The 57,523-nt window shown below is 43.3% G+C and carries 53 protein-coding genes, 14 tRNA genes, 3 rRNA genes and 2 pseudogenes (1 of these 72 cut by a window edge); 5 read left to right on the top strand and 67 right to left on the bottom strand.

The genetic code is table 11. The features are described from left to right. From G5B60_RS00360 to rsgA, 25 genes are all read right to left on the bottom strand, one after another. Positions 1-54, bottom strand: the beginning of a protein-coding gene (locus G5B60_RS00360; protein WP_164682084.1) for a hypothetical protein. It extends 213 nt beyond the left edge of the window; 54 of the gene's 267 nt are visible here — the first part of the coding sequence; it begins with the start codon at positions 52-54; its stop codon lies beyond the left edge, outside the window. 16 nt (positions 55-70) lie between these two features. After that, positions 71-454: a single-stranded DNA-binding protein gene (locus G5B60_RS00355; RefSeq protein ID WP_164682083.1), complete on the bottom strand. Its 384-nt coding sequence runs from the start codon at positions 452-454 to the stop codon at positions 71-73. Positions 455-465: 11 nt separating this feature from the next. Then, positions 466-1,110, bottom strand: a complete 645-nt coding sequence (locus G5B60_RS00350; protein WP_164682082.1) for a hypothetical protein — start codon at positions 1,108-1,110, stop codon at positions 466-468. A gap of 49 nt (positions 1,111-1,159) precedes the next feature. Next, complete coding sequence (locus G5B60_RS00345; protein WP_164682081.1) at positions 1,160-3,910, bottom strand: phage tail tip lysozyme; 2,751 nt, start codon at positions 3,908-3,910, stop codon at positions 1,160-1,162. Between the two features lie 18 nt (positions 3,911-3,928). Next, a complete protein-coding gene (locus G5B60_RS00340) occupies positions 3,929-6,289 on the bottom strand; it encodes a VirB4-like conjugal transfer ATPase, CD1110 family (RefSeq protein ID WP_164682080.1) in 2,361 nt (786 codons plus the stop codon). Continuing rightward, positions 6,276-6,632: a PrgI family protein gene (locus G5B60_RS00335; protein WP_164682079.1), complete on the bottom strand. Its 357-nt coding sequence runs from the start codon at positions 6,630-6,632 to the stop codon at positions 6,276-6,278. The genes G5B60_RS00340 and G5B60_RS00335 overlap by 14 nt, the downstream gene beginning before the upstream one ends. A gap of 66 nt (positions 6,633-6,698) precedes the next feature. After that, positions 6,699-7,460 carry a hypothetical protein gene (locus tag G5B60_RS00330; RefSeq protein ID WP_164682078.1) on the bottom strand — a complete coding sequence of 254 codons (762 nt, stop codon included), beginning with the start codon at positions 7,458-7,460 and terminating at the stop codon, positions 6,699-6,701. A 55-nt stretch (positions 7,461-7,515) separates the two neighbouring features. Continuing rightward, positions 7,516-8,067: a hypothetical protein gene (locus tag G5B60_RS00325; protein ID WP_164682077.1), complete on the bottom strand. Its 552-nt coding sequence runs from the start codon at positions 8,065-8,067 to the stop codon at positions 7,516-7,518. Between the two features lie 93 nt (positions 8,068-8,160). Further along, the gene (locus tag G5B60_RS00320; RefSeq protein ID WP_020999349.1) at positions 8,161-8,388 is read right to left on the bottom strand and encodes a hypothetical protein; all 228 of its coding nucleotides are present in this window, start codon (positions 8,386-8,388) and stop codon (positions 8,161-8,163) included. Between the two features lie 171 nt (positions 8,389-8,559). Further along, entirely contained in the window at positions 8,560-10,782 is a 2,223-nt protein-coding gene (locus G5B60_RS00315) for an LPXTG cell wall anchor domain-containing protein (RefSeq protein WP_164682076.1), read from the bottom strand. Between the two features lie 44 nt (positions 10,783-10,826). Next, positions 10,827-11,663: an LPXTG cell wall anchor domain-containing protein gene (locus G5B60_RS00310; RefSeq protein WP_164682075.1), complete on the bottom strand. Its 837-nt coding sequence runs from the start codon at positions 11,661-11,663 to the stop codon at positions 10,827-10,829. Further along, positions 11,660-12,001, bottom strand: a complete 342-nt coding sequence (locus tag G5B60_RS00305) for a hypothetical protein (protein WP_164682074.1) — start codon at positions 11,999-12,001, stop codon at positions 11,660-11,662. The genes G5B60_RS00310 and G5B60_RS00305 overlap by 4 nt, the downstream gene beginning before the upstream one ends. Before the next feature lie 286 nt (positions 12,002-12,287). Continuing rightward, the gene (locus tag G5B60_RS00300) at positions 12,288-12,635 is read right to left on the bottom strand and encodes a hypothetical protein (RefSeq protein ID WP_164682073.1); all 348 of its coding nucleotides are present in this window, start codon (positions 12,633-12,635) and stop codon (positions 12,288-12,290) included. Then, positions 12,628-12,783, bottom strand: coding sequence for a hypothetical protein (locus tag G5B60_RS00295; protein WP_164682072.1), 156 nt, complete (start codon positions 12,781-12,783; stop codon positions 12,628-12,630). Before G5B60_RS00295 ends, G5B60_RS00300 begins: the two co-directional genes overlap by 8 nt. A gap of 18 nt (positions 12,784-12,801) precedes the next feature. Continuing rightward, positions 12,802-13,749 carry a replication initiator protein A gene (locus tag G5B60_RS00290; RefSeq protein WP_164682071.1) on the bottom strand — a complete coding sequence of 316 codons (948 nt, stop codon included), beginning with the start codon at positions 13,747-13,749 and terminating at the stop codon, positions 12,802-12,804. A gap of 3 nt (positions 13,750-13,752) precedes the next feature. Next, complete coding sequence (locus G5B60_RS00285) at positions 13,753-13,917, bottom strand: hypothetical protein (protein ID WP_164682070.1); 165 nt, start codon at positions 13,915-13,917, stop codon at positions 13,753-13,755. Next, the gene (locus tag G5B60_RS00280) at positions 13,918-14,268 is read right to left on the bottom strand and encodes a DUF1642 domain-containing protein (protein WP_164682069.1); all 351 of its coding nucleotides are present in this window, start codon (positions 14,266-14,268) and stop codon (positions 13,918-13,920) included. A gap of 101 nt (positions 14,269-14,369) precedes the next feature. Continuing rightward, the gene (locus G5B60_RS00275; protein WP_164682068.1) at positions 14,370-14,654 is read right to left on the bottom strand and encodes a hypothetical protein; all 285 of its coding nucleotides are present in this window, start codon (positions 14,652-14,654) and stop codon (positions 14,370-14,372) included. A gap of 149 nt (positions 14,655-14,803) precedes the next feature. Beyond that, positions 14,804-15,400 carry an SH3 domain-containing protein gene (locus G5B60_RS00270; protein ID WP_241154540.1) on the bottom strand — a complete coding sequence of 199 codons (597 nt, stop codon included), beginning with the start codon at positions 15,398-15,400 and terminating at the stop codon, positions 14,804-14,806. Between the two features lie 221 nt (positions 15,401-15,621). Then, positions 15,622-16,437, bottom strand: a complete 816-nt coding sequence (gene purR, locus G5B60_RS00265; protein WP_164682066.1) for a pur operon repressor — start codon at positions 16,435-16,437, stop codon at positions 15,622-15,624. A 96-nt stretch (positions 16,438-16,533) separates the two neighbouring features. Continuing rightward, on the bottom strand, positions 16,534-17,472 hold the full coding sequence (locus G5B60_RS00260) for a 3'-5' exoribonuclease YhaM family protein (RefSeq protein ID WP_164682065.1): 939 nt from the start codon (positions 17,470-17,472) through the stop codon (positions 16,534-16,536). Next, on the bottom strand, positions 17,462-18,730 hold the full coding sequence (rmuC, locus tag G5B60_RS00255) for a DNA recombination protein RmuC (RefSeq protein ID WP_164682064.1): 1,269 nt from the start codon (positions 18,728-18,730) through the stop codon (positions 17,462-17,464). Before rmuC ends, G5B60_RS00260 begins: the two co-directional genes overlap by 11 nt. A 1-nt stretch (position 18,731) precedes the next feature. Continuing rightward, positions 18,732-19,364, bottom strand: a complete 633-nt coding sequence (locus G5B60_RS00250) for a thiamine diphosphokinase (protein WP_164682063.1) — start codon at positions 19,362-19,364, stop codon at positions 18,732-18,734. After that, positions 19,357-20,019: a ribulose-phosphate 3-epimerase gene (gene rpe, locus G5B60_RS00245; RefSeq protein ID WP_164682062.1), complete on the bottom strand. Its 663-nt coding sequence runs from the start codon at positions 20,017-20,019 to the stop codon at positions 19,357-19,359. The genes G5B60_RS00250 and rpe overlap by 8 nt, the downstream gene beginning before the upstream one ends. Before the next feature lie 9 nt (positions 20,020-20,028). Further along, the gene (gene rsgA / locus G5B60_RS00240; RefSeq protein ID WP_164682061.1) at positions 20,029-20,901 is read right to left on the bottom strand and encodes a ribosome small subunit-dependent GTPase A; all 873 of its coding nucleotides are present in this window, start codon (positions 20,899-20,901) and stop codon (positions 20,029-20,031) included. A gap of 161 nt (positions 20,902-21,062) precedes the next feature. Between rsgA and G5B60_RS00235 the strand changes: the two genes are divergently transcribed. Next, positions 21,063-21,145 (top strand) — tRNA-Leu (locus G5B60_RS00235). Between the two features lie 25 nt (positions 21,146-21,170). Here the strand turns inward: G5B60_RS00235 and G5B60_RS00230 are convergent. The 6 genes from G5B60_RS00230 to ruvB all read right to left on the bottom strand — a co-directional run bounded on the left by G5B60_RS00230 (position 21,171) and on the right by ruvB (position 27,871). After that, positions 21,171-22,463, bottom strand: coding sequence for an MATE family efflux transporter (locus G5B60_RS00230; protein WP_164682060.1), 1,293 nt, complete (start codon positions 22,461-22,463; stop codon positions 21,171-21,173). A 55-nt stretch (positions 22,464-22,518) separates the two neighbouring features. Continuing rightward, on the bottom strand, positions 22,519-24,003 hold the full coding sequence (thrC, locus tag G5B60_RS00225) for a threonine synthase (RefSeq protein ID WP_164682059.1): 1,485 nt from the start codon (positions 24,001-24,003) through the stop codon (positions 22,519-22,521). Positions 24,004-24,135: 132 nt separating this feature from the next. After that, the gene (locus G5B60_RS00220; RefSeq protein WP_164682058.1) at positions 24,136-25,917 is read right to left on the bottom strand and encodes an acyltransferase family protein; all 1,782 of its coding nucleotides are present in this window, start codon (positions 25,915-25,917) and stop codon (positions 24,136-24,138) included. Continuing rightward, complete coding sequence (locus G5B60_RS00215) at positions 25,914-26,327, bottom strand: MORN repeat-containing protein (protein WP_164682057.1); 414 nt, start codon at positions 26,325-26,327, stop codon at positions 25,914-25,916. Before G5B60_RS00215 ends, G5B60_RS00220 begins: the two co-directional genes overlap by 4 nt. A 1-nt stretch (position 26,328) precedes the next feature. Next, a complete protein-coding gene (locus G5B60_RS00210; protein WP_164682056.1) occupies positions 26,329-26,757 on the bottom strand; it encodes a low molecular weight protein-tyrosine-phosphatase in 429 nt (142 codons plus the stop codon). 109 nt (positions 26,758-26,866) lie between these two features. Next, positions 26,867-27,871, bottom strand: a complete 1,005-nt coding sequence (gene ruvB / locus G5B60_RS00205; protein ID WP_164682055.1) for a Holliday junction branch migration DNA helicase RuvB — start codon at positions 27,869-27,871, stop codon at positions 26,867-26,869. Between the two features lie 329 nt (positions 27,872-28,200). Here ruvB and G5B60_RS00200 point away from each other — a divergent pair, with 329 nt between their 5' ends. Together G5B60_RS00200 and G5B60_RS00195 are read left to right on the top strand one after the other, a co-directional pair. Continuing rightward, the gene (locus G5B60_RS00200) at positions 28,201-29,106 is read left to right on the top strand and encodes a helix-turn-helix domain-containing protein (RefSeq protein WP_164682054.1); all 906 of its coding nucleotides are present in this window, start codon (positions 28,201-28,203) and stop codon (positions 29,104-29,106) included. 15 nt (positions 29,107-29,121) lie between these two features. Continuing rightward, positions 29,122-30,021, top strand: coding sequence for a helix-turn-helix domain-containing protein (locus G5B60_RS00195; RefSeq protein ID WP_164682053.1), 900 nt, complete (start codon positions 29,122-29,124; stop codon positions 30,019-30,021). A gap of 36 nt (positions 30,022-30,057) precedes the next feature. Here the strand turns inward: G5B60_RS00195 and G5B60_RS00190 are convergent, their stop codons facing one another. From G5B60_RS00190 to G5B60_RS00175, 4 genes are all read right to left on the bottom strand, one after another. Further along, positions 30,058-30,867 (bottom strand): metal ABC transporter permease, encoded by an 810-nt coding sequence (locus G5B60_RS00190; protein ID WP_421038578.1) that lies wholly within the window; start codon positions 30,865-30,867, stop codon positions 30,058-30,060. After that, complete coding sequence (locus G5B60_RS00185) at positions 30,867-31,568, bottom strand: metal ABC transporter ATP-binding protein (protein ID WP_115267983.1); 702 nt, start codon at positions 31,566-31,568, stop codon at positions 30,867-30,869. Before G5B60_RS00185 ends, G5B60_RS00190 begins: the two co-directional genes overlap by 1 nt. Before the next feature lie 2 nt (positions 31,569-31,570). After that, entirely contained in the window at positions 31,571-32,014 is a 444-nt protein-coding gene (locus G5B60_RS00180; protein ID WP_164682051.1) for a zinc-dependent MarR family transcriptional regulator, read from the bottom strand. A gap of 161 nt (positions 32,015-32,175) precedes the next feature. Continuing rightward, on the bottom strand, positions 32,176-32,742 hold the full coding sequence (locus G5B60_RS00175; protein ID WP_164682050.1) for a TetR/AcrR family transcriptional regulator: 567 nt from the start codon (positions 32,740-32,742) through the stop codon (positions 32,176-32,178). Positions 32,743-32,875: 133 nt separating this feature from the next. Here G5B60_RS00175 and G5B60_RS00170 point away from each other — a divergent pair, with 133 nt between their 5' ends. After that, positions 32,876-34,024 (top strand): alpha/beta hydrolase, encoded by a 1,149-nt coding sequence (locus tag G5B60_RS00170; RefSeq protein WP_164682049.1) that lies wholly within the window; start codon positions 32,876-32,878, stop codon positions 34,022-34,024. 17 nt (positions 34,025-34,041) lie between these two features. Further along, the gene (locus G5B60_RS00165) at positions 34,042-34,602 is read left to right on the top strand and encodes a hypothetical protein (protein ID WP_164682048.1); all 561 of its coding nucleotides are present in this window, start codon (positions 34,042-34,044) and stop codon (positions 34,600-34,602) included. Positions 34,603-34,941: 339 nt separating this feature from the next. Here the strand turns inward: G5B60_RS00165 and G5B60_RS00160 are convergent. The 32 genes and pseudogenes from G5B60_RS00160 to dnaA all read right to left on the bottom strand — a co-directional run. Next, positions 34,942-35,025 (bottom strand) — tRNA-Leu (locus tag G5B60_RS00160). Between the two features lie 5 nt (positions 35,026-35,030). Then, positions 35,031-35,102, bottom strand: a tRNA-Gln gene (locus G5B60_RS00155). An 8-nt stretch (positions 35,103-35,110) separates the two neighbouring features. After that, positions 35,111-35,183: transfer RNA gene (locus tag G5B60_RS00150), tRNA-His, on the bottom strand. 11 nt (positions 35,184-35,194) lie between these two features. After that, positions 35,195-35,265 (bottom strand) — tRNA-Trp (locus tag G5B60_RS00145). Positions 35,266-35,271: 6 nt separating this feature from the next. Next, positions 35,272-35,352 (bottom strand) — tRNA-Tyr (locus G5B60_RS00140). Between the two features lie 15 nt (positions 35,353-35,367). Continuing rightward, positions 35,368-35,440: transfer RNA gene (locus G5B60_RS00135), tRNA-Phe, on the bottom strand. A gap of 7 nt (positions 35,441-35,447) precedes the next feature. After that, a tRNA-Met gene (locus tag G5B60_RS00130) sits at positions 35,448-35,521 on the bottom strand. Positions 35,522-35,530: 9 nt separating this feature from the next. Further along, positions 35,531-35,620 (bottom strand) — tRNA-Ser (locus G5B60_RS00125). 6 nt (positions 35,621-35,626) lie between these two features. After that, a tRNA-Glu gene (locus G5B60_RS00120) sits at positions 35,627-35,698 on the bottom strand. A gap of 9 nt (positions 35,699-35,707) precedes the next feature. Continuing rightward, positions 35,708-35,781 (bottom strand) — tRNA-Ile (locus G5B60_RS00115). A gap of 27 nt (positions 35,782-35,808) precedes the next feature. Beyond that, positions 35,809-35,879 (bottom strand) — tRNA-Gly (locus tag G5B60_RS00110). A 5-nt stretch (positions 35,880-35,884) separates the two neighbouring features. Further along, positions 35,885-35,957: transfer RNA gene (locus G5B60_RS00105), tRNA-Val, on the bottom strand. A 4-nt stretch (positions 35,958-35,961) separates the two neighbouring features. Further along, positions 35,962-36,077 (bottom strand): 5S ribosomal RNA (gene rrf / locus G5B60_RS00100). Positions 36,078-36,157: 80 nt separating this feature from the next. Then, positions 36,158-39,055 (bottom strand): 23S ribosomal RNA (locus tag G5B60_RS00095). Between the two features lie 114 nt (positions 39,056-39,169). Then, positions 39,170-39,242, bottom strand: a tRNA-Ala gene (locus tag G5B60_RS00090). A gap of 53 nt (positions 39,243-39,295) precedes the next feature. Next, positions 39,296-40,844, bottom strand: a 16S ribosomal RNA gene (locus G5B60_RS00085). The 16S, 23S and 5S rRNA genes sit together here with 13 tRNA genes alongside, the layout of an rRNA operon. A gap of 309 nt (positions 40,845-41,153) precedes the next feature. After that, a pseudogene (locus tag G5B60_RS00080) lies at positions 41,154-41,885 on the bottom strand (CHAP domain-containing protein); the annotation flags it as partial. An 89-nt stretch (positions 41,886-41,974) separates the two neighbouring features. Beyond that, the gene (ftsH, locus tag G5B60_RS00075; RefSeq protein ID WP_164682046.1) at positions 41,975-43,954 is read right to left on the bottom strand and encodes an ATP-dependent zinc metalloprotease FtsH; all 1,980 of its coding nucleotides are present in this window, start codon (positions 43,952-43,954) and stop codon (positions 41,975-41,977) included. Positions 43,955-43,972: 18 nt separating this feature from the next. Continuing rightward, on the bottom strand, positions 43,973-44,515 hold the full coding sequence (hpt, locus tag G5B60_RS00070) for a hypoxanthine phosphoribosyltransferase (RefSeq protein ID WP_164684051.1): 543 nt from the start codon (positions 44,513-44,515) through the stop codon (positions 43,973-43,975). Positions 44,516-44,524: 9 nt separating this feature from the next. Beyond that, positions 44,525-45,790, bottom strand: a pseudogene (tilS, locus tag G5B60_RS00065) (tRNA lysidine(34) synthetase TilS); the annotation flags it as partial. After that, positions 45,787-47,073 (bottom strand): serine hydrolase, encoded by a 1,287-nt coding sequence (locus G5B60_RS00060; protein ID WP_164682045.1) that lies wholly within the window; start codon positions 47,071-47,073, stop codon positions 45,787-45,789. The pseudogene tilS and the gene G5B60_RS00060, both read right to left, overlap by 4 nt. Next, the gene (locus tag G5B60_RS00055) at positions 47,070-47,192 is read right to left on the bottom strand and encodes an SP_0009 family protein (protein ID WP_115267943.1); all 123 of its coding nucleotides are present in this window, start codon (positions 47,190-47,192) and stop codon (positions 47,070-47,072) included. The genes G5B60_RS00060 and G5B60_RS00055 overlap by 4 nt, the downstream gene beginning before the upstream one ends. Positions 47,193-47,196: 4 nt before the next feature. Then, complete coding sequence (locus G5B60_RS00050; protein WP_115267942.1) at positions 47,197-47,568, bottom strand: FtsB family cell division protein; 372 nt, start codon at positions 47,566-47,568, stop codon at positions 47,197-47,199. Beyond that, positions 47,561-47,827, bottom strand: coding sequence for an RNA-binding S4 domain-containing protein (locus G5B60_RS00045; RefSeq protein WP_164682044.1), 267 nt, complete (start codon positions 47,825-47,827; stop codon positions 47,561-47,563). The genes G5B60_RS00050 and G5B60_RS00045 overlap by 8 nt, the downstream gene beginning before the upstream one ends. A 58-nt stretch (positions 47,828-47,885) precedes the next feature. Beyond that, positions 47,886-51,389: a transcription-repair coupling factor gene (mfd, locus tag G5B60_RS00040; protein WP_164682043.1), complete on the bottom strand. Its 3,504-nt coding sequence runs from the start codon at positions 51,387-51,389 to the stop codon at positions 47,886-47,888. A gap of 5 nt (positions 51,390-51,394) precedes the next feature. Further along, positions 51,395-51,964 carry an aminoacyl-tRNA hydrolase gene (gene pth / locus G5B60_RS00035; RefSeq protein ID WP_164682042.1) on the bottom strand — a complete coding sequence of 190 codons (570 nt, stop codon included), beginning with the start codon at positions 51,962-51,964 and terminating at the stop codon, positions 51,395-51,397. An 80-nt stretch (positions 51,965-52,044) separates the two neighbouring features. Further along, positions 52,045-53,160, bottom strand: a complete 1,116-nt coding sequence (gene ychF, locus G5B60_RS00030) for a redox-regulated ATPase YchF (RefSeq protein WP_164682041.1) — start codon at positions 53,158-53,160, stop codon at positions 52,045-52,047. 81 nt (positions 53,161-53,241) lie between these two features. Further along, positions 53,242-53,586, bottom strand: a complete 345-nt coding sequence (locus tag G5B60_RS00025) for a helix-turn-helix domain-containing protein (RefSeq protein ID WP_164682040.1) — start codon at positions 53,584-53,586, stop codon at positions 53,242-53,244. A gap of 108 nt (positions 53,587-53,694) precedes the next feature. After that, on the bottom strand, positions 53,695-53,901 hold the full coding sequence (locus G5B60_RS00020) for a DUF951 domain-containing protein (RefSeq protein WP_164682039.1): 207 nt from the start codon (positions 53,899-53,901) through the stop codon (positions 53,695-53,697). Between the two features lie 10 nt (positions 53,902-53,911). After that, a complete protein-coding gene (locus G5B60_RS00015; RefSeq protein ID WP_164682038.1) occupies positions 53,912-54,790 on the bottom strand; it encodes a diacylglycerol/lipid kinase family protein in 879 nt (292 codons plus the stop codon). Positions 54,791-54,877: 87 nt separating this feature from the next. Continuing rightward, positions 54,878-56,011, bottom strand: coding sequence for a DNA polymerase III subunit beta (gene dnaN / locus G5B60_RS00010; protein WP_164682037.1), 1,134 nt, complete (start codon positions 56,009-56,011; stop codon positions 54,878-54,880). Between the two features lie 153 nt (positions 56,012-56,164). Continuing rightward, a partial coding sequence (gene dnaA / locus G5B60_RS00005) for a chromosomal replication initiator protein DnaA (RefSeq protein ID WP_164682036.1) occupies positions 56,165-57,523 on the bottom strand: 1,359 nt, incomplete at its 5' end.

Raw genomic sequence — 57,523 nt, 5'->3', positions numbered from 1 at the left:
GCGGTGGCGTTTGGTTTTTTCCTTATTTTCTGGAAAGTGTTGTTCTTCGTTCATGCGATCCTCCTATACGTTATACGTCTAAATCTTCTAAGGCAGAAACTTCGCCCGTCTCACGATCCACAACCTTTGGGGGTTCTTGTTTAGGCATGAGACGGTACCACTTGTCCACCAAAATTTCTGTACGCTTGTGGTGGCTGCCGTTTGCGTCTTGATAGGTTCTGGTTTGGAGCCTACCTGTGATTTGAACCACATCGCCTTTGTGAACCAGACTGACAAAACGTTCCGCTGGCGTGCCCCAAAGACAAGCGTCAATAAAGTCTGTCGGGTAGGTGTTATCAGCTGCCTTATAGTCCCTGCTGCTTGCTAAGGTGAAGCGTACCAGAGAGTGATCGTTAACACTCTCGAGGTCACTTTCCTTAGTTAAACGTCCTGTAATAATCGCTTGATTTTGCATAATCGTCTCCTTTACTCATTGGTATCCGCTACTTCCTCTGAAGATAGCTGCGTATTTGTTGTCGTATTGTTAGCCGTCACATCTCCATACGCCTGATCTGCCACGTTACTATCACTTGAGGTCACTAAAAGCGTTGTCATCTGATTGACTAAGTATTTGCCATTAACCTCTGTGTAGCTCAGCTTAAGTGTGGTGCTATTATCAACATTGGTCTGGGCACCACTAGAGCTGTTTTTCTTTTGAAGCAGGTCATTGGTGTAATGCACCTGGGCAATGACCTCCTTATCTTTAGTGTTGATGTAGAGCTTAGCGGAGCTAAAGGTGAAGTTCACCACATAGCCCTTGTAGGCTTGGTTTTGCGCTTCGTTTTCTTCTGAAACGGTCGCTGTATACAAGCCTTCAGTCATATACTCCTTGTAGCGATTGCGGTTTTCACCGAGATCTTTTTTAGTATAGTAAGCCACTAAAAAGGAGGTTACCCACTTGTTGGTGAGCGCTGTACCTTCTTTAGCTGTTTTAGTGGTTTGTTGGCTCTTTGGGGTCACCTCTTTGTGGTGTCCCATCTGTCCAAAGCCAAGACCGACCAAAAAGACTAAAAGGAGGATAACCCCCATCACCACTCGCTTTAAAAAGCTGACTTTTTGTGTATCAATCATAGTTCTCCCTTCTCAAAAAAACAGCCCCTCAAGGAACTGCTTCTATGGTTTAATTGGGTGTCGCAAAGGTATAGTAACTGGCAGGGCGACACACTCGCCAGTGGATTTTATCTTGCACACCATCAAAGTTACATTCAGACACTAGGAAAGTGCCGTCGTCATTAACCGCTTCTACAATGCCCACATGTCCATAAAGGGCAAAGGTTCCGTCAAAGCCACCGGCAGTCGAGACTACTGCACCTTCTTTTGGCGTGCTACTAAACCGCCAGCCCTTAGCTACTAGAGAGGACACCCAGTGCCCGCCATTTCCTAAGCGAGCATAAGAGCCAGACAAGTCTGTAATCTCCCCGAGCTCGACTAAACGGTTGTAAGCATACCAGGTGCACTGACCAACGGGATAGCCGCTTCCTGGTTGGGTGGTCATGGCTTTAGCGGTTGGCATACTTTTAACTTTAGAGCGATAAGCTTCTGGGAAGTTCCAAGATGAAGCTAGGCTTCCACCACCTGCCAAGGTTGGTTGATGGAACCACAGGAGGGCTTGACGTGCTATCTTTTGACGTTCTGCTAGTTTATTGCCTGGAACGCCCTCCCACTTGGAGAGAAACTCAGCAGTTAAGCTATCCACGTCCCCACTGCTATCTAAAATTCTCTTGAGGATATTAATGTAGTAAGGGTTATCCCCTTCTAACATGAACTGGACTTGAAGTTCTAAATCATACCACTTCTTGTCCTTAGATTTGGCAAAGTTCCTGAGTAAGGTATGGCGTGTGGCACCATCAGCGGTATCTGTCCATTGTCCCAGACCAAGACCTCGGTGTAGGATGTTAGCGTAACCACCCCCATAGATAGCGGGTCCCCCTAGACTCAACCAAGCATCATCATCCCAAGAGCCTTCACTAGCGCCAACTGGAGGACTCAAATAGTCCCCTTCAGCACGCTTAGGGTTGATACTAGACTCCACACCGAAACAACCAGCCGCTGCCGCAATGCCATTGTCCTTAGCGCTGGGGTAATATTTCTTGATATAATCATAGAACTGTTTGGCTCGTCCACTCATTTCAGAAGAAGTTGTGGTGACCGTTGTGGTTTGGGAGTAGGTCACAAAGGGAAAGTAAAACCCAGGGTTAACGAGTGTCCAAAGATAGCCTTTTTTGCCTTTTCCTGTTAAAAAGCCAATGGTATTCTTTTTATAACAATAGTTTTTTACTAAAGCAAGGTCACTATCTGAAATGCCGTAAGAAGACAGTTCTGTCTTGCCATAACGCTTGGCATAAGCAATTTTTTGTCCCGAGCGCTTGACTTGAGCGATCTCTTGAGACGTTTCTACCTTATCACCTGTCTTCACCCTTGGGGATTTGACATTGTAAAAGATGAAACGAGCATCACTAGCTTTGATAATGAGATTAGTGGTTTTCGTCTTTTTCCCTTGGAGATCTTTCTTGGTAATAGTCACCTTACCATCCATTGGGGCATAGAGGGTTTGTCCTGCACTAGCTTCTAAGGTCGTTGTCGTATCCACCTTATTTTGACTGGTAAAGCCGTAGCGCTTGATGATGGTTAGCGTCGCACTGTCTCCTTTGTCATCGTCTTTAGCGTAAAAGGGATTGGTGAGTTCTTGAGTCGCTGCATAACGCCCGTTTTCTTTTTGAGCGTCTAGGATGTCCTTGTACTCGGCTAGCTCATCCTTAGACAACCACATCCAAGCCTTACCTTTAGAGCTGCTATAGAGCTCTGCCATTGTCTTCAGTTGTGTGATATCCCCATTTTCGGTTTCCCAAATGTCATTAAGAGCATCCGAAAAATGACTGAAACCTAAGAAACTGCCAATTTTCCCTGTCAGTCCATCGTCCCAAGGAGCATCAGGCTCCCATTCTCCCCCGTAACGGTAATTCATGTACAACAAGATATCATCAATGTTGGTGTAATACGCTACCTTGTCATTAGACTTTTCCCGGTCTTTTTGGGAGAGATAAAGCCAGGACTGGTTGAGCGTAAACTCGGTTTGTTGCACAATGTTACTGGAGAAGATAGAGGAGACGATAATAACAATAAAGAAAAGAAAACCAACTACTGTAGCCACTATCCATGTGATGGGGTTAGCGAGGACACTTGCTAGAGCAGCCACAGCCCTGCTGGTGGCTAGCCTAAGGCTCTCAGTACTTGCTTGTAACCACTTGGTTTTAACCTTAGTGGTTAAGGTTTTTTGCGCAGTCCTAGCGGTATCTTTGGTGGTTTTTAAGCCCCGTCTAGCGCCTTTATAGACGTACTTACTCATCTTGATGTCTTTTTCAAGACTGGAACGAGCCAGTTTATAGGTGACCTTAGCCCCCTTAGCGCCTGTTTTTCGTGCTAAGCGCCCCGTGTAGCGGAGTTCTCGTGCCTTTTGGCGAGCTCTCGCTACACTAGAGAGCGTATCGTCTTGAGAAAAGGCGGTCTCGACAAACTCCCCTAAGCTTTGTTTTGTCGTCTGTTTAGCAACGTTTCTTGCTTTTTGAGGAATGGTGGGATTGCTTTTCTTAACTGCCTTATGGATTTTTCGTGTGGTCTTTTGAGCAGCTTTTGCTTGGCTCAAGCTTTCTTTGGCATCCGCTAAAGAAGCAGTGACATCTTGCCCTGCTTTTGCCTTACCCTTAAGGGCTTGATAGTCGGCTTTAGCGTTTGCGACCTGTCGCTTAGCAGCCTTATGGGCTGCTTTAGTGGCTTTTTGCGCACTACGCCCTGAGAGTTGACTGTGGCGCTGCACACTTTCTTTTATCTTACGGTTTCGTACGGTACGTTTGCGTAAATCCTCCTTATCCACAAAAACCTCCTTATTCTCTTATTGTGATTGAGACGCTACTGTCCGATAGGCATCGGTTGCCACCAAACGGAAAAGTTCCGTGTGTTTAGGAATGGGGTTCTCAAAGGGCACGGTGGTCTGTCCTGCAACAATAAGCCCTGTTCCTTTTGCCTTTGGCTTTTCAATATAGCGAATCAAAGCATCGGTTAAGTTGATGGTTTCCGCTAGGAGTCTAATATCTGTTTTCTTTTGCTTAAGCAGAACGATAAACTCACTATTTGCCAAGAGTTTCCGTCCTTCTGTTCGAGCGAGCAAGGTCTCCACGTTTTGGGTAATCCCTGTTGGAATAGCCCCGTATTTACGGACACGGGCATAGAGGTTGGTGAAGAACTGGGCTTGATCGTCTGTTAGGAATTGGTTCTGCATTTCATCAAAGTAGATGCGAGTGGTGAGTTTGCCTTGATTATTGACCACTTGATTCCAGATATAATCCTGCACCACCATAAGCGCAAAGGGTTTGAGTTTACCGTCTAGCTGTTTGAGGTTGAAAATGACCACTTGATGGGTTAAGTCCACATTGGTCTCATGCGCAAAGATATTTTGCGATCCTTTCGTGTAAGACTCTGATTTGAGCGCTAACTGTTGCGCCACGTCCTCAGGTTGTTCTAGGAGGATATCGTGCCAATCAGATAGCGTTGGTGTGCGGTCTGTGATCCGCTCATAACAGAGCCGTGTCACTCGGTCAATAATGGAGAAGTCCTCATCGGTGACCTCTTTTAGGATATTTTCAAACAGCCCCATAATCAGCGAAGCCTTTTGCCCAACAGGATCAGCATCCTCAGCTGCTAGACTATCCTCATCTGGCAAATCCATCAAGTTGAGATGGGTGGGAGAGCCTGGTGAGATGGTAATGAGCTGGGCATCAAAGGCTCGACCAATATCGGAGTATTCATCTTCGGGATCAACGACAATCACTCGGTCATCAGGATAACGCAGAATCGTTGGAATCACCTCACTGGTCTTAGTAAAGACGGACTTACCAGAACCTGAAGAACCCAAAATCACCCCTGAAGCCGTATTGAGGTCACGTTGGCGATCAAGGGTGATGATGTTATTGGAAATCTGATTTTGCCCGTAGTAGATGGCGTTTGGGCTATCGCTTTGGAGATCTGTATTGGTAAACGGTATCTGTGTGGCAATATTTGTCGTTGTCATGTCTCGCATGAAACGACTCTTGACATTCAGATAGGTCTTACCAATGGGAAGCATGGTGTTGAGCGCTTCTTCTTGATGGTAGTAGACTTCTTCAAACTCTACCACGTGTTTACGCCCTGCTTGTTGGATACGGTTGGTATAGTCAATGAGTTCTTCCTCACTATCGGCTTTGACCATGACACAAAAGACACCTGAGAAAATCTTTTGATCACGATCTTCCACCTCATCTTTCCATTTGGTCGCTTCATCCGCAATTGCCTTTGCCACACCAGAGACGGCAAGGTCACCAGTTATCCCATCTCGAGCAGCGCCTTTTTGAGACTTAATCATGTCCATCTTCACCTGCGCTTCAGCATTGTTAATCTTTTTGATGGACTCGCTGATGTCATAAGGATTAGCGTGAATGGTAATGGCTAATTCAATCCCAATATCTGTCAGTGACTTAATCAAGCGGTCATTGAGAAAAGAGGGATAGTTGCGAATAAACAGCACCTTGGCATATTTCTTGTCCAGGCGCATTTGATCCGGTTGAAAGAAGATACGACTAGGCGCTATAAAGGACTTGGTTGTAAGCCCCGAGAGAGCCACATCACGGTAGCTAACATTTAAGTAAGGATTGCCCCTCAACAGATCATTAAAGATATTGAGCCGTTGACTGCCGTCTAGTGCTTTAATAGGCACATCCACAATCTGAAATTGGGTCGCAAAGTGGTTCTCAATATCGTTTAACTTCCGATAGGCTTGCTTACGGTCTTTGGCTTGGGTGCTGACGGTGATGTATTTCACCACTTTAAAGTTGTTCTGATCGGTCGCAAAGCGAGAGCGAATCATATCATTGTATTCCTCACGAAAACGGTCGTTAGCATCTCCCTGTAATTCATAGGTCACTTGATCAAGCAGCGTCGAGGGGACTGGGCGATTAAGAATGGTCAATTGGTAAGTATTCTCACTGTCTAGTCCGTTGAGCGCTTCGACATAGTAGTCAATAATGTCTAGCTTTTCATCTTCGCTACTAGTGATATAGTTGGCGTCGCCTAAAGACCAGGTCTTTGAGTATTCTTCATCTGTGATATGCATCAAGCCATCCTCAAAAAGTGAGGTATAGCGGATGGTGTTTTGGGTACTGGGCTTTAGGGCTTGTCGTAGTTGTTTTGAGCGTTCTTTATCTGCTTTAGAGCGTTTCATTGTTCCATTCGTGAACGCCTTTTGCCTGCGTAAAATTCCCACGATTTTCCTCCATTTCATTATCGGTCATATAGCTACGCTCCTGTTGGGTCAACTTAAAGCGTAGCAGTTCTTTCAATGTTTCATCTTTTTTCAAGCCATAAATGGCGCTTGGGGGGATGGTAACAAGAAGCATCACATACATGAGAATATCAGGTAGCCCTAGGACTATAATCAGTGTCGATAAGCCAGCCCCTAGAAAGATACCTAACATCATCAGCACTTGGCGCCAAGTGGCACCCCCAACCACCCCACGTTCAAACCCATCAATCGGTTTAAAAAATTCAGAACCTAGTTTGTTCATTGAGCGGTGGCTCCTTTCTTTTTTAATAAAAAACAGTCAGATTATTACTCTGACTGTAAGAACTTATTATGTTGTTTGTAGTAAACTCTTCGCTTTTCGTTGTGAGCCAAAAAGCAAGATGAGAAAGACAATACATTTGCCTAGATAAGACAGACCTGTCGCAAATTGTCCTAACCAAGAATCTCTTGAGAAAACGAGTATATCACCCACTTTAAAACCTTGCCAAATAAGAAGAAGCACGACAATAATGACCCCCTGTAAGGCAATTGCACCAAATGTTTTTAAAAGGTTGGTAGCTATAGTTCGTGTTTGATCACTCATCCAAAAAGCGACAATAATAGGTGCAATAGCTTTTAAAAGGTATAGCTCTATAAAACGTAACAGAATAAGCACTTTTAGAGATAATATCGCCGCAGCACCAATCAGAAAAGCTAAAATGTCGATAGCACCCCGAATGATGAAATTTCCACCCTTTAGCTTCGTATATTGAAATAAACCCGTTAAACCCTTACCTGTAATATCTGTTCCAACTAGTTTCGTTACACCATTTGAAAACCATAAAATAGCATTTAAAATGGCACCAGACTCAGCCACTAAAAAATAAGCAATAAAGTATTTAAAAGCTACCTCCGCAAAGAGTTTCCAAGTCATCTCACCCCCTTGATTACGAATAAAACGGTACCATGACAACATCTCTATAAGAAACATGACAGATACGATGATATAACCGACTGTCATCAATGATTTATTAATACCATTGACCGTTCGATTAGCAGATTTATTGTAACTCCCCAGAGTCTTTGTCAGCTCTAGTACAATATCTTTCATAGTGCTCCTTTCCATCAAAAAAGAACCTTACACAGTAAGGCTCTAGTTGTTTTATTTAGGCATCATAGCGAGAAAAGGTCATGCCAAAGGCACAAACTACGATAGCAATCCCAATAATCCACGCATCCACTGTTGGATGAGGAAAAAAGTTTGGTATATCATCAGTAAAGAAACTCTCTCCAAAGAAAAAAGTGCCAACATCTCGTAGTAGACCGGATGTTCTTTCAGGTTCATTAAAAGCTGCTTGATCACAGAGAAAAAGAATTCCCCCAAAGATAAAAAAAAGCATGAACTTAGAGACAAACCACATTACAAACACCCCAATGGTGGACTTGATGAGGTTGAAAAAGAGTAACGTGAGAAAGACAGGAATCATGACGAGAAGCGATCCGCCCCGCATGATCCAACCAAAGACAGATGTCATAAAATCTTTAAAACGAGACCTCTTGCTTGGATGATAAGTAGCGACACCATTATCATCGTCCTTACCGACAGTGTAACGTTCTACCAGTCCCCGAGCCTGTTCGATTTCCTCATCTAAAGGTTGACGTCCATTAATTGCTTCAAAATCTTGTCTATATGTCATTTCATCAAAAGCTTTTGTCATCTTCCTCACCACCTTAAAATATTCTTAAGCTACTGTTAGTATACCTCTAAAATACCTAAAAAACAAGTGGTTATCCACATTTACCTGATATTACTAGAAATTAATAGCATTCATTGCAGCCACAATCGCTGTAGCGACCCCACCTGAAATAACTGCGATCGCTCCACCAGAGATCATGGAAGTCATTCCCTGGTCCATCATTTGTGGATTACCGTTTTTACGTCCTGCAAAATAATCGAAGGCACCTGTTAAGAGCCAGCCAAGTCCAATGACAGCTAACACTGCCCCCATAGCAATAATAACTTTTGTTGCAATCTGCATAATTGATATTCCTCCTTTTTTACACAAAAATAAGGCTGCAAGCGTCTTATCGTTAGTTTTAGTTTCTTGCAACCTGATTATTTCAAAAACACTAAAAGCCTAGCACAGTGTCTAGGCTCCCAGCGTGTTAAAGCATTGCTCAAGACTATTATATCACATTAGTCTTGTGACTTAGTCTTCTTTACGTTTACGAATACCGATAAGCCCCATTCCTGATAGAATTAGACCTCCTAGAACTGCTAAACCACTATTAGCTTCCCCAGTGGTTGGGAGAGCAGCTTGTTTAGCCACTGGCGCTTGAGCTTGTGGTTTAGCTGGTGTTGGCGTTTCAGGCGTTGGAGTCGTTGTCATCTTGTAATAGTGAACCTCTACCTCAATTGGTGCAGGGGCTTCTGGTGCCTCTGGTGCTGTTACTGTTGCTTTTTGTACAGCTACAGTAATTGGTTTTGGTGCCTCTGGTACTGCTGGAGCATTGACCGTCGCTTTAGTTGCGGTAAGTGATGGTTTCTTAGGCTCTTTTGGCTTTTCACTGGCTACCCCAAAAACGCCCCCAACGATAGAACTATTCTTACCATCTACAGAGTGAACAACCGTAAAATCTTGTTTCTTAGCAGTGTCAAAAGTCCACCCCACACCATTAGAGTCTAGGACACCTGCAGAAGCTTGGGACTTATCCCCCGCTCCTGAGCTATAGCGTGTACCAGAACCGGTCACATTTTTCCCTTTTTCAATAGAAGCACCATCCAGTCCTGAGACATCAATGGTTTGCTTGTTATCAATATCATTAAACGTCACAACAGAGACGTCATTAGAAGTGACAACTTTGACTTTATAAGCATAAACATAGTTTAAGATACGTCCCACGAAACCAGAACCACTACCAGAAGCAGACTCACCAGTGCCTCCTTGCGCAGCCCCACTATAGAGGGCAAAGACAGACCAGGCAATACCACCATTATCATCACCCCAAATAGCCACATAGGTTCCTGTGTTGTAAGGGCTATTGATTTCTGAGAAGGTTAAGGTCACATCCCCATTAGTGGTGTTCTTGACAAGGATAGTACCTGTCCCATCAATTTTAAAGATGTTCTCGAAGTTTGCATCTGTATTTTGGTCTAGATTATTACCTTGCGTCGCATACATGGCTGCAGCTTTAAGGCTACCATCCGCAAAGCTAATCACATTCTCAGCCCCTGTCATCTTAGTAGCACCAGAACCTGCTTCTAAGATGACACCACTTTGCCATTTAAGACCTGTGTTTGTGCCAATACCTTTTTGATAATCGGCAAGAGCTGCTGCATAAGCATCAATTTGTTTTTTCATATCAGACGTTGAGAGATTCATAGCATCTGCAGCTGCTTTGACGGCTGCTGTATACAGTTTGAGATTCTCAGCCATCGCTGCTCGTAAAGCGTTTCCTGTCAAACCCTTAAGATTTTTATAACTTGGTGTCTTATCAGAAGTGGCTGTTGTTACAGCTAACTCATATTTCTTCGCAATAGCAAGTTGTTCGTCTAAAGCTGCCGTTGCTTTTTTGAGAGTAGACTGACCTTCTGAAACAGCTAAATCACGACTTGTCTTCGTTTCGGTATAAGCCTTTCGATTGACTTGATAGAGAGCAAGAGCTTGTTTCAATTCCTCAACGGATTTTCCTTGGATAGCGAGTCCTGCTGCAATAGCTTCCTTGTAGAGCTTGAGGTTGTCAGCCATCGCTTGACGTAGCTCATCACCTGTTAAACCTTTCGTTTCCGTATAGGTTGGCGTTTTATCACTAGTGCTTTCAGTGACGAGAAGTCCCGCTTTCTTGGCTTGGTCCACAAGTTTATCCACCTCAGCTGTTGACTTATCTAAGCTCGCTTGCCCTTCTGTGACTACTTGCTCACGTTCTTTAGTAGTTTCTTCGTAAGCTTTTTGATTATCCGCTTGTTTAGCGGTCGCTTCTTTAACAGCTTGGTCTTGTTTATTGAGGTCAGCTAGCACTTCAGAAGTTTTATCAGCTGCGTTGTTATCATTGATGACAACTTCCTGCGTTTCACCTTCTTTGACCACAACTCCTGTCTCTTGTGCCGTTGCCACGTTATCCTTAAGAGTTTCTTGTGCCTTATCGACCGCTGTTACAGCTTGGTCTTGGGTCGTATTAGCTGGAACTGACGTTGGAATGTCACTAGTAACAGCTGTTTGTGCTTGAGATGAGATTTCTGTAGGCGTAGCTGGGCTAACTTGCTCAGTTGTTGCTTGGGCTTGTGTGCTTGTCACTTCATCGGCCGAGACAGCACCTACTCCCATAAGAGCTGCAGTAGTAGCTAGGACAATACCATACTTAGCAATCAAAGCTGAGTGGGTGCCTGTTTTGAATTTGCGGATTGAAAAAATTTGTTTAGTTTTCTGTGTCATGAATACGTTCTCCTAAATTATTTTATTTTTGTTTTGAATGTTGACTAATTTTTTGCTTCTTTTCGAGACCACGCTTTTTGAGCTAAGAATCTTGCAACAACTAGCAGTCCTGCACCTAAAATAGAAAGTAAGCTACGAGCTTTATCGCCTGTCTCTGGGAGAGTTGTCTTTGTCCCGTCAGCTTTAGTCACGGTGATTGTTTTATCACTGTTCGTTGTTGCCCCAACTGTCTCTGGAGTCACTGTTGAACCATCAGAAAGAACAAGTTGACCGTCTTTAGTGCTCACGATAGTAGCACCTGTGTTCGTCACTACTGGAGCTTGTGCTGTCACGTTTTGGACGACTTGACCAGTCACCGTTGAGGTTGTGCCTACCTGAGAAGCTCCTGCTTTAGTAGCTGTGTCAGCTGATACACTTGGGTTATTGGTTGGCATTGTCTTATCTGGGGTAACTTGTGATGTACCGCCGTCTGTGGTTGGGACAGTGGTATTGCCTACATTAGGATCAACCTGTTTACCCGCATTATCCTTACCTTGATTGTCTGGTGTTGGTTGTGGATCAACGTTTTTACCAGCGTTATCTTTGCCTTGGCTTTCAGAGCCTGGGACAGTGACATTCTCACCAGCATTATCTTTACCTTGATCTGTCGAAGGCGTTGTTGGATCTACTGGAACCGTTGGAATGTCTGATGTCCCCTCACTACTAGATGGGGGCGTTACCTCTGTGCCGGTACTTGGTACGGTTGGGATTGTACTAGGCTGTGTTTGTTCTGTTGAGGGTAAACTTGTTCCATCAGAAATAAGGTCATCCGCAAAAACACCAGATGCGCTACTGGCTAAAAGAGCGCTTGATAGTAAGGTTACAAATTTAACTTTCTTCATTGTTTACTCCTTTTGCTTTTAGAGATGGACGGGCGATGGTAGCCCTGTCCTGTGAGTGTTAGAATCTGTTGTTTCTTTCGCCTGACTCGTCTTGCAATAACAAAGTGTTTTCGTTTGACGAGAATTATCGCAGGATAAATCGTGTGAAAAGAAACAACTTCTTTTTCTTCAACCAAGTGCCCTGATTGCCATTTCTTATGAACAAAGAGAGCAAACTTAGCTTTGACAATAGCCTGTCTACCATCATCAAGAATGAGCGTTGCCCCTCCTTGACGACCGAGACGGCGTAGATCAGATAATGTTAAAATAAAATTATCTGTTGGGTTTATAGGAACCATAAAACCTCCTGTAGCTTATGTGGCACAATACCATCCGCTTTTTTGACGCACGGTTTATAGCTTGGTTGACCGCAAACTCCTTCAGCTGCTTCCTGTGAAGCTATTTACATAACATCGTTATGTGCTTTTAGTATGACTTGAGTCTGAGCTAGACTAACGCATAGTTGCTAGCAAACGACACCGCCCCCATTGATTGTTATTCATAGACTCGCTGATTAGGACGGTGGTTGTATCTAGTTGTCAAAGAACCCAAGCCTTTTTACGACCTGCTTAGGTCAAAAAACATTTAAGCTTCATCAACTGAAACTTGAAGGCAATTAAGTAAGGTGGATAAGCGGTTCACTTCTTCCCTTAATAGAGGAAGCGCCAAATCATGTGATAAGAGTGCTGCACCTTCTTGATCCATGCAAATTGTTACTTGATGGAGTAACTGCGTCAGTAAGATAAAGGATGGCTGACTATTGACAGCAACAAGTTCTGTCTTGTCGGTATCAGTAGCCGTCATAATGACAAGTGACGCCAGATTCTCTGTTCGTATTGTTTCAATCGTTGATACAATGACTTCTGACATATTCCGCTTGAGTTGTTCATCATTCCCTAAGATTTCATGTTTAAAAGCATATTCCTTAGCCATTATTTACATCTCCTTTTAGTTGTTTGCGAAAAGCTTGCTCCTCCAACTCTCGATCAGCCATTGCAGAGACCTTACAAGCACACCAGAAGATGAGCCCAAACAATATCATTGTTAAAGCAAATAAAACTAACAAAATAACCTTAATCATAATCCTAACTCCCTAGATTTATTTTCTTTCTTCATTGTCGTGATTTCCATAACGTAACTTTGCTTGAGCATGCGCCATCGCTTTGGCTTCTAAGCGACGTTCTTCTTTTAGATTTTCAAGCATTTTCAAAAGATAAGCTAGAGGATGTTCACAATCAATAGGTATGCGATCAATCATATTTAGCACTTCTTGACTCGTTACATAACCTTCGGATAAATATTGACCAATTAGCATTTTTTGTCGATGTGTCAGAGAGTAGTTCTGAAACTCACCTGTAAATAAGTCCATTTGAGTAAACTTGCCATTGTATTGATCAGCTATAACTTGTAGCAAAGAGTAATACTTAGGTGCAATGTAAGAATTAGAATTATTGAAAGATGATGATGAATCAGCCCCAGCTGGTTGAGAAATTTCGTCAGAAATTTTCTCAGCCTTTCTAGAACTATAATAATCACTATATTCAGTCTCACTATATTCAGTCTCATTAGTGCGTAACTCTGACACCCGCCCCGCTTCATTTTGACACCGGGGGGGTGTTTTTTTGGTACCCCCCCTGTTTGAATTTGACACGGGGGTCTTGGAGGGCATTTCTAACTTATCGTCAACAATCAAATTAGCAAGATAAATACGATTAGCAAGACTTCCATTTTTGTCATTTGATTGTTGGACTTCCTTGATTAAGCCATATTTAGCTAGTTCCTTTTTTATTCGCAATAAAGTAGATTTTGAGCAACCTAGAATTTCAGCTAAATTAGCATTAGAATAAACTAGATAAATAGAGCCTTCTTCATCAATCCAATTGTTTTTAAAAGAAAGGTCTAAACGATCTCTAAGAATAGAATAAGCAACTTTCGTGTCTAAGCGCATATCCTTATAGCGAGAACTTTCGAACAACAATTTAGGAAGTTTAAAATGTCTTTCAAACGTTTCATACTGACTAGCAGTAATTGCTTTAAATGGTTTCATTTTTTACACCACCTTTAGGCTAAACTGACCTGACGAATTAATATTAACAAGACCAACCGACACAAGTTCTTCAAGTGATGCCTGAGCTTCGTTATATGAAATACCCATTTCTGAGATTAAAAAGTTAATGATTGCCTTACGTGATTGTTTTTCTTTTCGTGTCATCATTTATTTCTCCACTTCATAACCATCGAGCCATGCCCTTGAGAATAGTTCTGTGTGTCTCATACCATAGTCTAAAAGCCAATTTTCAATCTCTAACGGCAATAAATCTTTTTTAGTCATCGCATCCAGAAGAGTTAAGTCAAGCGCTTTAGCTTTATCGAGCCAATCAGCAACATAACCTGGTAAAACAGCTTTTTTATCTAATAGTCCTGCAAGAGTGAGCTCATCAACCCAAAGAGTATTTGTTTCATCAATACTTAGTTGATAAGACAACTTATCATCCGGTTCTACTACAATTTTTAAAATTTTAAAACCATTAACTAACTTTGTGTCCGTATCATATAAGAGAAACATTTTGTTTTAACCTTTCATTTGAAAATACATATTGATGGTCACTGAATCTTGATTATAATTATCATCTTTTGAATAAGTGGTGTCGACAGATTATAAATATTTCAGTAACTTAAGGTACCATCTCTAGCATGTTTGTGATAGGAATAAGTCCCATGTTTATTTTTAAGGCTTAAAGTTTGGACGATACCATCCTTAGCAACTTTCCATAAAAGGGTAGAGGAACTATAATAGCCATTTCTAAGCCAAACTTGAACTAAGCCATTACATGGATTTGATTGTTTGTCTTTAGAAGTACATTCTACAGTTGCATTAATATTATCCTGCTCATCAACAACTGGAACTTCATAGATATCACCAGTGTCCAGATCCATAACAATTTCAACCATTTCTCAAACCTCTCTTGTTTTTTTAAACACGAAAAAAGGAAGCGGACAATTCCGCTTCCTTAGGGACTTTTTATCAATTCTCACAATTTGAGACACTTACTTTAATCTTTTTTATAAAAAAATGAAAAAAGGCCCTAAGGTCTTTTCTCTTAGTCTATCGCGATATAGCGGCGAGCCCCAGAATAACTGATATAGGAAAGCCACTCATAGCCGTCTGAGATGACCGTTTTATCATAGCGGACACTGCTGCCGGCATCGTAATAGGCGATATCGCTGCTGGATTGTTGGGGTGCGTTCTTGATCCCGTGGCGGCTAGTGAAGGTGTAGGTGCCGCTGGTTGAGAGTGTACTTGATGGTGATGGGGTTGACTGCACAGATGGGGATGAGGTTACGGTGCTTGCCCCCAGGTCCTTGAAGTGGATGTAGCCGGACACTTGGCTTTTATGGAAGCTGCGGCGGTAGTATTTCTCGAGACCTTGGCCGCAATCGTAGTTGTACTCCTCAATGGTGACGCTATCGCCATTGACTTCTGCCACCCAGGCCACATGTCCATAGCCTCCTGCGCCGTTAACGCCAGCTGAGAACCAAGCGACGGAACCGACAGCGGGAGTCATGTCTACGCGGTAGCCTTGGCTTCTAGCCACACTGCCCCAACTGATGGCATTGCCATACCCGCCAGGGAGGCTAAAGCCATTAGCGCTGCTTAGTCTGAAGGCGACGAAGGATGTACACTGTCTTAGGTACATGCCCCAGCTATCGGCGCCGTAGCCACTCTTCCACTGGTTCGGGTAGTTATCACCCAGCACTGCGGCTTCGCTAGTAGTGTTTAGGGCTAGGCTACCGCCTAGCAGGCTTAGTAATAATAGGCTTTTGTATTTTAGTTTCATATATCCTCCTCGTATTACTTATTCGGAAATGAAAAAGAAAATAGAGGAAAACACATAAAAAAAGCCAACCAAGAGGGTGGCTAATCAAAGACATTTCCAATTTCAACTTGGACTTGGTTATTGGCGACATCGATGTTATCGACTTTGAGCAAAGAGGTGTAAGCGAAGGGGCGCTCACGCTGTTCTTGGGCATTTTCTGCAAAAACAGCGACCCCAGCCAGCTCGCTTTCAAACTCTTTTAGAAGACTAATCATCCCTGAAATCGTTCCGCCACCTTTTAGAAAATCATCCACAATCAAAACACGGCTATTGCGCTGCAAGCTACGTTTTGAGAGGAACATTTTTTCAATGCGGTCACTTGAGCCAGATACGTAATTGACCGACACAGTAGAACCTTCTGTGATTTTCAAATCACGGCGCACAATAACAAAAGGAACGTTTAAAACGTTGGCAACAGCATTTGCTAGAGGTACTCCTTTTGTGGCAACGGTCATGACGGCATCAATTTTTTGGTCTTTAAATTGATTAGCAATAATACGTCCGACATTTTTCAAAATATGAGGTGTGCTCAACAAATCTGACAAATAGATATAACCACCAGGCAAGATACGGTCGCTCTCTGACAAGCGGTCACGCAACTCCTCAATGATGGTCTTTGCCTCATCTAAGTGTATACTAGGGGTAAAAATGACGCCACCACTAGCGCCTGTCAAGGTATCAATAAGCCCAATGCCAGCTTCTTCAAAGGCTTTTTTGATAATGGCAATATCTTCTGAAATAGAAGATTTAGCGGCTTCATATTGGGTGGCAAATGTATTGAGGCTTGTGAGTTGATAAGGGTTGTTAATCAGGTAGTTGGAGATGACAACCATACGTTCGCTACGTCTTAATTTCATTTGATAGTCTCCATTGCTTATCGTTTTTAACTCTATTATATCATATTTTACAAAAAAGGCGAACATTCTGCTAGAAATGTTCGCTTTGATTAGTGTTTAAAGTTTTGGTTTATAGAAACTGCGGTTGTCCATGGCAAAGATACGTGAGGTCATCTCGCCCTTATCGATACGGCTGAGGGCTGTTGACATCATCATCATGTTAGCGTCTAGGTTGTCAATGATATGGATAATCTCTGCCTCCATGATACGAGGGCGAACAGGGCTTCCATACTCAAGCAAGCCGTGATGGCTAAGGACAACATGGCGAAGCACAACGACGTCCTCCTTGTCATCAGCAATGCCAAGCTCTATCAAGGTTTTTGTAATTTCCTCATCAATCAAAGCAATGTGACCAATGAGATTGCCTCGGATGGTGTACTCAGTGCTGTCAGGTCCTGATAACTCAATGACCTTGGCAAGGTCATGCAGCATGATCCCAGCAAAGAGCAAGCTTTTATTGAGCTGAGGATAAATGTCACCAATGCTATCAGCCAGCTGCACCATAGTGGCGGTGTGATAGGCAAGCCCCGACTCAAAGGCATGGTGATTGCTCTTTGCCGCTGGATAATGGTAGAACTCCTTGTCGTATTTGCGGTAAAGGTTTCTCACCACGCGCTGCCAAGTGGCGTTTTCAATGCGAAACATGGTGTGCTCCAGATAATCACGGATTTCTGTGACATTGACAGGGGATTTTTCCTTAAAGGCTGCCGGGTCATTTGGCTCACCGTCTCTCGGCAAGCGAAGAGTGAGCTGGTTGACTTGAGGCATGCCGTTATAAACCTCACGTCTGCCGGTCATGTGAACAACCTTACCAGCGGTAAATTCCTTGACATTGTGGGGTTGGGCATCCCAGAGATTGCCCGAAATCTCGCCACTGTCATCCTGAAAAGTCAATGAAATGTAGTCTTTTCCAGCACGTGTTTTACGCACTTCAGCTCTCTTAATCAGATAGAAACCGTCAAAGAGTTCGTCTTTTTTCATGTCTTTAATCTTCATCTTGTTCCTCTTCTAATGGTGAAATCGCAAGTAAACGCTGGGTATCTTGGTCTTGGTAATTTTCAATGGTGTGAAGCGCCCGTGTGATGGCATTTGTCCGTGTCGTAAGCAGACTATCAATGCTTTTGCTAGCTGTGTTGAGCTGTTTTTGTGCTTTTTGTAGCATAGCGCCAAATTTGCCAAACTCCACCTTGACATTGCCAAGGACTTTGCTGATATCGTCAGCATTTTTCTGGATAGTAAGAGTCTTAAAGCCGACCTGAAGCGAATTGAGCAGAGCCGATAGGGTCGTAGGCCCCGCCACAATGATATTTTCCTCACGGCGAAGCTGGTCAAAGAAAGCAGCGTTGCGCACCACTTCAGCATAGAGCCCTTCTGTCGGCAAAAACAAAATCCCAAAATTGGTCGTTTCTGGCGGATGCAGATATTTCTTTTGAATATCTTTGGCAAAGCGCTTGATACTGGCTAATAGCGCTTTGCGGTGCTGCTCAATCGCCTCCTTGTCGCCTGACTCATAAGCATCCTCTAAGCGATAGTAATCCTCCAGCGGAAACTTAGAGTCGATAGGAAGATAGACATGGTCGTTATGATTGCCAGGGAGCTTAATGGCATACTCCACATGCTCACTAGAGCCCTTAACCGTTGCAAACTCTCGCTCATACTGACTTTCTGTCAGAATGTCCTCGATGATTTGCCCCAGCTGCAACTCACCCATGATACCTCTTGTTTTGGTGTTGGATAGAACTTTATTGAGACTGCCGACGTCTTTTGCGACCGACTTCATCTCACCGAGCCCTTGATTAACGCTTTCTAGTTGTTTTGAGACAGTCTCAAAGGAAGCCTGCAAGCGTGTTTGCAAGGTTTTCTCCAGTTTTTCTTCCACCGTTTGGCGCATTTGCTCAAGTCGCTCTTCATTTGAGACTTGCATGTCCTTGACTGAGCGGTTGAGGTTTTCCGTCATCTGCTGCAAGCGCTGATCGGTGCGGTCACGATTGTCTAGGAGATTTTGGTGCAGGACATCTCGAATGTCAGAAAGCTGCGCATAAATCTCATTTTGCACCTGAGAGAGCTGCTGATTGATGGCTAATATCTGCTCTTTTTGTGCCAAGTCGGTCTGATAAGACAGCTGCTCTGAGAGATTGTCAGCGTAGTCCTCCAGATTTTTTTGGAGCTGGCTTTGCAGCTCTGCTATTTTTTTAAATAATAAGAAAACAGCCACTAAAGTCACAAGAGCGACAAGTAAAAGTAAAAACTGCATGCTACCTCCAATCTCTACTCTCAATCACAATCACATAGCCCTTGTCTAAAGTAACAGTGACCGGCTGGTTGATAAATTCATTGCTGGTGTAGACCTTTTGGATAAAGTAATTGTCCTCAGTGAGCTCATACTTGGCACCTCGAATGTTCAAAATGCCATCCCCCTCCACTAAAAAGGCTAGGTAGCCCCCGTTCTCAGAAGGCGCTATGGTATGCGTGCCAGCAGGGCAATAACGGATGGTGTTGTAAGCATCGCACAATCTTATCTGCTGCATGTAGGCTGTCAAGTCAGGAAGACTGGGCAAAAAGACATTGCTCAAAAAATGATCAATTCGTCCGCCAAAGGCTCCGTAAACGGTAACTTGCGCTTTTGGATAGCGTGAAAAGACCTCTTTGAGGGCGAGTTCGGTATCTGTGTCATCCTTTTCAGCTAGTGCTTGGACAAAAAACTGGGCTTTTGTCTTGATGGTCTCAAGCTCTGCTTGACTCACCGAATCAAAATCACCAATCGCAAGGTGCAAGGGATAATCTTCTTCTAAAAGACGAAGGGCACCTCGATCTACTCCAACATAATAGTCATAGACTTTTGGAATAAAGCTAGGCGCTCCTCCGGCTAAAACAGCTATATTAGTCATTGAGTGCATTACGTAAAGTGGCTACTTGAGCGGTCAAATCGTCTGCCTTAAAGAGATAAGAACCCGCCACAAAGACATTGGCTCCAGCTTCTGCTGCTGCTTTAATCGTCGTGTTGTCAATACCGCCGTCCACTTCAATGTCAAAGTGATAGCCTTTTTCCTTGCGGATTTGTGCTAGCTGCGCCACTTTATCCAACATTTCTGGGATAAAGGCTTGTCCGCCAAAGCCAGGGTTGACGGTCATGATCAAGACTTGATCGACCAAGTTTAAAACAGGTAAAAGCGCCTCAAGAGGTGTACCTGGATTGATAACGACGCTGGCTTTCATGCCTGCAGCTTTGATTTTTTGAAGGGCACCGTGAATGTGCTTAGTTACCTCCACATGAATGGTCATAATATCAGCGCCAGCTTGCGCAAAAGCGTCCACATAACGCTCAGGATTGACCACCATGAGGTGACAATCAAAAACGAGCTTGCTGTGTTTGCGCATGCTTGCAACGACATCTGCACCAAAGCTGATGTTTGGTACAAACTGTCCGTCCATAATGTCAATGTGCACATACTCGGCACCTGTTTCTTCGATACGTTTTAACTCGCTAGCAAAGTTAGCATAATCTGCAGCGAGGATAGAGGGAGCGATTTTGACTGGGTACATAAACTTTTCCTACTTTCTTTTGAGTGTTTTTTTATAGGTTTCACGACGGTTTTCAATTTCACTAAGAAATTGAAGGTAGTTTTCATATCGAGATGGCATAATCTCACCAGCCTCTAGTGCTGACTTGACTGCACAGTCTGGCTCATGCGTATGCGTGCAAGAGCGGAACTTGCAGGCATGGCTAAAATGCCGTATCTCTGGAAAGGCTTCACTTAAATCTTGAGCGGAGTCCACCTCGTAATCGAGCGAAGAAAAACCTGGCGTATCAGCAATCTTACCACCAGCGACATCATAGAGACTAACCGCTCGTGTCGTGTGGCGCCCACGCCCTAGACTCTCTGAAATAGCTGACGTCTCTAGCGCGAGCTCTGGAGCGATTTTATTTAAAAGCGTTGACTTGCCAACACCTGTCTGCCCCATAAAGACCGTCACCTTTTGCGCTAAAAGCGGTAACAACTCCGACAAATCTAAGCAAAATGCATAGCCAATCGCTTGATAGCGCTCTTTTAAAGCAAGCATCTCAGTTCTATCGTCCAATAAATCCATCTTAGAAATATAAATGACAGGCGTGATTTGCTTGTGCTCCAAGAGAACCAAAAAACGATCCAACAAATTCAGATTAAAATCAGGTTCTTTAGCGGACATGATGACAACCGCTTGGTCAATATTAACAATCGGCGGACGCACTAGGCTATTTTTACGCTCATGAATAGCGAGGATATAGCCCTCTGACTGCTCATCAGCACTAAAATCAACCCAGTCCCCCACATAAGGGGTCTTGCCCTTTTGTCTAAAATTCCCACGCGCACGCGTCTGATACACTTGTCCCTGCGACTCTACATAGTAAAAGCCAGCTAGAGACTTTACAATTCTTCCTTGCAAACGAACTCCTTCTTTAGTTTTGTGAATAGTTTTATTATACCATAAAATTCTATAAAAAGGCTTACATGAGAATTGATTTAGAGAACATCTGTCACCTTTCTTAAAAAAATAGAAACTTGGTCTTTTCTTTCCATGAAAAAAGCGTTATAATAAATGTGTTTGCGGGGATGGTGGAACGGCAGACACGCATGCTTCAGGCGCATGTGCCCATTAGGGCGTGAGGGTTCAAATCCCTTTCTCCGCAGTAAGACAAAAAGATGAGATGTTTCTCATCTTTTTTTGTAGACATAGTAGCGCCAAGACAGAATTGCCCAGCGAAAGAGATTGTCTGTGACGGTTGCTAGCCAGACACCAGCAAGCCCTAAATCTAGCAGCACCCCTAAAAAATACCCTAAGAAGATACGAATGCCCCACATACCAATGGTCGTTGCGTAAAAAGGAAATTTAGGTTTTCCTAATCCTTGCCAAAGTGCTGTAAAAATCAATGTCCCAGCAGTCGCAGGACCGCCTAAAAAGGAGGACAACATAACAACACGACTGGCTTCTTGAGCAGTGGGGTCATTGGTGAAAAATGGCAGCAGATAAGGAGATAAAAAGTAGACAGAGCCACCCACGAGAAACATCATGACCACAGAATAGCCATAGGCTTTTTTCAAAATGGTGTGAATGACTTCATAATCCCTCTCACCAAATGCCTGCGCCACCAAAATCAGAACCGCCGTCGCCATTCCCATGCCTGGCATGTAATTAAACTGAGTAATGGTCTCACCGATGGCATTTCCCGCCACCACCTTGACACCAAAACTGACAATAATCGCAACGATAGCCACGTCACCGACTCGCATCATCAAACGCTCACCAGCAATAGGCAGCGCCATGGTAATGAGATTTTTACTAATGGATAAGCGGACGTGCTTTAAAATAGACCAAAAGTCTAGCATGCTTGCTAAGATAAGGACACCAACCAAGCGAGAAAAGACCGTTGATAGGGCAATCCCCACCAAGCCAAAGTCAAAAACAGTGATGGAAAGTGCTGAGAGCACAGCATTTAAGACATTAGTCAAGACGCTGACATACATGGGCAGGCGTGGTCTGCCTTGCGCTCTATGAATGGCACCAAGCGTCGTCAGCAAGCCCAAGCTAAAGATACCGCCACCGACTAAAGCCAGATAAAGCCCACCAAGCTGTGTGACCTCTTGGGTCGTCCCTAGAGCGCTCAAGAACAAGCGCCCACAGAAAATGGACAAGAACCCCAAGACCAGACTCACTAAAAGCGTGAGCACCAAGCTATCTGCCTGCAATTGCAGCTCTTTTTTATGGTCATGCTGACCGAAATACTTAGCAACTAAGCTTGACACAGCTGAGCCAAGGGCGATAAAAATCGCTTGATAAACTGTAATGATGTTATTAGCAACCGAGACTCCCGATATAGCAAGAAGCCCAAGCTGAGCCACCAGATAACTATCTGTTATCCCCATCAAAATCTGCAAGATATTTTCCGCCATAGCTGGAAGCGCTAGGTCGAACAGTTGTTTTCGATAAGTATGAGATTTTTCTATCATGTTTCTATTGTATCATAAAAGGCTGAGCACTTGTCTCAACCTTTTTTGTCGTGGTTTAAAGTCCTAGATAAGCTTCCACTGCTGCCTGCATATCTTGGCTAGCAACGACCTTTGTGTGTCTGATTGGTGCTGTGTCTAGGTTAGCGACAGCCTTTGGAATAGCGACTTTTGATAAGTCGTGTAATTCAGCAACTGCCTTAAAGTCATCTCCGCTGTCTTGATTGCTGACCGCCTTGACTGCCACTCGTGGGAATTTATAAGGGCTAGCTGTAGAGGCGATAACGGTTGGTCTTGTGTCTTGTGTCTGCTCTCTATAGCGTTGGTAGACACTTGACGCCACAGCTGTATGAGGGTCCTCGATGTAGCCGTCCTCCTCATAAACACGCTTAATCTCAGCTTCTGTCTCAGCCTCTGTAGCAAAGCCAGCAGCAAACAGCTCGAAAATCTCAGGCTTAACAACATCAAGCGTGTATTGACCGTCTGTAGCTAGAGCAGTCATCAAAGCCTTGGTCTTTTCTGCATCATTTCCAACAAGGTGGAAAATCAAGCGCTCCAAGTTAGAAGACACAAGGATATCCATAGATGGGCTTGTCGTCACTTTGAACGGACGTTTCTTGTCATAGGTTTTTGTGGTAAAGAAATCCGTTAGGACATTGTTTTCATTAGAAGCGCAGATGAGCTTACCGACAGGCAGACCAATCTGGCTGGCATAGTAAGCAGCAAGGATATTACCAAAATTCCCTGTCGGCACAGTAAAGTTGACCTTGTCACCAGCAGTGATTTGGTTTGTCTTGACTAACTGCGCATAGGCGTAGACATAGTAGACGATTTGTGGTACCAAACGCCCGATATTCATGGAGTTGGCTGAAGAAAACTGTGTCTTTTGAGCCAGCAGACGTTCACGCAAGTCAGCGTCATTAAACATAGCTTTGACATTGGTTTGCGCATCATCAAAATTACCGTCAATAGCGATGACATGGGTATTTTCCCCCTCTTGAGTGGTCATTTGCAGCTCTTGAATCTTGCTGACACCATCTTTAGGATAAAAGACGATAATCTCTGTGCCAGGAACATCCGCAAAACCTGCCATGGCAGCCTTTCCAGTATCGCCAGAAGTCGCTGTCAAGATGACAATCTTATTGTCCACTCCTTGTTTTTTAGCTGATGTGGTTAGAAGATAAGGCAAAATCGACAAAGCCATATCCTTAAAGGCAATCGTTGAGCCGTGGAAAAGCTCCAAATTGTATTGATTGCCAAGCTTGACTAGTGGTGCAATCGCTTTCGTATCAAACTTTTCATCATAAGCATGGCTAATGCAATAATCTAGCTCTTCTTCTGTAAAGTCATCCAAGAAAGCGCCTAAAACCAGCTTTGCCACTTCTTGATAACTTGCATCCTTGAGCTGGTCAAAGTCGAGGTCAACTTTTGGAAATTCTAGCGGCGTAAAAAGACCGCCATCAGTCGCTAATCCTTGCAAAATCGCCTGACTAGCCGTTACTTTATTGTTGGCATCTCGTGTTGATTGGTAGAATAGTGTCATTGTCTGTCCTCACTCGTAAAGATAGTCTATAGCTAGCATTATACCATAAATTTTCTGAAAATTTGAGCATATTTTGCTCTTTTCCCAAAAGAAAAGGAAAACCGTGCTAGGTTTCCTTTAGCATATGATAAATTAAGACTTGGCAGCACCTTTAGCTGCTTTTTGAACAGCCTTTTCAATGGTTTGGACATAGAGCGTTGCGCCCGTCGTATTGGCGTCACTATAGTGAACGCCGTCTGTTCCCGCCCAAATATCGGGATTATCAACGGCTGTTTTGTACCAGTCGGCAACGGTCACATAGCTGTATTTCTTAGCCAGTGTCAGCTCATAGTCACGAACTTCCTTGACACCTGCAATATTCTTGCCATTATAAGGTGTCACAAGCACAAGACGGTGCCCCTTTGGTAGCGCATTGATGAATTTCTGCAGCTCTGCTTGATAATTGCCTAGAGAGTTGACGCCGACAGCAAGGACTACAGTCTGCGATAGGCTATTGTTTTTGATACTATTTTCAAAAATGTCATAAGCCCCTTCAAAGTTTCGGCTGACAGCTGCATCTAGTTGCGCATCTGGCATGTCTTTTGAAAATGCTGCGCTAGATCTCAGAGCGACAGAGTCCCCGATAATGGTGACATCACTCAAAGCATTGGCATCTCCTGCCAGCAAAGTATGCGTGCGATTGAGCGAGCTTTGCGCCTGTGTCAGGGCATTTGCCTGCAACTCTGACTCAAAATTCCCTACCGATGGCGCTGTTGCCATGGTGATAAGCGTGATAGCGCTAAGAGCTGTTACAAGCCCTACAAACCACTTACGGTAAGGAGACAAGTCCACCTCGACAGACAAGATTTTTGGCATTTTTCCTGCGATGTAAGGCTCGATGATATAGAAGGACAGCGTTGCAAAAATCGTTGAAAAGAGAAGCGTCAACAGAACCGCCGCCCAGTTGGCAACCATCTGACTGAAGATAATGTAGAATGGCCAATGGAATAAATATAAACCATAGCTAATATCTGCAATATAGGTAACCAGTGCTGGCTCTGCTACATTTGGTGTCTTTTCATGCAAGACACGCGCCGCATAAATCATAACAGAAGCAAAGACGCTAGCTAGGAAAAAGCCAAAGAGATAGGTCATTTGACCCTCAAAATTCAACACAAAAGTGAGTAACAACAGCCCTAAAAAGCCTATAACTAGCGTGATTAGAGTCCGTCTAAGACTCCATCTGCTGACCGTTTTCTTGAACTGTCCCATCGTTTCTGTGACACCAGACAGTGTCGCAAGAATGGCTCCCAAAAAGAATGGGAAAATATGAGACAGCGTTGAAAAATAAATGCTTGATAAATTACCAACAAAGAAAGAGCGTATAAACATACTCAAGTAACTCACTAGGAAAATCCCTAGCGAAATGAGAAAAATCTGCCCACGCAAGCGCTGTTGACTGCTTGATTTTTTAGCTAAATACCAAACACCAAATCCCCACAGCAAGTAAAAATGCACCTCGATGGCAAGGCTCCACGTATGCACAAATAGATGTGGGATGAACTGCGACTCATAGCTACTGCCTGTCAAAATCTCATAAAAGTTTGTCGTGAAACCAAAAGCCGCTAGAATCTGCTGACCGATTCCCGCTCTAAAGTCACTGCGAACCAGAAAAACAAATGGAATAGTCACCAAAATCATCAAGACCAAGGGTGGCACAATGCGGTAAAACCGCCGTTTGTAAAAGCCTAAAAGGTCAATTTTTTGGTTTCTAGCATATTCATCAATTAACAACGCTGTAATCAAATAACCTGAAAAGGTGAAAAAGACGTCAACGCCGATAAAACCACCTGGGTAGGTATTTTTAAAAAAATGGTAGAGCAAAACGAGCAACAAACCCGTAATCCTTACCAATGAAAACCATTTTATCCTCATTTTTGGTAAATCCCCTGCTTAAATGTTCCCTTATAAACCTTGCCGTTTTTAGCCTTTAGCGTGCCTTGACCGTCTGGCTTTCCATTTTTAAATTCACCAGTATAGGACCAGCCACTTTTTGCTGTAAAAGTGCCTTGACCACTAAACACGCCGTTAGCAAAGTTGCCTTCATAGACATCACCGTTAGGATAAGTGAGTTTTCCTTGCCCATTCATTCTGTGATTGACAATGGTCCCTGTATAGGTAATCTGACCATTGCTACTATTGTAGACCAAAGTGCCTTTTGAGCACCAGCTCACACTAAAAGCTGTCAAACCACAGATGAGAATAAGGAACACAACAAGCAGCTCCCACCTACCACGTGATAGCTTGGGAAACTGCCTTTTTTGTTTTTTTGCTTGTTCTTTCATCTTAGGATCCCAACTTGTTCAACCAATCCAAACACCCAGCCTTAACCAAAGTGTAGGTTTCTTCAAAATCACCAGTGTACCAAGGATCGGGCACACCACCTTCTCTAAAAAGAGCGATCTTGTCATCAAAACGCCCTGCTGACAAATCCAACAAATCACGAACATTTTGCTCATCCATCCCGATGATGATATCAAAGTTTTCCAAGTCCTTTTGTGTAATCATTTGTGAGCGTTTCTTGCTATCATAAGGAATGGCGTATTTATCAAAAATAGCTCGTGTGCCTTTATGGATGGGATTGCCGTGTTCCCAATTGGATGTCGCACGGCTTTCTACTTCTAGTTGGTGTTTTGTATCTAGTTTCTTCATCACAAACTCTGCCATCGGACTGCGGCAGATATTGCCCAGACAAACGAAACAAATCCTCTTCATGTCCATTTTCCTCTACATTTGTTATTCTACTTATTATAACACGTTCATTACATTTCTGCTATGTTTAAGGAAATGCTACAAGAAAAAAGACTAGAAAACTCTAGCCTTTTTATAGATTATCTTGAGAAAGAGGGTAATGCAGGTGCTCATAAGCTTTTGGAGTAGCTACCCTTCCGCTACGTGTACGCATGATAAAGCCTTTTTGAATGAGGTAAGGCTCATACATATCTTCTACCGTCTCACGTTCCTCAGCGATATTGACCGACAAAGTCCCAAGCCCAACAGGACCACCCTGATACATCTCAATCATGGTTCGCAAAATCTTCTGATCGACATAGTCAAGCCCCTCACTATCAACATCTAGCATGGTCAGCGCCTTGTCTGTCATCAGCTCATCAATGATACCATCCCCCATAATCTGAGCATAATCACGCACACGCTTTAACAAACGATTGGCAATACGTGGCGTTCCACGACTACGACGAGCTAGTTCAATCGCTGCCTCGTGCGTAATTTCCATCTCAAAAATGGCAGATGTCCGCTCGACAATATCACACAAATCAGCCACCTCGTAGTACTCCATGTGCCCTGTAATTCCAAAGCGAGCCCGCAAGGGATTTGACAGCATACCAGCTCGTGTCGTTGCCCCTATCAGCGTAAAAGGCGGCAACTCCAAATGGACACTACGGCTAGAGTCACCTGAGCCAATCATAATGTCAATATAGAAATCCTCCATAGCACTATAGAGCACCTCCTCAACTGCCATAGGCATACGGTGGATCTCATCAATGAATAAAACATCCCCTGGCTCAAGGTCATTTAAAATCGCCACCAAATCGCCTGCCTTTTCAATGGCAGGTCCAGAAGTTTGCTTGAGATTGACACCCAGCTCATTTGCGATTACAAAAGCCATGGTGGTTTTCCCAAGACCTGGCGGTCCAAATAACAGCACGTGATCCAGCGACTCATCACGCAACTTCGCTGCCTCTATAAAAATCTTTAACTGCTCCTTGATCTTATCTTGACCAATATATTCTCTTAACAACTGAGGGCGAAGCGTACGCTCAACAAGCTCCTCATCCCCCATCACATCACTATCTAAAAATCTTGTCATATAGTTATTTTACTATTTTCAAATCACTTTGTCAGTTCAAAGGATACTTTTACAATCCCCACCAACCTAAGCCTGTTGCAATAATAGCCATCACCAAGTTAATCATTTGAATTTTTTTCATTTCTCTTCTCCTTGCGTTTGATGAATCTAGTATACTCTATCGCCTTTAAAAAGAACATGACATTTTTGTCATGTTCTTTTTAGGATAAATGTATCTTAACTTCTACAACCTTATTAAAAGGTTTACATATTGACAAATATAACAAAAAATTATATCATAACACTTTATAACAAATTGTTTTATTATGACTCATTGAGGACAACATTGAATGAAAAAGTTAGGAATAAAAGTAAGACAACTTAGAGAAGATCGAGGGCTGACACGAGAGGAATTCTGCGGGGATGAGTCTGAGTTGTCGGTTAGGCAATTAGCACGCATTGAAGGGGGCAATAACAACCCCAATGTGGTGAGTGTCAAGTATATCGCCAATCGTCTTGGCATGACTGTTGGCGAGTTAGTGGATGGTCAAGACCTTAGCTTGTCGGCGGATTACTTAGAGCTAAAACAAAAGCTCCTTCGCATTCCTACTTACGGGGATCAGGCTAGACTCAAAGAACGTGAGCAATGCTTCACCTCTATTTACGAACGCTTTTATGACCAACTTCCTGAGGATGAGCAACTCATTATTGATTGCTTACAGTCCAAACTGGATATTCACTTTAGTGATAATGACAGCTTTGGCTTAGGCATCCTGCAAGATTACTTTGAGCAAACCTTCAAAAAAAGCACCTACACGATCAATGACTTTGTCTTTTTTGACCTATATCTCGTCTGCTTTGCTTACAAGAAAAATCAAGAGCCTTTTTATGAGGAAGAGCAATATGACTTAGTCATGGCAAAACTGCTAAACTCCAACCCACCTCTAGCAGAGGAAAAATTTCAACTAAACAATGTGCTCCTCAACAACATCAAGCTAGCTTTTGGTCTTGAAAAATGGAATATTATTGAAAATATCGTCAGCAAAAGTAATCAGTTGATGACAGAGATTCACGATTTCCAAAAACGTCCTATCCTCAGCCTCATTGAATGGAAGTATCAGCTCTATGCTAAGCAAGATACGACTTCAGCCACACAGTCTTATCAAAATGCTATTTTATTTGCCAAACTCATCGGTGATGATTACCTTGAAAAGCAACTATCCCAAGAATGGCAAAGTGATATTGATAATGTTTAGAGAAAGGAGATTTCCATGAATACATTTGGTCAAAAAGTGCGTGAACTGAGGGAGGAAAAAGGGATCACACGTGAAGAGTTTTGTGATGACGAGTCGGAGCTTTCTGTACGACAGCTAGCCCGCATTGAAAGCGGGAGCAGTATTCCAAACTTAGCCAAGGCTTACTATATCGCTAAAAAACTGAATGTCACATTGGGTGCTATAACGGATAAAGAGAGTTTAGAGATTTCTAAGCGCTACAATGAGCTCAAGTACCTTATCTTACGCATTCCGACTTATTCTGATAAGGAGCGTTTAAAAGAGCGAGAACAGCAATTTGAGGAAATCTTTGAAGACTATTACGATAATTTGCCAGAGGAAGAGCAACTGATTATCGATGGGCTTCAGTCTAAGTTTGAAGTGTACCAAAGTGGCAATATTCATTTTGGAACGGACATGATAGCGGAGTATTTTCATCAAGTTAAAAAGAAAAAGTCTTATACCTTAAATGACCTTGCGATTATTGATTTGTATTTGCTAATAGCTGCCATATCCCAATTTGATGAACAGCATTTTCAAGAAGAAGATTTTAAAATCATTTGTGATACTTTACTTATCCAAGGTGAAGAATTAGCCGTGGAAGATCGTTTTCTCCTTAACAATCTCTTGTTAAATTGTGCCAATATCGCTTTAAATCTAAAGTTGGCTGACAATATCCAACCTATGCTAGAGCTTAGCCATAAAACCATGGTCTTGATTCAAGATTTTCAAAAGATGCCGATTTATAACATGTATCGTTGGAAATACGCCCTTCTTCAAGGTAATCAAACAGAGGCAGTGGATTACTACAATCAAGCCGTGATGTTTTCAAAAATGTTGAATGACAATCATCTCATCCAGCAGTTAGATGATGAGTGGCAAAAAGATAATAACTAAAAATACAAAAAGTGCCCCTAAATCTAGGAGCACTTTTTAACCTGATTTTCGAACAGCACCAAGGATACTGACTAATATAAAGATACCGATAAAGATAATGGTAATCGTCGCACTGGCGGGCGTTTCCCAATAATAAGAAAGAAAAATTCCCGAAACCATACCGATAAAGCCAATAAGCATACCTAACCAGACGACAGACTTAAAGTTTCGCCCAAGACGCATGGCAATACTTGCCGGCAAGACCATGATGGTCGATACAAGCAGGGCTCCTGCAGCTGGAATCGTCAGCGCAATAGCGACACCTGTCACGATATTGAACAAAATAGACATGGTTCTCACAGGCAAACCGTCAACAAAAGCCGTATCCTCATCAAAGGTCAAGACATACATAGGACGTATAAATAAAAGCGTCAACAACAAGACAATAGCAGCAATAATCGCTAAAAAGATAACCTGACTGCTACTAATAGTGATAATAGAACCAAACAGATATTGTTCTAGGCTCATGCTACCAGCCTTTGCTTTACTCATCACAATCAAAGAAATCGCTAGCCCAAAGGACATGATAATAGCTGTCGCAATTTCCATATAGTGCTTATAGACCGTCCGTAGATACTCTAGTAAAACAGCAGCAATGACCACAACGATAATGGTCGACCAAGTCGTTGAAATACCTAACAATAGCCCAAAAGCCACACCTGCTAGAGAGACGTGACTAAGCGTGTCACTCATCAAACTTTGCCGGCGCAAAATCAGAAATATTCCCAAAATAGGTGCAAAGATACTAATGCAAATCACAGCAAGCAAAGCACGTTGCATAAAGGTATAGGATAAAATCTCAAACATCACAAACTCTCCTTCTCATCACTTTCGTGAACATTAAAGCAACGCCAAGGCAGGCTATTATTACGCACAAGGTGAATGTTACGGTCTACAAACTCCTTGACCTCTTCAGGGTCATGTGTAATCATAAGGACCGCCTTACCATGACGGTGAGCGCTGTGATGCATCAACTCATAAAATGTTTTTGTCGTACCGCTATCCATACCCGTTGTCGGCTCATCTAGTACGAAAATATCAGGGTCAGACGCAAACATCCTAGCAATAACAGCCCGCTGCTTTTGCCCGCCTGATAAACTTCCAATACGACGATGACGATAATCCCACATACCAACAGACTCCAAACTGATTTTCACATGTTCTTCATCGTGCTTGTCGAGTCGTCTGAACCATCCATTTCTTGGATAACGCCCCGATTTGACAAACTCATGAACGGTAGAGGGAAAACCAGCATTAAAACTGGCAATCTGCTGCGGAAGGTAAGCTAAACGCAGTTTCTTACCATCCTTATTAACCTCACTAATCGTTACCGAGCCAATCTTAGGTTTCAAAATGCCCAAAGTCGCTTTAATCAGCGTTGATTTTGCAGCACCATTTTCCCCCGTTAAAGTGACAAACTCACCACTATCAACATGGTAATTGATTCCCTCTAAAACAGGCTCATTATCATATTGAAAACTCAGATTTTCCACTGTAATATAGCGCATACTCACTCCTTAATTATCTCAGACACACGTCCCATAAAGCGTTCAATCACCGCTTGTTCCTCTTCTGAGAAATCACTAAACAATCTATCATAAGCCATCAACGTCAACTCATGATGATGACGATGTTCTTTCGCAATTGGAATTCCTGCCTCTGTCAATTCAAAGAGCACAATACGACCGTCACGCTCATCTTTCACCGACTCAATCAACTGTTTTTGCAACAATTGCTTAACCGCCTTTGTGACTGCTGCTTGACTGACCACTAGCTCCTTAGACAAGCTCGAGTTGGTCATACGACCACCGTCAAGCAATAACATCAAAATATGCTCTTGCGTATTTGTCAACTCAACACCACTTTGACAAGCACCCAATAAAAACTCATGTTGATTTTCAGAACTCATCACGATTTGGTTGATAAGGCGATCCAATTCATCTTTTATAGCCATAAGAACCTCCTTTTAATTAACCAGTTAATTATATCATAAAAAAGGACACGTGACAATGAAATGGTGAATATAATCACCAGTTGGGAAAATTACAAGTAAAGCAATATAGCAAATGTGATCCTACAGCTAAAAATAGTGTCGAAATTTCTATCTTACACTCTTTAAAAATCAAATGTTTTTACAATTTGGCTAAATAGCTCTTGGATATTTTGTGCCACCTCTTGCGCCTCTCTAGGAGGTGTTTCCATTAACCAGTGGCTGATAATATTGGAATAGCCTCCTACTATAAAGTGAAGTACATCATCCAATTTTTGACTTGAGACCTCTCTGACATGCCATGGTGCATCAAACGATTTATAAAGGGTTACAGCGACATTATTAAATCTTAATAAAAGAAGAGGAAATTTTTGATTGATTATCAGCAGCCGTAATTTACTTTGTTCAGCTTTAAAATAATTCAGAGTTACAAGTATCAGACCTTCAAAAGTGGTCTGTTTTAGGATAGTCTCATTCAATAAACGGTAGTTTTCAATAAATGTATGAATGTAAAATTTTAAAATTGCCTGCTTATTTTGAAAATAACGGTAAAACGTACGCCTTGATACACCAGCTTCGTCTAAAATTTCATTCAAAGTTATCTCATCAAAGCTATCTTTTTCTAAAAGTCGGAACATCGCTTCTACAATTTTGTCCTTCGACTGACGAATTTGTTCTTTTTTGCCATTCATATTAGTCCCCTTTCAAATGTGCCACTTTTTAATAAATTTATAGCACATTAGGGATAAAGCTTGTTTTTATCCCATATTTTGGTACTCTCTAAATGTGCCCTTATTATAACACATTTATAAGGAGGTGATAACAATGGAAAATTATACAGGTGTCGGACAATTTGATTTTCAAATTTTACGATTCACCAATCAACTCAAACATCAATACTCTGAGGTGAGGGAAGATTTAAAAGTTATCAGCTACAGCATTTATGACTTTGAATCGTGGTATCAATGGTGGTATAAAAAGGCACAAGAATACGAGAAAAGTAACCTCTTAGAACTTGCTATGACCTACTATAGAGCATCTTTGTTTTACCTAAGTTTCTCTGATAGCCGTAAACAGGACGCTTATCAGTGCTTCAAAAGGTGCTTTAACAGATATTATCAAGATAAAAACCTTATTTATCTTTCTATCCCCTATAAATCAGCTAAACTACCTGCTGTCTCTATTCCATATACTGGTGCGACAAAAACACTGCTTGTCATTGGAGGATTTGATTCTTTTATGGAAGAATTAGTCAATTGGTTTTATCCTTTACAATCTCAAATAAAAATGAATCTTCTCCTCTTTGACGGACCTGGTCAAGGTTCTGTCCCTTTTCAACACCTTTATTTCGAATCTGATTATGAAAAGGTGGTAACGACAATTCTAGACTATACTCACTTAGATGAGGTAGACGCCATTGGCATTTCGTGGGGTGGCTATTTTGTCCTTCGGTCAGCAGCCTTTGAAAAGCGCATTAAGCGGTGTATTTGTTTTGATATTTTCTATTCGGGAAACGACGCTTTACAGCTACAGGTAAGACCGCCAGAATATTTATTTTTAAGAATGATATTGTTTCTTAAACAAAAAAAGTTTATCAACTGGGTGATCACCAATCGGGCACAAAACAATGTGGACTTAAAATGGATGTTACAACACGGGCTTGACATTACAGGAGAGAAAAATGGTTATGATTTCATCAAAAATATCGCTCATCACCATTTAAGGAGTGCTCTTCCCTTAATCACCCAAGAATGTCTCCTACTAGCTGGTAGCAAAGATAGATATGTTCCTCAAAAACGCTTAAAAGACATGACAAAAGAGCTAATACAGGCTAAAAGAGTAGTCACAAAGCTTTTTACTGAAAAAACAGGCGGTGCCCTACATTGCCAAATTGATGATATTAAGCCAGCTTTGGAGGAAATCACTGCTTTTTTGACATCAAGATCACTTAATGTAGCACACAATAAAAAATAAATTTTAGGAGATTTCTTATGAATAAAAAACTAATAACCTTAACCCTTATTCTTACTGGCACTGTTTTACTAGTAGGCTGTAGCAACAATACACAAACAACGGAGTCACATTCCTCAAGTAGTTCTACAACAAAAACAAGCAGCACATCTAGCTCTAGTTCGACAGCGGACAGCACTTCATCGTCTTCTACAACAAGTAAGATTTCAGAAGGTACTCTAACATATACAGACGGCTCTAAAATATACGTTAGTGATGAGGGAGAATTTACAGTAACCCTTACGGATAATACCAAAATCAGCCGTAGTGCTGATGGTACCTATGCTATTAATAAAGCTGACGGAACAACTATCGCTAAAGAGGCCAATGGAACCTACGCTCTGACATTTACTTCTTCAGGGCTTACTGTTTCTTATAATGCAGAGGATGATTCCTATGTTATCACAGAGACTTCAGGGGTCGAAACGGGTAACGGTCGCGCTAAACTCAACACTTATCTCTCAAACCATGGTTACTCAACATTGGATACCTACGACAAGCAAGTACAAGATATTGTAGATTATATTTCTAAAAATCAATGACTATAGTAGCTTTAGTAAACAGTTACTACAAACCTTTAAAATAATATAAAAATGACACGAAATCAATCGTTTAGAGATAAAGATTTCATGTCATTTTTTGTTTAAGAAATTTAGGCACTCCCTTACTTATGATTCTTACTTACTGCATAAAGGAATTAATACGGAAGTTATTTTCAAAATTGTGAGATATAAAGCTACTCAATGCTAATTAATAAGAAGTTTAAAAAAGTAGAAACTACCTTCTATGCAACAAATCAATCTTGGAAAGAAATGGGTATAGAATTTTAAAAAGACGTCAAAAAATCCCAGTAGTAATAGCACTCTACTGGGAAAATTCTATACCGGCGGCCGGGGTCGAACCGGCACGTCCGTGAGGACACTGGATTTTGAGTCCAGCGCGTCTGCCAATTCCGCCACGCCGGCAAAAACTGGGGTAGCTGGATTCGAACCAACGCATGAGGGAGTCAAAGTCCCTTGCCTTACCGCTTGGCTATACCCCAATAAAAAGGGCGAATGATGGGAATCGAACCCACGAATGCCAGAGCCACAATCTGGTGTGTTAACCACTTCACCACATTCGCCATATTCAAAACACGGGCAGTAGGAATTGAACCCACACTGAAGGTTTTGGAGACCTTAGTTCTACCTTTAAACTATGCCCGTTCAATATGGAAGGGGAGGGATTCGAACCCCCGAACCCGAAGGAGCGGATTTACAGTCCGCCGCGTTTAGCCTCTTCGCTACCCTTCCAAAATATAAATTTAATGGCGCGAGACGGAATCGAACCGCCGACACATGGAGCTTCAATCCATTGCTCTACCAACTGAGCTACCGAGCCAACTTTATTGCGGGAGCAGGATTTGAACCTACGACCTTCGGGTTATGAGCCCGACGAGCTACCTAGCTGCTCCATCCCGCGATAATCTTAAGGAGGATGTGGGATTCGAACCCACGCACGCTTTTACACGCCTGACGGTTTTCAAGACCGTTCCCTTCAGCCAGACTTGGGTAATCCTCCAAATAATAGTCCGTACGGGATTCGAACCCGTGTTACCGCCGTGAAAAGGCGGTGTCTTAACCCCTTGACCAACGGACCATATAATGATGGGCACAAGTGGACTCGAACCACCGACCTCACGCTTATCAGGCGTGCGCTCTAACCAGCTGAGCTATGCGCCCAGATTATAGAAATCTGGAATTCTATAAAGCGGGTGACGAGAATCGAACTCGCGACAACAGCTTGGAAGGCTGTAGTTTTACCACTAAACTACACCCGCATATATGGGAGTTAACGGGATCGAACCGCTGACCCTCTGCTTGTAAGGCAGATGCTCTCCCAGCTGAGCTAAACTCCCTATAGCCAAGCGACTACCATATCTAACAGGGGGCAACCCCCAACTACATCAGGCGTTCTAGGGCTTAACTACTGTGTTCGGCATGGGAACAGGTGTATCTCCTAGGCTATCGTCACTTAACTATTGAATAGATCTCTTGTCTACTCAAAATTGAATAACTATCTAAACAAGTTAACCTTACGCTACTTCTTTATGACTCTTTGGATAAGTCCTCGAGCTATTAGTATTAGTCCGCTACATGTGTCACCACACTTACACTCCTAACCTATCTACCTGATCATCTCTCAGGGCTCTTACTGATATAAAATCATGGGAAATCTCATCTTGAGGTGGGCTTCACACTTAGATGCTTTCAGCGTTTATCCCTTCCCTACATAGCTACCCAGCGATGCCCTTGGCAGGACAACTGGTACACCAGCGGTAAGTCCACTCTGGTCCTCTCGTACTAGGAGCAGATCCTCTCAAATTTCCTACGCCCGCGACGGATAGGGACCGAACTGTCTCACGACGTTCTGAACCCAGCTCGCGTGCCGCTTTAATGGGCGAACAGCCCAACCCTTGGGACCGACTACAGCCCCAGGATGCGACGAGCCGACATCGAGGTGCCAAACCTCCCCGTCGATGTGAACTCTTGGGGGAGATAAGCCTGTTATCCCCAGGGTAGCTTTTATCCGTTGAGCGATGGCCCTTCCATACGGAACCACCGGATCACTAAGCCCGACTTTCGTCCCTGCTCGAGTTGTAGCTCTCGCAGTCAAGCTCCCTTATACCTTTACACTCTGCGAATGATTTCCAACCATTCTGAGGGAACCTTTGGGCGCCTCCGTTACCTTTTAGGAGGCGACCGCCCCAGTCAAACTGCCCGTCAGACACTGTCTCCGATAGGGATAACCTATCTAGGTTAGAGTAGCCATAACACAAGGGTAGTATCCCAACAACGCCTCCATTGAGACTGGCGTCCCAATTTCATAGGCTCCTACCTATCCTGTACATGTGGTACAGATACTCAATATCAAACTGCAGTAAAGCTCCATGGGGTCTTTCCGTCCTGTCGCGGGTAACCTGCATCTTCACAGGTACTAAAATTTCACCGAGTCTCTCGTTGAGACAGTGCCCAAATCATTACGCCTTTCGTGCGGGTCGGAACTTACCCGACAAGGAATTTCGCTACCTTAGGACCGTTATAGTTACGGCCGCCGTTTACTGGGGCTTCAATTCAGATCTTCGCTAAAAGCTAAACCCTCCTCTTAACCTTCCAGCACCGGGCAGGCGTCACCCCCTATACATCATCTTACGATTTAGCAGAGAGCTGTGTTTTTGATAAACAGTTGCTTGGGCCTATTCACTGCGGCTGACTTAAAGCCAGCGCCCCTTCTCCCGAAGTTACGGGGCCATTTTGCCGAGTTCCTTAACGAGAGTTCTCTCGCTCACCTGAGGCTACTCGCCTCGACTACCTGTGTCGGTTTGCGGTACGGGTAGTGTATGATTAACGCTAGAAGCTTTTCTTGGCAGTGTGACATCACTCACTTCGCTACTAAACTTCGCTCCCCATCACAGCTTGGTGTTATAGATATAAGCATTTGACTCATATCACACCTCACTGCTTAGCCCAGCACTTCCAATCGCTGGGACAAGTTAGCCTACTGCGTCCCTCCATCACTTCATACACTAGTACAGGAATATCAACCTGTTGGCCATCGGATACACCTTTCGGTCTCTCCTTAGGTCCCGACTAACCCAGGGCGGACGAGCCTTCCCCTGGAAACCTTAGTCTTACGGTGGATGGGATTCTCACCCATCTTTCGCTACTCATACCGGCATTCTCACTTCTATGCGTTCCAGCGCTCCTCACGGTACACCTTCAACACACATAGAACGCTCTCCTACCATCCCCTAAGGGATCCACAGCTTCGGTAAATTGTTTTAGCCCCGGTACATTTTCGGCGCAGGGTCACTCGACTAGTGAGCTATTACGCACTCTTTGAATGAATAGCTGCTTCTAAGCTAACATCCTAGTTGTCTGTGCAACCCCACATCCTTTTCCACTTAACAATTATTTTGGGACCTTAGCTGGTGGTCTGGGCTGTTTCCCTTTCGACTACGGATCTTAGCACTCGCAGTCTGACTGCCGATTATATCTCATTGGCATTCGGAGTTTATCTGAGATTGGTAATCCGGGATGGACCCCTCACCCAAACAGTGCTCTACCTCCAAGAGACTTAACATCGACGCTAGCCCTAAAGCTATTTCGGAGAGAACCAGCTATCTCCAAGTTCGTTTGGAATTTCTCCGCTACCCACAAGTCATCCAAGCACTTTTCAACGTGCCCTGGTTCGGGCCTCCAGTGAGTTTTACCTCACCTTCACCCTGCTCATGGGTAGGTCACATGGTTTCGGGTCTACGACATGATACTAAGTCGCCCTATTAAGACTCGGTTTCCCTACGGCTCCGTCTCTTCAACTTAACCTCGCATCATATCGTAACTCGCCGGTTCATTCTACAAAAGGCACGCTCTCACCCATTAACGGGCTCGAACTTGTTGTAGGCACACGGTTTCAGGTTCTATTTCACTCCCCTTCCGGGGTACTTTTCACCTTTCCCTCACGGTACTGGTTCACTATCGGTCACTAGAGAGTATTTAGGGTTAGGAGATGGTCCTCCCAGATTCCGACGGGATTTCTCGTGTCCCGCCGTACTCAGGATACTGCTAGGTATAATCACTATTTCGACTACGAGGCTTTTACTCTCTTTGGCTCATCTTTCCAGATGACTCGTCTATAATCATTAAGTCCACATTGCAGTCCTACAACCCCAAAGAGTAAACTCTTTGGTTTGCCCTCTTACCGTTTCGCTCGCCGCTACTAAGGCAATCGCTTTTGCTTTCTCTTCCTGCAGCTACTTAGATGTTTCAGTTCACTGCGTCTTCCCTCCTACACCTTAACAGTGTAGGATACTAACCATTAGTTAGTGGGTTCCCCCATTCGGACATCCCTGGATCAGCGCTTACTTACAGCTCCCCAAAGCATTTCGTCGTTAGTCACGTCCTTCATCGGCTTCTAGTGCCAAGGCATCCACCGTGCGCCCTTATTAACTTAACCTTATTTGGTCTATTGACCTTAAACTCATTAAATCACAGCGTTTCGGTTTATTTTCTTGTTGCTATTTGATAGTTATTCAATTTTCAATGGACAATCTAGAATCTTACGATTCTATGGAGCCTAGCGGGATCGAACCGCTGACCTCCTGCGTGCAAAGCAGGCGCTCTCCCAGCTGAGCTAAGGCCCCACAAGACCTCTCAAAACTAAACAAGACAATGTACAGTTCCGTTTTTTCCTTAGAAAGGAGGTGATCCAGCCGCACCTTCCGATACGGCTACCTTGTTACGACTTCACCCCAATCATCTATCCCACCTTAGGCGGCTGGCTCCTAAAAGGTTACCTCACCGACTTCGGGTGTTACAAACTCTCGTGGTGTGACGGGCGGTGTGTACAAGGCCCGGGAACGTATTCACCGCGGCGTGCTGATCCGCGATTACTAGCGATTCCGACTTCATGTAGGCGAGTTGCAGCCTACAATCCGAACTGAGACTGGCTTTAAGAGATTAGCTTGCCGTCACCGACTTGCGACTCGTTGTACCAGCCATTGTAGCACGTGTGTAGCCCAGGTCATAAGGGGCATGATGATTTGACGTCATCCCCACCTTCCTCCGGTTTATTACCGGCAGTCTCGCTAGAGTGCCCAACTGAATGATGGCAACTAACAATAAGGGTTGCGCTCGTTGCGGGACTTAACCCAACATCTCACGACACGAGCTGACGACAACCATGCACCACCTGTCACCGGTGTGCCGAAGCAAAATCCTATCTCTAGGACGGGCACCGGGATGTCAAGACCTGGTAAGGTTCTTCGCGTTGCTTCGAATTAAACCACATGCTCCACCGCTTGTGCGGGCCCCCGTCAATTCCTTTGAGTTTCAACCTTGCGGTCGTACTCCCCAGGCGGAGTGCTTAATGCGTTAGCTGCGGCACTGAGTCCCGGAAAGGACCCAACACCTAGCACTCATCGTTTACGGCGTGGACTACCAGGGTATCTAATCCTGTTTGCTCCCCACGCTTTCGAGCCTCAGCGTCAGTTACAGACCAGAGAGCCGCTTTCGCCACCGGTGTTCCTCCATATATCTACGCATTTCACCGCTACACATGGAATTCCACTCTCCCCTTCTGCACTCAAGTCTCACAGTTTCCAAAGCGTACAATGGTTAAGCCACTGCCTTTAACTTCAGACTTATGAAACCGCCTGCGCTCGCTTTACGCCCAATAAATCCGGACAACGCTCGGGACCTACGTATTACCGCGGCTGCTGGCACGTAGTTAGCCGTCCCTTTCTGGTAAGATACCGTCACGACATGGATTTTCCACTCCCACATCCGTTCTTCTCTTACAACAGAGCTTTACGATCCGAAAACCTTCTTCACTCACGCGGCGTTGCTCGGTCAGGGTTGCCCCCATTGCCGAAGATTCCCTACTGCTGCCTCCCGTAGGAGTCTGGGCCGTGTCTCAGTCCCAGTGTGGCCGATCACCCTCTCAGGTCGGCTATGTATCGTCGCCTTGGTAAGCCGTTACCTTACCAACTAGCTAATACAACGCAGGTCCATCTGATAGTGGAGCAATTGCCCCTTTTAAACTAATAACATGTGTTATTACCTCTTATGCGGTATTAGCTATCGTTTCCAATAGTTATCCCCCGCTATCAGGCAGGTTACCTACGCGTTACTCACCCGTTCGCAACTCATCCAGAAGAAGCAAGCTTCTCCCTTCAGCGTTCTACTTGCATGTATTAGGCACGCCGCCAGCGTTCGTCCTGAGCCAGGATCAAACTCTCATTTAAATCATGATTTGTTTGAGTCTTCACTCATTCTGTTCTCTGACAGATTTATTTTTGACTTCTTTAAGAAGCCCTGCACATCGTCTTGTTCAGTTCTCAAAGGTCTTTGTCTCTCAAGAGACAACTTCTATATTCTATCAAACTTTTAATAGCTTGTCAACACTTTTTTTGAAGTTTTTTCAACCTCTCGTGTTAACGTCCTCTCGTTTGACAGCTATATTAGTTTATCAAACTTCATCTACACTGTCAATAACTTTTTTAATCTTTTTTATAAAAAAATGAAAAAAGGCCCTAAGGTCTTTTCTCTTAGTCTATCGCGATATAGCGGCGAGCCCCAGAATAACTGATATAGGAAAGCCACTCATAGCCGTCTGAGATGACCGTTTTATCATAGCGGACACTGCTGCCGGCATCGTAATAGGCGATATCGCTGCTGGATTGTTGGGGTGCGTTCTTGATCCCGTGGCGGCTAGTGAAGGTGTAGGTGCCGCTGGTTGAGAGTGTACTTGATGGTGATGGGGTTGACTGCACAGATGGGGATGAGGTTACGGTGCTTGCCCCCAGGTCCTTGAAGTGGATGTAGCCGGACACTTGGCTTTTATGGAAGCTGCGGCGGTAGTATTTCTCGGGACCTTGGCCGCAATCGTAGTTGTACTCCTCAATGGTGACAGTATCGCCATTGACTTCTGCCACCCAGGCCACATGTCCATAGCCTCCTGCGCCGTTAACGCCAGCTGAGAACCAAGCGACGGAACCGACAGCGGGAGTCATGTCTACGCGGTAGCCTTGGCTTCTAGCCACACTGCCCCAACTGATGGCATTGCCATACCCGCCAGGGAGGCTAAAGCCATTAGCGCTGCTTAGTCTGAAGGCGACGAAGGATGTACACTGTCTTAGGTACATGCCCCAGCTATCGGCGCCGTAGCCACTCTTCCACTGGTTCGGGTAGTTATCACCCAGCACTGCGGCTTCGCTAGTAGTGTTTAGGGCTAGGCTACCGCCTAGCAGGCTTAGTAATAATAGGCTTTTGTATTTTGCTTTCATATATCCTCCTCGTATTACTTATTCGAAAAGGAATAGGAAACATAAAGGAAAACACATAAAAAAGCCAACTTAGGTTGGCTTTTTGGGGATTAGTCTTCGTCAGAAGAATTTTCTTGAGCCATTTTTTCTTTGACTTCGTCATAAGAAAGAGCATGTTCTTCGTTATCTTCTTTTTCTTCTGGCATTTTTCCTGTCTCGTAGATAGACTTAATCTGAGCGGCATCGAGGGTTTCGTATTTCAGAAGTGCCTCTGCAATCAGACGGTGTGTTTCACGATTATTGTTGATGATATCTGCTGCTGTGTTGCGTGCTTCGTTAAGGAGATTGCGTACTTCATCATCAATAAGCTGTGCTGTTTGGTCTGAATAAGAGTGTTCTGGTGTAAATTGTCCTGGTTGCATAGCATGGCTACCTTCGTACTGAACAGGACCAAGCTTATCACTCATACCGTACTCTGTAACCATAGCACGAGCCATTTGTGTCGCTTGTTCAAAGTCGTTTGAAGCCCCTGAAGTTTGGGCATTAAAGACAATCTCTTCTGCAACACGCCCACCCATGAGACCTGCAAGTTGTTCTTTAAGATCTTCTTTAGACAGAAGCATTTGATCTTCTTTAGGAAGGGCAATCATATAACCGCCTGCACGTCCACGAGGAACAATAGTTACTTTATGGACAACACGGGCGTTTGAAAGCGTTAGACCAACAATAGTATGTCCTGCTTCGTGGTAAGCCACCATTTGGCGCTCATGCTCTGAAACAGTGCGGTCTTTCTTAGAAGGTCCTGCAATAACACGGTCTTCCGCTTCATCAATATCACTAGCATCAATAATTTTTTTGTTGCGACGAGCAGCAACAAGTGCTGCTTCGTTAAGGACATTTTCAAGGTCAGCACCAACAAAACCTGGGGTTTGCTGAGCTACCACCTTCAAGTCAACATCATCTGCCAAAGGTTTGTTTTTAGCATGGACACGAAGAATAGCCTCACGGCCTTTCACGTCGGGACGACCAACTAAGACCTTACGGTCAAAGCGTCCTGGACGCAAGAGAGCAGGGTCAAGAACATCACTACGGTTTGTTGCAGCGATAACAATAATATTTTCATTGCCCTCAAAACCATCCATCTCAATCAAGAGCTGGTTAAGGGTTTGCTCACGCTCGTCGTTTCCGCCACCCATACCAGCGCCACGGCGACGACCGACAGCATCGATTTCATCGATGAAAATGATGGCACGCCCTGCTTTTTTAGCGTCCTCAAAAAGAGAGCGCACACGGCTGGCACCGACACCAACAAACATTTCAACAAAGTCTGAACCGGAAATGCTAAAGAATGGCACACCAGCCTCACCAGCAACGGCTTTGGCAAGAAGGGTTTTACCTGTTCCTGGAGGTCCTTCAAGAAGAACACCGGCAGGAATGCGTGCTCCAAGGGCTTTATAGCGTTGTGGGTCTTTCAAGAAGTCAACGACTTCAACCAATTCTTGTTTTTCCTCTTCTGCACCGGCAACGTCAGAAAAACGGACTTTGACTTCACCCTTATTGGCAGAGCGGGCTTTGTTTTTGCCAAAACTCATGGCACCACGGGCACCGCCACCACTTTGATTCATCATCATCATGAAAAAGACGATCATAATGACGATAGGAACGAAGCTTGCTAAAAATGAAATCCATGCGCCACTTGAACTCTCAGGTTTAACAGTTACTTCTGTATCAGCACTGTCAGCTGCGTCTGTAATATCCTTGATAGAAGTATCACTTGGAAGAGCAACTGCTGTGAAAGAAGTTACTTTTGTGGAGGTAGAATTACCTAAAAAAGAAAGCCCAGTTGTATTTTTGACTGTTTTAGCTTTATTGTATTTACCACTGATTTCGATGACACTACCGCTAGGTTGGTAGGTCAGAGACTTGATTTCACCGTTTTTTAGCTGCTTCACTAAAGTTGAGTAGCTAATCTGCTGACTCTGTGTATTGTTACCTCTAAAATAATACTGAATAGAGGTTACCAGAGCCACAATAACAAGAATGTAAATAAAGGAACTTCGGATGAAGCCATTATTTTTATTGTTTTTCATAGAGTTTGTTAACCTTTACTAATTAGAATAAATTTCTTCTTTTAAGACACCAACGTAGGGAAGATTGCGATAGTTTTCAGCGTAGTCTAAGCCAAAACCAACGATAAATTCATTTGGTACATCATAGCAGACATAATCTGCGTCAATCTCGACAACTCGACCTTCTGGTTTGTCAAAAAGAGTTGCGATTTTAACGGATTTTGCTTGACGGTACTTAAACATATCACGTAGATACTTGAGTGTACGTCCAGTATCGATAATGTCCTCAATGAAGATAATATCTCGTCCTTCAACGTTTGTATCAACGTCTTTCAAGATTTTTACTTCACCACTACTGGTTGTTCCACCATGATAGCTTGAGACCACCATAAAGTCAATCTCAACATGCGTATCAATATGCTTCATCAACTCTGCCATAAATGGAACGGAGCCTTTTAAAACACCGACTAACAGTGGATTTTTGTCTTTGTAGTCCTCTGTCAACTGTGCTCCCAACTCTTTTGTTTTACGAATAATGTCTTCCTCGGTGTAGAGGACTTTTTTGATATCGTTTTCGAGCATATGATCTCCCTTATTTACGCTTTGATAGTATAATTTGCCTATCATTATATCATGTTTAGAGGCTTTTCTCAAATAAGTTTTACGACTTGTGAGAATAAAAATAATCTCACCTTTCTGCTCACCAATAATCGCTTCTTCTCGCTCTTTTTGGGACAATTTGTCATCAATAAATAAACGACGCACTTTCTTTGTAAAATGCCCAAAAGAAATCTTGTCTCCTGCCTGTCTGTGACGTAGTGTTATGGGACTAGTGTCATACAGAGGAATGGCTAATGAAAGCTGCTCCTTGTCATAGGAAAAGCGATAGCCATCATAAACCAGCGCCTCACCAGCTGCTAGTAGACAAGGAGATGACAAGAAAGAGATGGTTTCTTTTTTATCCACCCAAAAGCGCTCCTCGTCCTTATGCAAGATATAATTACTTTTCAAGGAATAGGTAAGCTGTTTGTGGCTTCGGAGCAAGTCAAGCACCGTCTCAAACTGACGACGACTCAGCTCTAAGTCTGAAAATTGCGAGAAATACTCCTCCAAAGCTAGAGCCTGCACCGCATCAGACTGACTAAGAAAGACAGCGTTCTGGGTTATATCGAGAGACGCTATCAAATCCCGAAAAGCTTGATAAGCTAGACGACTGTCATCTGCTAAGTGGCATAAGGCTGTTTTTAACTGGGCATTTTCACGCTCAAGGAGCGGCAAATAGCGATTTCTCACACGATTTCTAAAATAGTGCTCTGACTGGTTGGACGTATCCACAAAGTGCACTGTATCAGGAAGCTCTGCCTTTTTTAGCGTCAGAAAAGGTCGTATCAGCTCACCAGTTGCAAAATTTTGCACTTCCTTGATGGCTGCTAAGTGACGCAAACGGCTGCCACGGATAATCCGCATAAGAACCGTCTCCGCCTGATCATCGGCATGATGAGCCGTTGTCAGCGCAGTGTAGTTGTACTTTTGCATGCACTTTTTGAAAAAGTCATAGCGAAAATCACGCGCACGCTTTTCTGAAAAAAGCCCCTCAAAATGAGCTACATAAATGGGAAGGTCGTGTTCTCTTGCCCATTGACGCAAATACGCTTCTTCTGTTGTTGACTCAGGGCGCTGCTGGTGATTGACATGAGCAATCGCAAGCTCAATGCCTAAAGTTTCTCTATGCTTATAGAGAAACTGCAGCAAATTCATCGAGTCAATGCCAGAAGACACCGCCACCAAAACCTTTTGGTGTTTGTCAAAGAGGCGCTTTTTTTGAATATAGGCTAATAAATCATTATACTGGGTCATTTCAATATATTGTAAATATCATCTGCAATTTGGCTAATGTCATCATAGGACGCCTTGTCTGTAAAGATAGACAAGATGAACGGCGAGTCCGTATAGACAATAGCAACGTCATGCTTGTAGTCGTAAGCATCTCCAATTTTGTGAGCTACCTTCACAGGGATATTCTTTGAGATACGCTCCGTATCAAAGTCCGTCTGAGAGAGGTAATCAATAATGCGACCATTTTGGTAATAAATAGCCTCCATGAGATTACCTGCACTATGAGCGGACAATTGACGCCCTGTCATATCCCAACTTTGACCAGCTATAGTACGCACCGTTTGATAAAAAGAGCTATCAAATTGATTCGCAGCGTAATAGCCTAGCATGTTAGCAGCGACATTGTCAGAGTGCTTGGCCGTTAGCTGCAAAAGCTCATCAACAGAATAGTCTTTGTTGTCTGCTTCCTTATTCAGCTTACCACTCCCACTTGGATCATAAGAACCATTAAAATGATTGACCGCATCGACATAAGTCCATTTTTGAGAATAGGACAGCTCTCCTGTATTGATTTTTTCCTGAGTGACATAAAGCGTTGCTAGCTTAGCAACACTGGCAGCGTACATGTTTTGGTCCATATTGATACCAGCGATAGACTGAGTGGTTAGCTGCTTGACATAGATACTGTAGTTGGATTTATTGTACTTGCTGTTGAGTAATGCCTGCACTTTTAGCATGCGTGTATCTGTCGTTGAGGTATCTTCCTCAGAAATCCAGCCACCATTTTCAAGCTTATAGTAGGTACCGTAGTAAGTCACTGCCTTTTCCACCAGATGAAGCTTATCGCCAGCACTTAGAGTGCTAGCCTGCTTAGCAACACCATAAGTGTAAGGAGCACTGTATAAGCTACTGCTGTTTTTTAGCCATCTCGTCTCGTCAATACTCTCACTACTGATAATGCTGTCGTCAAAGATAAGATTACGACTTGCCTCAATGTAAGTCCCATCAGCTAACTGAAATACCTTGACACCTTTGCTGTTTGTCAAAATAGTCTCTACGTCTAAAAGCGTTTCTTTTGGAAGCATACTAGAGGCGCTCGTTAGCTCAGGGTCGCTATAGGTCATGCTAGCAACTGCAAGACGAGGTGCTTTGGGAACATCTGTAAAGTATAGTAATTGTGTCGCTGTTGAGTTTGAAAAAGTCTCTTTTTGAGCTTCTGAGAGCTCTCCGTCACGCTCTGTACTATCCACCGTCCTAGGCAAAAAGAGAAAAGTAGACAGCAGGATAATCGCTAGCTTTTTCATCTCTCCTCCTCTTTGCCATAGACCGTTTCTAAAAGCTCTTGATTCATTTGTGAGAGTTCTTCTAATTTGTCATCTGAATGCTCAAGAAAACGCTCAATGATTGTTACTATATTTTCCATATTGTTATTTTGGTAATAAACCTGGAACCAGATAAATGGTCTCACCGTCCTTTGAGAGATAGTACTTAGCACGTGCATACTTCTCAATGTAGGTTGTATCCTGCAAACTCTTTGCTAGAGCCTGCTCTTTTGTTGTCTTTTCAGACAGAGCTTTATACTCTTTATTGAGCTTTGCGATTTCTTTTTTATTTGACTGAATGCTGCGGTAGCTCTCCACCAAATTAAAGGTGGGAAGGATAAAAAGCAAAATCACAAAGAGCATGATAATCCCCATCAAACGGTGACGTTTACTGGCTTCTGCCTCCTCGTATCGTGTTTTTTGGTTTTCGTCTTGTATGTATTGATTATTTAGCTGAACGATATTTTTTTTACTCATCGCCTTCAATCCTTGTTTCGCTTACGATTTCATACATTTTAGCAGCGTCTTCTTTTTTGGTACTGTCTTTCATCTCTAAGACACGAACCGTTAAAAGCTTATTGCCAAAGCGAATCTCAATCTCATCTCCTACTTTCAAGTCTGTAGAAGATTTGGCTAGGATACCATTGACCTTAATACGTCCCTTGTCAGCGACTTCTTTTGCGACAGGACGACGTTTAATAATTCTAGAAACTTTTAAATATTTATCTAAGCGCATGATTTCACCTCACTCTTGGCTTATATTCTAACATTTTTTGAGCTTTTATGGCTATATTTTATGTATTGGCTTGATTTTCTTTCTCTTCTTTTCGTGCGGCAAGTGTCTTTGCAAAAGTAATCAGCTCTTCTAAAATCGTATAATCTTTTTGATTTCTAACGTCAAAGATAAGCTCGACCTTACCTTGATTGTCACTGATACGGGATTTTAGCTTGGTTTTTGAGAGAGCTTCAAAATAATCTTGCGTCAAGAAATGCTGAAGCGATACTTTTTCAAAGGCAACGACTACTTGATTTTGTTTGCGGGTGACACGCTCAGCAAAACAGCTATCAAGATAGGCTTTTAGTAAGCCAATCTCTAAAAGATAAGCAACCTCATCTGGATAATCGCCGAAGCGATCCATCAAATCTTGCTGCAGCTCCTCATAGTCTGCCTGACTCTCTATCTCACGGATACGTTTGTAGATATCAATCTTTTGACGCTCATCTGTGATGTAGTCCTTCGGAATGTAAGCGTCAATTTGGAGCATAATCTCCGTATTGCTCTTTTGTCTAGCTGTAGATTTGCCTTGTTTGTGAGCGATTGCTTGCTCGAGTAATTGCGAATACATCTCAAATCCAACAGAGTCGATAAAACCACTCTGTGAAGCGCCTAGGATATTACCCGCACCTCGAATCGCTAAGTCCCGCATGGCAATCTTAAAACCAGAACCCAGCTCTGTAAAGCCTTTGATAGCGTCTAGTCTCTTTTCAGAAACCTCAGTCAAAATCTTGTCTGGGCGATACATGAGATAAGCATAAGCAATGCGGTTTGAGCGCCCAACACGTCCACGCAACTGATAGAGTGTAGAGAGACCCATGTGGTCAGCATTTTCGATGAAGAGCGTATTGACATTTGAAATGTCGACACCTGTCTCAACGATGGTCGTTGCAACCAGCAGGTCATACTCTCCATTGATAAAGTCTAGAAGGGTGTTTTCCAGCTGAATCTCGCTCATCTGACCATGAACAAATCCGATATTAGCCTCAGGCACTAGCTCTCGAAGTTCAGTCACCTTTTGCTCCATGGTCTCAACTTGATTGTAGATATAGAAAGCCTGCCCGCCACGATCCATCTCACGAAGCAATGCCTCACGCACCGTACCAAGATTGGTCTCCATGACGTAGGTTTGGACAGGATAGCGGTTGGTTGGCGGTGTTTCAATGACCGACAAGTCCCTTATACCAAGCATAGACATGTGAAGCGTTCTTGGGATAGGGGTCGCTGTTAAGGTCAGCACATCCACCTTGGTTTTCAGCTCTTTGAGCGTTTCCTTGTGCTTAACGCCAAAACGCTGCTCCTCATCAATAACAATCAAGCCCAAATCTGAAAAAGTCACGTCTTTTGAGAGCAGACGATGTGTTCCAATGATAATGTCAATCTGCCCTTTTCTAAGCTTTTCAAGTGTTTCATTTTGCTCTTTTTTACTCCTAAAACGACTCAAAACATCAACCGTTACAGGGAAGTTAGCAAAACGTTGACTGAAGTTTTCATAATGCTGCTGTGCTAGGACTGTTGTCGGCACTAAGATAGCCACTTGCTTGTGGTCTTTGACCGCCTTAAAGGCTGCACGCATAGCGACTTCCGTCTTACCAAAGCCGACATCACCAACTAACAGACGATCCATAGGATGAGAACTTTCCATATCCTGTTTGATTTCCTTGATGGAGCGCAATTGGTCCTCTGTCTCCACGTAGGCAAAGTCACTGTCAAAATCATGTTGAAGGTCATCGTCTTTTGAAAAGGCAAAGCCTTTTTGCTGACTGCGCTCAGCGTAGAGCTTGATGAGGTCGTCTGCGATATCCTCAACCTGCTTAGCCACATGTTGCTTGGTCTTTTTAAAGCGACCATCATTTAGCGTATTGAGCTTAGGTTCTTTACCATCAGCAGAGACGTATTTGGATAATAACTCAATCTGCTCAACGGGAATCGAGATACGGTCGGCGTTTTGGTATTGAACGGTTAGGTAGTCTCTGTGAACCCCACCGATTTCCATGGTTTCAATGCCAAGATAGCGACCAATACCATGCACATTGTGCACCACATAGTCGCCCACTGACAGCTCATTATAATCTTTTAAACGCTCAGCATTGCTGATATTGGTACGTCGTCTTCTACGCTTGATACGCTTATGAAAAATCTCACGCTCTGTTATCAAGACCAGCTTTTCATCCGCAAAGTAAAAACCACTGGATAACTGACCAATCATCAACTGCACTTGATGTGGCAGAAGTTCCTCGCTGTTTGATATAGCGACCTCTAAATCATACTCTTCCAAGGTTTTTTGTAGACGCTCTAAACTTTGCGAAGAAGAGACCTGCAATAAAACAGTAGCTTTAAGCTTATGATAACGGTTAATCTCATCGACCAAGAGAGGAAATTGATTGAAAAATTCCTGCATGGCATACTGTGTCAACTGATAGCTATGCGAAAAGCGTAAATTGCCCAGACCCTTGTGAAAGGTTGAAAAGAAAGTGGCTGGCTGGTAAGCTCTTAGCTTTTGATAACTGTCTGCTAGATAGGTTAGACTTGAGAAAGCTTTACCCCTCTGTAAATCTTCTGTCAAGAGATTAGCTGCTTCTAAGTCTACCTTGGCATTTTTGTCTGTCAGCTTTTGAAAATCATCAAAGAAAAGCGGTGTGCCTTCTGGCAGATAATCAAGTAACGTCCATTCTTTTTCGTAGAAGAGACTGAGAAACTTACGTGTCTCTTGATGCACCATCTTTTTCTGACAAGACGATAAGATTTCAGACAAATTGCTTTTGAGTGGCTCATCAGAAAGCTCTATCTGGCGCTCTAGATGGCTACTTGCTCGCTCAAAATCAGGCTCCTGCAAAATCATATCGCTAGCTGGTGACACACTAACCTCATCCAATTGTTCTAGAGATTTTTGCGACTCTACATCAAACAAGCGAATCCCGTCAAGTTCATCTCCAAAAAACTCTAGACGATAGGGCTTCTCCTGCGTCATCTCAAAAATATCTAAAATATCCCCACGACGGCTAAATTCTCCTGGTGAAGTCACTTGAGATACCTTTTCATAGCCGATTGTAGACATGTGCTTGACAAGTGTGTCAAGGTCCAGCTCAACTCCAACCTTAAAGGTGTACCTGCTGCTATCATAAACCTCAGGCGAAGGAAGCAAGACCCGCAAGCCCATCAGACTCACCACAAGTATACCTGACTGACTGTCATCCCTTAGAAAATCTAGGGCTGCTAAGCGAGAAGCCGCCTTATCAAGAGAAGAAAAAATAAACTCTGCTGCAAGGACATCATCTGTGAAAAAAGAATAAACCTTGTCCTCTCCTACTAAGTCAATCAAGTTAGCCGATAATTGCTCAGCTTCGTGTTGACTAGCAGTTACCACAACGATTTTTTTCCCTTGTGAGCGGTAGACAGAAGCTATCGCCACTGCCTTACTACTTCCAGATAAACCTGTCACTAATTGTCTGCTTTGTAGTGACACATGACTATGCCACTCTTGTATCGTCTTGTTGCGACTGAATAAATCAATTATATCCATTTTAATCACCCGTTAAAACGTTTTGTTGTTTGTTCGAAATCATTCGATTGTAAATAAAAGTTGACAGCACTATCAACCTTGTCAAGGCTATTGTCAATCGTGATACGCTCTTCTGTATCAAATGTTCCTAGCACGTGATTGATAACGCTCATCCCCTCTTTAGGACGCCCAATGCCAATCTTGATACGATTAAAGTCCTGCGTATTGAGGTGGGCGATAATGCTCTTAATCCCATTATGACCACCTGCTGAGCCTTTCTGGCGAAGGCGCAATTTGCCTACAACCATATCTAGGTCATCATAGATAACCACCATATCAGAAAGGTCAATATTGTAGTAGGTCAAAAGCGCCTTAACAGCAATACCACTGTTGTTCATAAAAGTGGTCGGCTTCACAAAATAAACCTTCTCACCATTGATAAAGGCACTGCCTACTTCTGCTTTGAAGGTTTTATCCTCTGTAAAGGTCACGTCAAGATTTTTGACAATCTTGTCAACAGCTATAAAGCCAACATTATGACGTGTACCATCGTATTTACTGCCTGGATTTCCCAGACCAACAATCATTTTTACCATATTTCTTCTCACTTTCAAAATACAAAAACGGTTAAGAAACGTTTTTAAGTTTCCTAACCTTTTGCTTCATTCATTTGTGCTTAGACGTTAAATCTAAATTCCATGATATCGCCGTCTTGAACGACGTAATCTTTACCTTCTTCACGCAAGCGTCCAGCTTCTTTGACTGCTTTTTCGCTTCCGTACTTAATCAAATCATCATAAGACATGGTAACCGCTCGGATAAAGCCACGCTCAAAGTCTGAGTGAATGATACCTGCTGCTTGAGGCGCCTTAATACCACGCTTAAAGGTCCAAGCACGCACCTCTTTTTCACCAGCGGTGAAGTAAGTGCCAAGCCCTAGCAAATGATAAGCAGCACGTGTCAATTTATCGACACCAGACTCACTAAGACCCATCGCCTCAAGAAACTCTGCCTTGTCCTCATCGTCCAACTCAGAAATTTCCTCCTCGGCACGCGCTGAGATAACAACAACCTCAGCATTTTCCGTTGCAGCAAAGTCACGAATTTGCTGCACATAGTCGATACTATCTGGATCTGCTACCTTGTCCTCATCGACATTTGCCACGTATAAAACAGGCTTAGTTGTCAGTAAGAAGAGCCCTTTGACGATTTGTTTTTCCTCGTCTGTAAAGTCAATGGTACGCGCTGACTTGCCATCTTCAAGGACAGGTTTGATTTTTTGAAGCACGTTAAACTCAGCAACAGAATCTTTGTCCTTTTGTGTTCGTGCCATCTTCTCAACACGAGCGTAGCGTTTATTGATAGACTCAAGGTCTGCTAAAATCAACTCAAGGTTAATGGTATCAATATCGGCTAGAGGGTCAACAAAGGCATCCTCACGCCCTTGCTCACGCATGACATTCTCATCATCAAAGGCACGCACAACATGGACAATAGCATCCACCTCACGGATATTGGCTAGGAATTTATTTCCAAGGCCCTCACCTTTTGACGCTCCCTTTACGATACCAGCAATATCTGTAAATTCAAAGGTCGTAGGTACCGTTTTTTTCGGTGTGATAAGTTCAGTTAACTTTTGCAAGCGCTCGTCTGGCACTTCCACCATACCAACGTTTGGGTCAATGGTTGCAAAAGGGTAATTGGCAGCCTCCGCACCTGCCTTGGTAATTGCATTAAAAAGTGTCGACTTACCAACGTTTGGTAATCCAACAATACCTGCTGTTAAAGCCATAGTTGCATCTTTCTCCGTTCATTTTTTCAATCACAACCATTATAGCATAGTTTACGCAAAAAAACTCGCCCTAGAGCCAGTTTAGCCAAAAATGGAGCGCAGCTGTGACAAAAACCACACCAAAAGACCTCCAACTGGAAAAACGGTCCACCAATAATTGGCAAAAAACTCCCAGATGTTCATCGATCTGTCTTTTTCAACGACCCGCTCTATTTTGACCTCTGGTGCTTTGGCAAGGATAAGCTCGTCTAGAGACACTTGCAAGACCTCAGCAAGCTTTATCGTATGCTCCAAGTCTGGTGTCGCTTCTGCATTTTCCCATTTGGAGATTGCCTGCCTTGAGATAAAGAGGTCTTTGGCGAGTTCATCTTGGGATAAGTAGCGCTCTTGGCGAAGTTTTTTCAGTTGCGTTGAGAATGTTGTCATAAAGGAACCCCCTGATTTTCTAGCTTTAAAATAACAGGTGATGACCTGTTCTAGCAAGCACTTTTAGCTGCAACTAGGCGTTGCACCCTGCGTCAAAAAGCTGTTTTATTAGTCTTTTGCTGGTTGCAAAACCTTTTTAAGCTTACGCTCAAAGTCATGACGGCTCATCATCACAACATGCTCACAATTAGTGCAGCGAATCTTGATATCAGCACCCAGACGCACCACTTCCCAAGCGTTCGCTTTTTTACCTGTTGCTTTAATCGTACAGGCATGAGGTTTTTTCATTTCGACAATCGAACCTAAAGTATACATAGCATTCTCCCTAAAGATAAATATAGCGCTTTTCTGGGGTCAAATCGACATGTTTTAGTGCGACAATCTCCCCATCAATCTCAATAATAGCGTCGTCCTCAAAGTCAACAGAAAGTCTCCGAACACTTCTATGCGAGAGACGAGACGACTTGTGGTGCCTTTTTAAAACCAAAGTCAATAAAATAGCTAAGCGTCCCCAAAAAGAGCTTCCCTGTGCTGTGACGATTTCTAAACGTGAGGTAGTTGCACTTGCTTCTGGCCAAATGACAACACCACCACCAAAAGTGCGGTTATTAGCTAGTGAACACAAAAACAAATCCGATAAAGACAGTTTCTCGCCATCCTCATAAGTAAGCGTCACATCAGCCCTTGGCTGTTTAAATAAACACTTAATCGCAATCAAAATATAAGTGAGTTTACCTAGATGACACTTGTTAAACCAATATTTGAGACGAGACTGCGACGCTTCTTTGACCACATAAGCCGCAAAACCTAAGTCTAGGCTGTTTAGCACAAGCCCACCTTGGTAAGTAAAGACTGTGATTTCCGTTTCTTGCCCTTTATCCAGCCTGTCTAGGGTCACTTCGAGTCTTGGCAGATGCAAAGCATGTGCAAAGTCATTGCCAGAACCTACAGGATAATAGCCAAAAGGAATCGTTTTTGGCAGGTGATAGAGCGTTTTTGATAGCGTCCCGTCTCCACCGATAATCAAAACCTTATCACCCTCTTGATACTGCGATAGCAAACGCTTGACCTGACGTTTCTCATCATCTGGATAGCGTGTGAGAAAAACAAGGACAGGTTTATGATAAGTGTGTTTGATAGCTTTAGTAACCGTTAGGGCTTGGCGATTTCCTGCATGGGGATTGGCAATGATAAGTAGTGTCATACCATGTATTATAGCACAAGAAAGCCCCTTCTTCTAACAAATGATACTCAAAAAGGCTGAGGAACTCAGCCTTTTACTTATCCACAATTAGTTGGTACGAACAGGGGTAATCAATTGAATAAAGTTTTCTGCGTCATCAGCAGGGGTCAGAGTGAAAGGACGAACTGGTGAGATGAAACGCACCGTCACAGACTCGCTCTTAAGTGCTTTGAGGGCTTCAATCAGATAAGTTGGGTTAAAGCTAATGGTCAAGTCACTTCCAGACTGACTGAGCGTCTCTAGCTCTTCATTAACCTTACCAACTTCTGGCGAGTTGACGTGAGCAGATACTTTGTCAGCTTCAATCTCTAAGCGCACTGTACCGTTTTGTGTGGCATTAGAAATCAAGAAAGCACGCTCCATAGCATGGCGAAGCGATTCCGTTTTAAAGACAACCTCTGTCTCAAATTGGTTGGTCAACAGACGATCTGTATCTGGATAAGTCCCTTCTAGCATACGGGTGTAAAAACTGATATGCTCGCTCTTAAACAAGACTTGACTATCGGATAGATAAATCTCAACTGTTTTGATATCATCGCTAAAAACAGCTGAAAATTCACGAAGAGAGCGGCTTGGAAGCACAACATCAAACTCTGTTGTGCTATCTTCTAGGTGGAGCTTACGTTGGCTCATACGGTGTGAGTCAGTCGCCACAGCCTTGAACTCTTGATTAGCTAGAACCATATGCACACCAGTCAAAATCGGACGGCTCTCTTGCTGACTAGCTGCAAAAGCTGTCTCAGCAATCAAGGTTTTCAGTAACTTGGTTTCTAAAACTAGAGGATTGCTTGTTCCCACTTCTTGCAGACGAGGGTATTGATCAACATCTTTTCCTTTAAGCGTGATTTCTGACTTGCCACTTCTTAGCACAATTTGATGATGGTCAATTTCTTCTAAATCAACACTGACATCTGGAAGACTAGAGACAACATTGATAAAGAAACTGGCTTCAAGAAGAATAGAGCCTGTTGAGCTGATGAGAAGCCCTGCATTTTCATTACTAGTAGGGATGGTATTTTCAATAGAGATTTGTCCATTAGAACCTGTCAGTGTAATAGCTGATGAGCTTACTTCAAGTTTGAGACTAGACAAAATAGGAATAGCATTTTTAGAAGCGATAGCTCGTTTTGTGGCTAGTAGAGCTTGGAGAAAAAGAGATTTATTGATGGAAAATTTTAGCATAACAACTCCTTTATTTATAAATAGTATAGGTAGTAGTAGTAGTAGGGACTGTGGATAAGGTGGAAAATCAGATCAAACGAGTGCGTGCCAAGGCAAAAGACTTGTGCACAAGTTGTGGAAAACTCTGTCTTTTAGAGAGAACTTATCCACATGTTAACGAATTTTCGTTTTAATGGTTTCAAGCTCAATGCGCAGATTATCATCCTGAGCCAGCATATTTTTGATTTTATTGTAAGCGTGAAGAACGGTTGAGTGGTCACGCCCTCCAAAAGATTTGCCAATTTTAGGCAGACTGTTGTCGGTCATCTCACGGGCAAGATACATAGCTACTTGACGAGCGAGAACAATGTCCTGCGTGCGCTTAGTCGCCTTGATTTCCTTGACCGTGACACCGTAAAATTTTCCAACCTGCTCTTGAATATCATCAATAGAGATGACATTCATTTTAGGGCTGTCGTTTTTACGGGCTCGAATGGCTTCTGCTGCAATCTCCACGGTCACGGTATCAACGTGCTTAAAGCGTGCCACAAGGTCAATGTCCTTGAGAGCACCTTCTAAATCACGGACATTAGCACTAAACTGGTTCGCCAAATATTCAATGGTATTTTGCTCAAAGTCATAAGGCAATTCTTGGATTTTATTGGTGAGAATGGCAACACGTGTCTCATAATCTGGCGGGGTGATGTCAACGGTCAATCCCCAGCTAAAGCGTGTAACCAAGCGCTTTTCAAGTCCATTTAATTGATCAGGGATACGGTCACTCGTTAGCACAATTTGCTTGTTATTGCTGTGCAGGACATTAAAGGTATTGAAAAATTCCTCTTGAGTTGCTTTCATTTTTGAAGTGCCCATGGACTGGATATCGTCAATGAGGAGCACATCAAGTGTCCGAAAGCTCTCTTTCATCTCCTCTTTTTTCCCTGTCTGCAAGCTCTTTAGAAATTCATTGATAAAGGTTTCAGCAGAGATGTAGCGGATTCTAGCGTTGGGACGGTCTTTTAAAATTTCATTACCAATGGCATTAAGCAGATGCGTCTTACCAAGCCCAGGACCTCCGTAGATAAAGAGCGGGTTATAAATAGTCCCAGGAGAGCTAGCGACCGCTATAGCAGCCGCTTTAGCCCATTTATTGCCCTCTCCTTGAACGAAGTTGTCAAAACTGTATTTGTCGTCAATATTAGAGACAACAGGCGCTAAATGCGGTGTTTCTAACACTTCCTCTACCAATCCCTCACCTTGTTCTTCAAAAGTGGTAGGTGTTTTTGGTTCTTCAAAGGTAAAGTGGCATTTGATTTCAACGTTAAAAATTTCAAAGCCTGCCGTCAGAATGACGGATTTGAGATTTTGCCGCCAAAACATTTGTTTGACCTCGTCTAGGTAGATGGTTGCAATTTGGTTATCAATACTAATCAAGCGAGCGTCAGCAACAAAATAATCATAGGCAGCTTGTTTTAATTCGTCTCGAGCCAACTCCAGTACTCGATTCCAAAATAACTGTTCATTTTCGGTCAT

The sequence above is a fragment of the Streptococcus hyointestinalis genome (assembly GCF_011039275.1).
In the GTDB taxonomy this organism is placed as follows: domain Bacteria; phylum Bacillota; class Bacilli; order Lactobacillales; family Streptococcaceae; genus Streptococcus; species Streptococcus hyointestinalis_A.
Note: the sequence above shows the minus strand (reverse complement) of the source record. Positions and strands in the feature narration are given on the sequence as shown.

Excerpts from the sequence above, each read along its gene's own strand:
- dnaN (WP_164682037.1), bottom strand. The coding sequence starts at position 56,011 with ATGCTAAAATTTTCCATCAATAAATCTCTTTTTCTCCAAGCTCTACTA.
- G5B60_RS00350 (WP_164682082.1), bottom strand. The coding sequence starts at position 1,110 with ATGATTGATACACAAAAAGTCAGCTTTTTAAAGCGAGTGGTGATGGGG.
- G5B60_RS00060 (WP_164682045.1), bottom strand. The coding sequence starts at position 47,073 with ATGAAAAAGCTAGCGATTATCCTGCTGTCTACTTTTCTCTTTTTGCCT.
- G5B60_RS00285 (WP_164682070.1), bottom strand. The coding sequence starts at position 13,917 with ATGATGACACGAAAAGAAAAACAATCACGTAAGGCAATCATTAACTTT.
- G5B60_RS00315 (WP_164682076.1), bottom strand. The coding sequence starts at position 10,782 with ATGACACAGAAAACTAAACAAATTTTTTCAATCCGCAAATTCAAAACA.
- G5B60_RS00355 (WP_164682083.1), bottom strand. The coding sequence starts at position 454 with ATGCAAAATCAAGCGATTATTACAGGACGTTTAACTAAGGAAAGTGAC.
- G5B60_RS00250 (WP_164682063.1), bottom strand. The coding sequence starts at position 19,364 with ATGACTAATATAGCTGTTTTAGCCGGAGGAGCGCCTAGCTTTATTCCA.
- G5B60_RS00230 (WP_164682060.1), bottom strand. The coding sequence starts at position 22,463 with ATGATAGAAAAATCTCATACTTATCGAAAACAACTGTTCGACCTAGCG.
- pth (WP_164682042.1), bottom strand. The coding sequence starts at position 51,964 with ATGGTAAAAATGATTGTTGGTCTGGGAAATCCAGGCAGTAAATACGAT.
- G5B60_RS00320 (WP_020999349.1), bottom strand. The coding sequence starts at position 8,388 with ATGCAGATTGCAACAAAAGTTATTATTGCTATGGGGGCAGTGTTAGCT.
- G5B60_RS00015 (WP_164682038.1), bottom strand. The coding sequence starts at position 54,790 with ATGACACTACTTATCATTGCCAATCCCCATGCAGGAAATCGCCAAGCC.
- ruvB (WP_164682055.1), bottom strand. The coding sequence starts at position 27,871 with ATGACAAGATTTTTAGATAGTGATGTGATGGGGGATGAGGAGCTTGTT.
- G5B60_RS00055 (WP_115267943.1), bottom strand. The coding sequence starts at position 47,192 with ATGGAAAATATAGTAACAATCATTGAGCGTTTTCTTGAGCATTCAGAT.
- G5B60_RS00190 (WP_421038578.1), bottom strand. The coding sequence starts at position 30,867 with ATGTTTGAGATTTTATCCTATACCTTTATGCAACGTGCTTTGCTTGCT.
- mfd (WP_164682043.1), bottom strand. The coding sequence starts at position 51,389 with ATGGATATAATTGATTTATTCAGTCGCAACAAGACGATACAAGAGTGG.
- G5B60_RS00300 (WP_164682073.1), bottom strand. The coding sequence starts at position 12,635 with ATGGCTAAGGAATATGCTTTTAAACATGAAATCTTAGGGAATGATGAA.
- G5B60_RS00340 (WP_164682080.1), bottom strand. The coding sequence starts at position 6,289 with ATGAAACGCTCTAAAGCAGATAAAGAACGCTCAAAACAACTACGACAA.
- G5B60_RS00170 (WP_164682049.1), top strand. The coding sequence starts at position 32,876 with ATGGAAAATTATACAGGTGTCGGACAATTTGATTTTCAAATTTTACGA.
- G5B60_RS00295 (WP_164682072.1), bottom strand. The coding sequence starts at position 12,783 with ATGATTAAGGTTATTTTGTTAGTTTTATTTGCTTTAACAATGATATTG.
- ftsH (WP_164682046.1), bottom strand. The coding sequence starts at position 43,954 with ATGAAAAACAATAAAAATAATGGCTTCATCCGAAGTTCCTTTATTTAC.
- G5B60_RS00280 (WP_164682069.1), bottom strand. The coding sequence starts at position 14,268 with ATGTTTCTCTTATATGATACGGACACAAAGTTAGTTAATGGTTTTAAA.
- G5B60_RS00025 (WP_164682040.1), bottom strand. The coding sequence starts at position 53,586 with ATGACAACATTCTCAACGCAACTGAAAAAACTTCGCCAAGAGCGCTAC.
- G5B60_RS00310 (WP_164682075.1), bottom strand. The coding sequence starts at position 11,663 with ATGAAGAAAGTTAAATTTGTAACCTTACTATCAAGCGCTCTTTTAGCC.
- G5B60_RS00290 (WP_164682071.1), bottom strand. The coding sequence starts at position 13,749 with ATGAAACCATTTAAAGCAATTACTGCTAGTCAGTATGAAACGTTTGAA.
- rpe (WP_164682062.1), bottom strand. The coding sequence starts at position 20,019 with ATGTACCCAGTCAAAATCGCTCCCTCTATCCTCGCTGCAGATTATGCT.
- G5B60_RS00185 (WP_115267983.1), bottom strand. The coding sequence starts at position 31,568 with ATGCGCTATATTACAGTGGAAAATCTGAGTTTTCAATATGATAATGAG.
- G5B60_RS00330 (WP_164682078.1), bottom strand. The coding sequence starts at position 7,460 with ATGAAAGATATTGTACTAGAGCTGACAAAGACTCTGGGGAGTTACAAT.
- G5B60_RS00195 (WP_164682053.1), top strand. The coding sequence starts at position 29,122 with ATGAATACATTTGGTCAAAAAGTGCGTGAACTGAGGGAGGAAAAAGGG.
- G5B60_RS00220 (WP_164682058.1), bottom strand. The coding sequence starts at position 25,917 with ATGAGGATAAAATGGTTTTCATTGGTAAGGATTACGGGTTTGTTGCTC.
- G5B60_RS00020 (WP_164682039.1), bottom strand. The coding sequence starts at position 53,901 with ATGTATACTTTAGGTTCGATTGTCGAAATGAAAAAACCTCATGCCTGT.
- G5B60_RS00215 (WP_164682057.1), bottom strand. The coding sequence starts at position 26,327 with ATGAAAGAACAAGCAAAAAAACAAAAAAGGCAGTTTCCCAAGCTATCA.
- G5B60_RS00165 (WP_164682048.1), top strand. The coding sequence starts at position 34,042 with ATGAATAAAAAACTAATAACCTTAACCCTTATTCTTACTGGCACTGTT.
- G5B60_RS00270 (WP_241154540.1), bottom strand. The coding sequence starts at position 15,400 with ATGTACCTAAGACAGTGTACATCCTTCGTCGCCTTCAGACTAAGCAGC.
- G5B60_RS00175 (WP_164682050.1), bottom strand. The coding sequence starts at position 32,742 with ATGAATGGCAAAAAAGAACAAATTCGTCAGTCGAAGGACAAAATTGTA.
- purR (WP_164682066.1), bottom strand. The coding sequence starts at position 16,437 with ATGAAATTAAGACGTAGCGAACGTATGGTTGTCATCTCCAACTACCTG.
- G5B60_RS00050 (WP_115267942.1), bottom strand. The coding sequence starts at position 47,568 with ATGAGTAAAAAAAATATCGTTCAGCTAAATAATCAATACATACAAGAC.
- G5B60_RS00260 (WP_164682065.1), bottom strand. The coding sequence starts at position 17,472 with ATGAAGATTAAAGACATGAAAAAAGACGAACTCTTTGACGGTTTCTAT.
- G5B60_RS00335 (WP_164682079.1), bottom strand. The coding sequence starts at position 6,632 with ATGAACAAACTAGGTTCTGAATTTTTTAAACCGATTGATGGGTTTGAA.
- G5B60_RS00180 (WP_164682051.1), bottom strand. The coding sequence starts at position 32,014 with ATGGCTATAAAAGATGAATTGGATCGCCTTATCAACCAAATCGTGATG.
- hpt (WP_164684051.1), bottom strand. The coding sequence starts at position 44,515 with ATGCTCGAAAACGATATCAAAAAAGTCCTCTACACCGAGGAAGACATT.
- ychF (WP_164682041.1), bottom strand. The coding sequence starts at position 53,160 with ATGGCTTTAACAGCAGGTATTGTTGGATTACCAAACGTTGGTAAGTCG.
- G5B60_RS00275 (WP_164682068.1), bottom strand. The coding sequence starts at position 14,654 with ATGGTTGAAATTGTTATGGATCTGGACACTGGTGATATCTATGAAGTT.
- G5B60_RS00305 (WP_164682074.1), bottom strand. The coding sequence starts at position 12,001 with ATGGTTCCTATAAACCCAACAGATAATTTTATTTTAACATTATCTGAT.
- G5B60_RS00045 (WP_164682044.1), bottom strand. The coding sequence starts at position 47,827 with ATGCGCTTAGATAAATATTTAAAAGTTTCTAGAATTATTAAACGTCGT.
- G5B60_RS00210 (WP_164682056.1), bottom strand. The coding sequence starts at position 26,757 with ATGAAGAGGATTTGTTTCGTTTGTCTGGGCAATATCTGCCGCAGTCCG.
- rmuC (WP_164682064.1), bottom strand. The coding sequence starts at position 18,730 with ATGCAGTTTTTACTTTTACTTGTCGCTCTTGTGACTTTAGTGGCTGTT.
- thrC (WP_164682059.1), bottom strand. The coding sequence starts at position 24,003 with ATGACACTATTCTACCAATCAACACGAGATGCCAACAATAAAGTAACG.
- G5B60_RS00200 (WP_164682054.1), top strand. The coding sequence starts at position 28,201 with ATGAAAAAGTTAGGAATAAAAGTAAGACAACTTAGAGAAGATCGAGGG.
- G5B60_RS00325 (WP_164682077.1), bottom strand. The coding sequence starts at position 8,067 with ATGACAAAAGCTTTTGATGAAATGACATATAGACAAGATTTTGAAGCA.